The sequence below is a fragment of the Streptomyces sp. F001 genome, assembly GCF_004187715.1.
GTDB classification, from domain to species: domain Bacteria; phylum Actinomycetota; class Actinomycetes; order Streptomycetales; family Streptomycetaceae; genus Streptomyces; species Streptomyces flavusporus.
Genome location: NZ_QZWF01000002.1, coordinates 335,386 through 391,141, shown reverse-complemented (window position 1 = coordinate 391,141; position 55,756 = coordinate 335,386). Strand labels below are relative to the sequence as shown.

Here is a 55,756-nt window from a genome sequence, read left to right as displayed (position 1 = left end):
CGCGCTGCTTCTACCGCTGGGAGCGGGACTCCACAGCCTGAACGGCCACTCGGCCACCGGCCCCGGGCCCGCGACTGTCGCGGGCCCGGGGCCGGTGGTCTGCGGAGCGCGTCCGGGGTGATCAGCCGGGCACGGTGCAGTCGAACGCGTGCAGGTAGGGGTTGACCTGACGGACATCGTCGATGACCAGCCCCGCGTCGGTCAGCCGGCGGACCATGCTGTCCCTGGTGTGCTTCGCCCCGCCGACGTTGAGGAGCAGCAGCAGGTCCATCGCGGTGCTGAAGCGCATCGAAGGCGTGTCGTCGACGAGGTTCTCGATGACCACGACCCGTGCCCCGGGGCCGCCGGCCTCGATGACGTTGCGCAGGGTCCGGGCGGTGCTGTCGTCGTCCCACTCCAGGATGTTCTTGATGATGTACACATCGGCCCGGACCGGGACGGCCACCCGGCAGTCGCCGGGCACGATGCGCACCCGGTCCGCGAGCGCTCCTCCCGGACGCAGCCGTGGGTCGGCGTTCTCCACCACGCGCGGCAGGTCGAGCAGGGCACCCTGGACCGACGGGTACTTCTCCAGCAGGCTCGCCAGGACATGCCCCTGACCACCCCCGATGTCGGCGAGCGAAGAACTCCCCAACAGATCGAGGAACTGGGCGACGTCCCGGGCGGACTGCATGCTCGAGGTCGTCATGGCGCGGTTGAAGACGACGGCGGACTCGGGGGCGTCCTCGTTGAGGTACTCGAAGAACTCCTTTCCGTACAGGTCCTCCACGACGTTCCGGCCGGTGCGCACCGCCTCGTCCAGCTTCGGCCACGCGTCCCAGGTCCACGGTTCGGTGCACCACAGCGTGATGTAGCGCAGGCTGTGCGGATCGTCCTCGCGCAGCAGCCGGGACATGTCGGTGTGCGCGAACGTGCCGTCCTGCTGCTCGGCGAAGATGCCGTAGCAGGACAGGGCCCGCAACAGCCGTCGCAGCGGCTGGGGTTCGGTCTTCACCGCGGCTGCGAGGTCCTCCACGGCCATGGGGCCGTCACCGAGGGCGTCGGCGACTCCCAGCCGGGCGGCCGCCCGGAGCGCAGCGGCACATGCCGCCCCGAACACCAGCTCCCTCAGCCGCATGGACGGCGGTGGAGCAGTCTCTGCGGTCGTCATGTGCCGCCTTCCTTCCTTCCTGGGTCCACGGGGGACGGCAGCCGGCCGGTCAGCACAGTCCCGCGGGCTTGGACGCCCAGCAGGAGTTGTTCTCGAAGGTGTTGCCCTTGCCGGTGTCCGTGTTGACGAGGTCGGCCGGTGCGTTGCCCTCCAGCTCGTTGTCGCTGATCCGGTTCTTCTCGCTCTTGACACCCACGAGGCTCTGGAACAGGACGATGCCGCCCGACAGCGGGGAGGTGCCGGCGTTGTCCTTGATCACGTTCCCCGTCACCAGGGTCTTCTCGGCTCCGGTCAGGACGATGCCGGAGCCCTGCAGGAAGGGCAGCCGTGCGGTCTTGGGGCAGTACTTGTTGTTCTCCACGACGTGGTTCTCGCGCACGGCCAGGTCGCCGGCCCTGGGCTTGTTCTCGTCACCGACGACGAACAGTCCCGCGCAGTTGCCGGTGATGTGATTGCTCTCGACGCTGAGGTTGCGCAGGCGCCGCACGGTGACGCCGATCCGGTTGCCTTCCAGCCGGTTGTACTCCACCACGGTGCCCCGGGTGTCCGCGGCGCCTTCCTCTGCCGTGACCGAGTTGGCGAGGAACAGACCCGCGTCGCCGTTGTCACGGGCGGTGTTCCCCCGGAACACGCCGCGGACCGACTGCTCCTGGGCGATGCCCCACACCCCGTTCTTCACGGCCGTCACGTTCCGGACGGTCAGCCCGTCCGTCCCGAACGCCGACACACCGCTCTTGGTGAAGCCGGTCACGGTCAGGGAGGACACCGTGACGTCCTCGAGCTTGCGGGCCTTCGTCCCCACCACGCAGATGCCGTTGCCGGCCGCGGCGCAGCTGTTGGCGGTCTTCGTCGTGCCCGGTTTGATCACTGTGCCCCGGCCCGCACCGCGCAGGGTCAGCCCGGGCGTGGTCACCTTGACGCTCTCGCGGTAGGTGCCAGGGGTCACGAGAACGGTGTCGCCCGGCTCGGCGGCGTCCACCGCCTTCTGGATCGATTCGCCCTCGACGACCACATGGATCGAATCACCGGAAGACGACGGCGAAGCGGCACCAAGACCGGTCCCGACGATTGCTGCAGTGCACGCCAGGTAGGCAATATGGCTTTTGATCATATGCCGTACAATAAGCCCCAAGTCTCCGCAAACCGGGCGGATAGCCCGTCCGACGGCGTGTCATGCTTCGCTGCCGACCGCCGACTTGGGCAATGCCGTACGCACCTGTGACGTGCGGACCCTTGCCGCGCCCGACGTCTGCCCGCATTCATCCGTGATCGAGGCGTGCGCAGCAGTCGGCCGGGCCGGTGGCATCGAAGGCGCGTTCCAGGCGGCAGAAGCAGGACGCCTCGATCGGTACGTCCGCCATGGCGGCGGCCAGCTTCAACTGCTGGGCCACGATCTGCGCCTCCCCCACTTTTCCGAGGCGGACCAGGCACTCGTGGAAGCCGTGCAGGGCCCACACGTTCCCCGGGTGTTGCAAGGGGCGCGGCAGGGTGTCGTCGAGGCCCAGGTCGGCCCGGTAGACCGACTCCGCCTCAGCGACGCGTCCCTGTTCGAGGAGCAGGGCGCCGTAGGCGTGCCGGGTGGGCTGCATCCAACCCCAGGGCTCGTCGTAGGGGAGGCTGTCGTCGAGTTCGATCGCCCGTTCCAGCGCGGTGAAGGCGGCGTCGTGGTTGCCCTTGCGGTACTCCAGTTCACCGTCGAGCATCGCCGAGGCGACGGCGAGGATGTCGGCGCAGGTGTTGTTGAACAGCATGCGCGTGTCCGGGACGCCGGCCAGCGCCTCGCGGAACAGTGCGCGTTCGGCCTCGGCCTCGGCGATCCGACCGGTCGCCGAGAGGGCCACGCCGCGGGCGTAACACAGCATCGCGGTCGTCACGCTGTAGAGCTGCGGGTCGGCGGGCAGGGGCAGGTCCAGGATGTCCGCCCAGCGGCCGAATCGGATCAGCACATGGACCCGCATCGCGAGAAAGCCCTCCAGCCAGTCGGCCATGGGCGGACTCTGCACGCGCAGCAGGTCCTGCGTGATGGTCGACTCGAGTTCGGCGGCGGTCTCCAGGGCGGCCCGGGACTGGCCGAGGAACATCGCGCCGTAGATCTTGAAGTGGTAGTTGTGCGAGCGGTACAGGGTGTAGAAGTTCATCGCCCCGGCCCGCGCGCGGTATTTCTCGTCGGCGGCGATGGCGTCGCTGTTGTCGGACACGACGCGCCGGTAGTCGCCGCACAGCACGTCCAGGTGGGTGGGCATGTGCTGGAGGTGGCCGGCGTCGGGCACCAGGCCGCGCAGCCGGTCCGCGACGGGCAGCGCCGCCTCGGGCGTCGGGGACATCTCCATGAGGTGGATGTACATGTGCAGCACGCCCGGGTGCCGGGCCCCGTCCTCGGTGGCCAGCGCGCGCTCGAGGACGGCCTTGGCATCGAGCGTGCGGGCGCCTTCGGCGGGCTCGCCGGTGCGGATGTCCCACAGCTGCCAGGGCGTGAGATTCATCAGGGCGTCGGCGTAGAGGGTGGTGAGGTCGAGGTCGTCGGGGTCGAGTGCGTGCACGGCGCGCATGGCGTCGGCGTAGGGCTCGTTCCACACCGTGCAGTCCTCGGCGGGACTCGCCTGCGGGTAGCGGGCACGCAACGACTCGACCAGGGCGCGTTCGACGGCGGTGGCGCCGGCCGCCGTCTTTTCGCGGGCGAGTTCCACGGCGGCGTGGGCGCGGTCGACGCTGCGTGCCAGGTCCTCGCCGTCGAAGGCCTCCCAGGGCTTGTTGTAGTTGGGGCCGAGCGCGTAGGCGATGCCCCAGTGGGCCATGGCGCAGTCGGGGTCCGCCGCGGCCGCGGCCTCGAAGCAGGAGACGGCCTCCTCGTGGTTGAAGGCGTACGTCCAGGCCAGCCCGCGGTCGAACCACAGTTGGGCTTCGGGCGACGAGGTCGTCACGCGGCGGCTGTGGGTGCCGAGGTCGTAGTAGTCCATGTGTCCGTCCTCCGTCCGCGACCGCCGTGCGACGAGGGATGCATACCCATACCAGCCTAGTTGCGATCTTTTGGGCGGAACGGTCCTGGCCCACCTGGTCGACCTGCGTGTGACCACGGTGGGCGTCGCCGTGTCGAACGGCGCACGTCGGGTACACAGGGCACAGCGCGGGACGTCGCAGCGCCCGGTGCGGGTGGGCTGCGGATGGATCGGTGCGGTGGTTGGAGTGGTCATGACGCAGAACGGTGATGACGCGACGCTCGCCCCACGCGTCGGGATTCCCGATCTCCCTCAGGCGGCGCAGCTGCGCCGGCTGCACCCCGAGACGGGAGAGCCGGAACTGCCGCGCGACCGCAACCAGGCCATTCTCGAGGCGACCAAGCAGGTCGGCGCGCTGCTGAAACAGGGCGGACACGATTTCGCCCTGGCGGGAAGCGTGGCCGCCTACGCCCACGGGGCCGGCGAGAACCTCCAGCACGACGCCGATTTCTGCATCAGGCCCGAGGACGCCGACGCCGTCGCGGCCACGTTGGAGGAGGCCGGCCTGACGGTCTGCTCCCCGCCCGAGGACTGGCTGCTCAAGACCACCTGTTTCGGGCAGCACATCGACATCATCTTCCAGCTGGCGCACCGGCGCGTGACGACGGACATGCTCGACAGAGCGCAGGAGATCCCGGTCGATTCGGTGCGCATGCCGGTCCTGGCCCCGACCGACCTGCTGGCCAGCCTGCTGGCCGCGTTCTCCGAGCACCACTGCGACTTCGGCGCGGTGCTGCCCATCGCCCGGGCGCTGCGCGAGAAGGTGGACTGGGAGCGGGTACGGCACGACAGCGGGGACTCCGCCATGGCCGCCGCCTTCCTCTTCCTCCTGGAACGCCTCGACGTGATCGCTCCGCACCACGGGAGCAGCCATGACGCATCCCGGTGACCGGGGCGCGTCCGGCGCCCCGGGGGCTCAGCACCTGGACTACCGTGTCGCCCACCTCCGTGACCGCCTGGCCGGCGGGCCCCTCGGTGAGCTGGGCGTGCGGGTCGAGGCGCGCGGGGATGCCGTGCTGGTCACCGGCTGTGTTCCGTCCACCCGCTGCCGGGACGACATCCGACGCATCGTCCGGGAGGAGCTGGCCGGGCTGGTGGTGCACTGCGACCTCGTGGTCACCGACACCTCGTCACCCGACCACGCGGAGGACCTCACATGATCCGGATCGCAGCCGTCGGGGACATCCACATGGGTTCGGACAGCCAGGGCCTGCTGCGTCCGGCGTTCGACACCCTGCCCGACTGTGCCGACGTCCTGCTGCTGGCCGGGGACCTCACCCGCCACGGGACCCCGCAGGAGGCCCGGGTGGTGGCCCGGGAGGTCGAGGGCCTCGGTGTCCCCGTCGTCGCCGTCCTGGGCAACCACGATCACCACGACGAACGCCCGGACGAGGTCACGGCCATCCTTCAGGACGCCGGTGCCCGGGTGCTGGAGGGGCAGGCCACGGTCGTGAGCGTCGGCGAGGCCCGCGTCGGGGTGGCCGGCACCAAGGGGTTCGGCGGGGGTTTCGTGGGGCGCAGTGCCGGTGAGTTCGGCGAGCCGCTCATGAAGGAGTTCGTCAGGTACTCACGCCGCCTCGCCGACGGTCTGCGTGCGGCTCTGGAGCGGCTGGAAGCGGAGGGCTGTGACGTACGGGTCGCCCTGACGCACTTCTCCCCCGTGCCGGAGACGCTGGCCGGTGAGCCCCTGGAGATCTACCCGTTCCTGGGCAGCTATCTGCTGGCCGAGGCCATCGACACCGCGGGCGCGGACCTCGCGGTGCACGGGCACGCGCATGCGGGGACGGAGCACGGCATGACGAGCGGCGGCGTCAGGGTGCGCAATGTTGCGCAACCCGTCATCGGCCGCGCCTTTCACGTCTACCACGTGCCGGTGCCTGAGCGGCTGACGACTGGTTGAGCGAGGAAAGCCGTCGGGTGAGCGCCCGCTCCCCGCCTCCCTCGGTCTGCGCAGGACCGCACGAAGGGTGACGGCGGGACAGCTCGCTCCTGCCCCGCGCCGGTTCGGCGTCCCTGACCTCCCGGCGCGTACTGCACTTGGCGCCCCTTTCCCTCACCAAAGCGCGAAAGCCCCGCGTCCCTGACATCGGTTCGGTCCTTCCAGGCAAGCCCTCGCCTCATGGCAGCTTCACCCGTATCGGACTGGAAGGAACCATTCGCATGGTCCACAGACATGCCCCGACCGCACGCCGCGCGGCCGTGATCGCCCTCGGCGCGCTGGTTCTGAGCGGGATCTGCTCGGCCGCGGGGGCCGAGCCGCCGCCCGCGCCGGGATCCCTTCCCACGGCGGCCCAGACAGTGGGGGCCGACAGGCCGTCGGCGCAGGTGCTCCGCGCGCTCCAGCGGGACCTCGAGCTGACGCCCGCCCAGGCGGAGGAGCGGTTGGTGAACGAGGCGGAGGCCGGCAGCCGCGCGGGGCGTCTACGCAACGCGCTGGGCAAGCGTTTCGCCGGCGCCTGGGTGAGCGGTACGACATCCCAGGAGCTCACCGTCGCGACCACCGACGGCGCGGACGTGGCCGCCATCCAGGGGCAGGGCGCGAGGGCCATGGTCGTCAAGGAGTCCCTGGCCGGCCTGACGGCCGTCAAGAAGAAGCTGGACGCAGCGGCCCCCCGTGGCGCGACCGCCGACACGCCGCTCTGGTACGTCGACGTCCCGGGCAACCGGGTCGTGGTCGAGGCTCGCACCCGGTCGTCCGCGGCCGCCTTCGTCAAGGCCGCCGGCCTCTCGGGCAAGCGCGTCGCCGTTCGGGTGTCGGCGGACCGGCCGCGTCTGCTGGAGGACGTCGTCGGCGGCGACCCCTACTACATCGACGGATCGGTTCGCTGCTCCGTCGGCCTCTCCGTCACCAGGGACGAGCAGCAGGGCTTTGCCACCGCCGGTCACTGCGGCACGGCCGGCGACACGACGACCGGCTTCAACCAGGCCGACCAGGGCACCTTCGAGGCCTCGACGTTCCCCGGCAAGGACATGGCGTGGGTGGGCGTGAACTCCGACTGGACCGCGACCGCCGACGTCAGGGGCGAGTCGGGCCGGCGCGTGCAGGTCGCCGGTTCGGTCGAGGCGCTGGTCGGGGCGTCGGTGTGCCGCTCCGGCTCGACCAGTGGCTGGCACTGCGGCACCATCCAGCAGCACGGCACGAGCGTCAGGTACCCCGAGGGCGTCGTGAACGGCCTGACCCGGACGACGGTGTGCGCCGAGCCGGGCGACTCCGGCGGCCCGTACCTTGCGGGCGCCCAGGCGCAGGGGATCACGTCCGGCGGGACGGGCGACTGCACAAGCGGTGGGACGACCTACTACCAGCCCGTCAACCCGCTGCTCAGCGACTTCGGCCTGACCCTCAGGACGGCTTCCGGCACGACGGCGACGCCCGCCCCGCAGGACGGCGGCGCCGACAGCTGGGCCTTGGGGCGTGTCTACGGCGTCGGGGCCACGGTGAACCACAACGGAGTGCGTTACCAGTGCCTGCAGACCCACCAGGCGCAGGGCTCCTGGACGCCTGCGGCGACCCCCGCGCTGTGGCAGCGCCTCTGACACCTCCCCCGGGACTCTCCGGCACCGGCCGCGGCCCTCACGCCTGCGGCCGGTGCCCGCTGCGTGGCGCAGATCACACGGAAAGAATTCACCGCCGCACATCGCCCGTCGCTGCGATTACCGAATATCGGACAACCCACAGCAGGCTTTGGATGTGCCCAGCGATACCAGCACATGACCTCACAATCACAGGCCCGACACGCGATGAGCAATCGATTATTGGGTCACGGCAGGCCGCGCTCACTGAAAGTCACGCAGGGTTTCCACGGAAACCGCAGGATTTAACGTCCTGTTCATGACTCAGCTGGACGCACGGCCCGGAGCCGGAGACACAGGCGACGCCGCCCCTGCCGGAGGCATGCGCGCCAAGGGCCTGAGGGGGAACTCCGTCGGCCTGATGGGCAGCGCGGTCATCGGTGTGTCCACCGTGGCGCCCGTGTACTGCCTGACCTCGACGCTCGGTTCGACCGCGGGCGAGGTGGGGGTGCAGATGCCCGCCGTGTTCCTTGCCGGGTTCCTGCCGATGCTGCTCGTCGCCTTCGCCTATCGCGAGCTGAACAAGGACATGCCGGACTCCGGCACCTCGTTCACCTGGACGGTGAAGGCCTTCGGGCCGCGCGTGGGCTGGATGTGCGGCTGGGGCCTGGTGATCGCGACGATCATCGTGCTGTCGAACCTGGCCGGCGTGGCGACCTCGTACTTCTGGCTGCTCGCGGGGGAGGTCACGGGCAGTGACGCCGTCGCAGCGCTGGACGACAACAAGGCCGTCCACATCGTCACCTGTCTCGCGCTGATCGCGGTCGCGACGGTGATCAGTTACCGCGGTATGACCGCCACGAAGGTCCTGCAGTACGCCCTGGTGGCGCTCCAGCTGGTAGTGCTGGGTGTGTTCGTGGCGATGGCCTTCGGGAAGGCGGGGAGCCCCGAGTTCCCGACGTCGGCCGAGTTCTCGTGGTCGTGGCTGAACCCGTTCGCCGTCCAGTCGTTCGCCGCGTTCACCGCCGGGCTGTCGCTGTCGATCTTCATGTACTGGGGCTGGGACGCCTGTCTGACCGCCAACGAGGAGACCAGCGGCAGCAGCCGCACCCCCGGCCGGGCGGCGCTGATCGCCATGGTGGTACTGGTCGGGTCGTACCTCGCCACGGGAGTGGCCGCGCAGATGGTCGTCGGCTCCGGCGACCAGGGGCTCGGGCTGGCCAACCCCGAGACCTCCGACAACGTCTTCGCCGCACTGGCCGGCCCGGTGATGGGTCCGGCGCTCGGGATCCTGCTGTTCCTCGCCGTGCTCGCCTCGGCCGCGGCCAGTCTGCAGACCACGTTCATCCCGGTGGCCCGTACGGTGCTGGCCATGTCGACGTACGAGGCGCTGCCGGCGTCGTACGCCCGGGTCCATCCGCGCTTTCGTACGCCGGGGCGCGCCACGGTCACCGCCGGGGTCGCGACAGCGGTGTTCTACACCGTGATGACGCTGGTCAGTGAGCACGTGCTGGTGGACACGATCTACGCGCTCGGCCTGATGATCTGCTTCTACTACGCCCTGACGGCCTTCGCCTGCGTCTGGTACTTCCGTACGGAGTTGCTGCGGTCCGGGCGGGACCTGCTGTTCAAGGGGCTGTTCCCGGTCGTCGGCGGGGTGCTGCTGGCGGCCGTGTTCGCCAAGACCCTCGTCGACATGTGGGACCCGGCGTACGGCAGCGGGTCGTCCGTGCTGGGGGTGGGGTCGGTGTTCGTCATCGGCGTGGGGCTGCTGGCCCTGGGCCTGGTGATCATGGCGGTGATGCGGTGGCGCAGCCCTGCCTTCTTCCGCGGCGAGGTGCTGACGAGGTCGACGCCGGCGCTGGTCGCGCAGGACTGACCGCCGGGGGCCTGACGTCGGCCGGGAAAGTACCTGTAGCCCGGCGAAGTGTCGGCTACGCCGGACTGGAGCGGCGGACCGCGTGGTTCGCGGGGCATCTGGCGCGGCTGGGCGTGCGCCGCGGTGACCGGGTGGCGTTGCATCTCGGCAATCGGGTCGAGCTGGTGGAGAGCTGTCTGGGCGTGCTGCGGGCCGGGGCGGTCGGGGTGCCGCTGGACCAGCAGGCGACGGACGCGGAGTCGGCGTACTTCCTCGACGACAGCGGGGCGGTCGCGATCGTCACCGAGGCCGACGCCCTGCCGCGGATCGCCCGGCGGGCAGCCGTTCACCGTCGTCGCCGGGGTGCCGGCCCTGTACCGGTTGCTGGTGACCGCGGCTCGGGACGACGCACGGCCCCTGGCGACGACAGGGCTGCGGCTGTGCGTGTCGGCGGGAGCGCCGTGTCCGGCAGGGACAGTTCGGGCCGGGCGCAGCAGCGCCGCGGTCCGCCGGGCCTGGTCACCCAGCGCCTTCGGGCTCGCGCCGGACAGCAGCAACGGCGGGACGGCTCGTGCCGGTTCCCCGTCGGAGCCCGGGGGAACCTCGGCCTCCGCCACGATCACGTGCGCGTTGGTCCCCCGATTCCGAAGGCGGACACCCCGGCCCTGCGAGGCCGCCCCTCCACCGGGCGCCACTCCTGTTCGCGTGTCAGCAGCCGCACGGAACCGGACGACCAGTCCACCCGGGGTGACGGCTCGTCCGCGTGCAGAGTGCGGGGCAGCCTGCCGTGCCGCATGGCGAGGACGGACTTGATGACCCCACCGACCCCGGCGGCCGCCCGGGTGTGACCGGTGTCGGACTTCAGCGAACCGAGCCACAACGGCCGTTCGCCCGGTCGGTCCTGCCCGTACACGGCGATCCGGGCCTGCGCCCCGACGGGATCGCCGAGCGGCGTGCCGGTGCCGTGAGCCACACCGCCGGCCGGGCTCGTCTCGTCGACACGTACCACGTCACCCCGGACCGGGAGGCGGAGCCCTGGCTGCTCTCCCTGCCTGCCCGCCTCCCCCTGGGACTGGGCGAACAGTTCGACGCCGCCGTCGACGACATGGCGATGGCCGCGCTCGGCGCGTACACCCGGACGGCCCGCGGCCGGCGCCCCGAGCCGCTGGACCTGCCGACGCTGCTGGTCCGTGCCACCCGGCCGCTGCCGGAAATGCGCACCCACGGCGGGCGCGCCACGTGGGCGGCGGACTGGCCGGCGGCCGGGACGGCACCGTACGACAGCGTGGACGTGCCCGGCGACCACTGGAGCGTGAAGGAGGAGGACGCCGGTACGACCGCCGAGGCGATCCGTGCCTGGCTCGGCACGCTGGGCGGCCGGCGCGCCTGTCGCTGAACGGCGTGTCAACAGGCGGTGACCGTCCAGGCAACTGCCTGATCGCGGCCTTGCGGGCAAGCGAGGGCGTCCCGCATGGTTGACGCGCGTCACGGCTCCCTTCACGCTCGGCACCACCTCACGTCTCCCCCGGCATGGAGGCCGTATGTACACACGCGCCGTCAGACTCGTCCTCACTTTTGTCATGATCATGGCCGGTGCCTGCGCGGGCACGCTCGCGACGGCGGGCACCGCGCACGCCGACGGCTGCTACACCTGGAGCCGCACACTCTCGCAGGGCTCCTCGGGCGCCGATGTCACCCAGCTGCAGATCCGGCTCGGCGGCTATCCGGGCTACGGCTCCGTCCTGGCCGTCGACGGCGATTTCGGCCCGGCCACGGCGGCCGCCCTCAAGCGCTTCCAGTCGGCGTACGGCCTCACGGCCGACGGCGTGGCGGGCCCGAACACCTTCAACAAGCTGTACGCCCTGCAGGACGACGACTGCACCCCGATCCACTTCTCCTACAGCGAGTTGAACGACTGCAACAGCACCTGGTCCGGCGGCGCGGTCAGCGCGGCGACCGCCAAGTCCAACGCGCTGCGCAGCATGTGGAAGCTGGAAGCCATGCGGCACGCGCTGGGCGACCAGCCGATCACCGTGACCAGCGGCTTCAGGTCCTACGCCTGCAACAGCGCCGTGGGCGGCGCGAGCAACAGCCGTCATCTGTACGGCGACGCCGTCGACCTCGGGGCCGGACCGCACTCCCTGTGCACCCTCGCCAAGCAGGCCCGCAACCACGGCTTCCGGGGCATCCTCGGCCCCGGCTACCCCGGCCACAACGACCACACGCACGTCGACCACCGCGCCGACCAGTACTGGTCGGCGCCCACCTGCGGTATCTGAGCCGAACGTGAACGAGCGGCGGGTTCCCCGACAGCACAGGGGAACCCGCCGACGGCCGTGCACTCATCCGTGCCGGAAGACGTCCTTGCCCTTCTCCTTCGCCTGGCGCGCATCGCCCTTGGCTTGTTCCGCCTTGCCTTCGGCCGTCATGCGCTCGTTGCCGACTGCGCGGCCGATCGCCTCCTTGGCCTTCCCTTTGGCCTGTTCCATCTTGGACTTGGCCTTCTGCTCTCGCGCCACAGTGGTTCACTCCAAGTCACCAGCGACTTTCCGATGTCACTGCACCGTGTGGCCCGGAACGCGACACCCAAACACGCCGGCCCGTCGGTGGGCCGTCAGATGTCCCGCGGCTCCAGGGGGCGCACGGCCGGGCCCTGGAGGACCTGCCCGTCGGGGGCGAAGCGCAAGCCGTGGCACGGGCACTCTCCCAGGCCTGTTCGGGCCGGGAAAGCGAGTTGCCGCGGCCGGACGCCGGTGACAGGGTCGCGGCCATGCCCGCCTTCTCCGCGTACGACGGAACCGAGCTCGCCCACCACGTCCTCGGCGACGGCCCTCCCCTGGTCTGTCTGCCCGGCGGCCCCATGCAGGCCTCCGCGTACCTCGGGGACCTGGGCGGGCTGGCGGCGCACCGCAGGCTGATCATGCTGGATCTCCGGGGTACCGGCGACTCGGCGGAGCCCGGGGATCCCGGCTCCTACCGCTGCGACCGACAGATCGACGACGTGGAGGCACTGCGCGAGCACCTCGGCCTGCAGCGGATGGATCTGCTGGCGCATTCGGCCGGCGCCAATCTGGCGGCGCTGTATCTGGCCCGCCACCCGGAACGCGTCGGCCGGCTCGTGCTGGTGACTCCGAGCGTCATCGCCGTCGGGATCCCGGTCACCGGCGACGACCGGCGGGCTGCGGCTCAGCTGCGCCGGGCGGAGCCGTGGTTTCCGGAGGCGTTCGCGGCGCTGGAGACGATCGTCGCCGGACCGGCGACCCCCGCCTCGTGGCAGGCCATCGCGCCGTTCTACTACGGCCGCTGGGACGAAACGGCCCGGGCGCATCGGGCCGCCGAGGAGGCGCAGCGCAACGCTCGGGCCGCGGCGGCCTACGCTGGGGAAGGCGCCTTCGATCCGGCAGCCACACGTGCCGCACTCGCACGGTTCGGGTCGCCGGTGCTGCTGCTCGCCGGGGAGGTGGATCTGGCGGCTCCACGGCGGGCCATGGCCGAGTTCCAGGGGTTGTTTCCGGGTGCCGAGCTGGTCGTCCAGTCCGGGGCCGGACACTTTCCGTGGCTTGACGACGGAGGGCGGTTCGTGGGAATCGTCACGGAGTTTCTGAGGTGAGCTGCCGTGCGGGCGGATGACCTGGTGCCACTGGGCCGCACCGGGCTGCGGGTCAGCCGGCTGGGGTTGGGGCTGGCATCGGTGGGGGGCTCTTCGCCCCGGTCCCGCAGGACACGGCGGCCACGGTGATCGACACGGCCTGGGAGGCCGGGATACGGCTGTACGACACGGCGCCCGTGTACGGATACGGGCGCTCGGAGTCCCGCACCGGGGCGGCGCTGGCGAGCCGGCCGCGCGAGGCGTACGTCCTGTGCACGAAGGTGGGGCGCATCATCGAGCCGGGAGGGCCCGACACCCAGCCGATCTGGGCGAACCCTCCGCCCGGTCTGGGGCCCCGGCTGGACTACTCGTACGCCGGGGTCCTGCGCTGCATCGAGGAGAGCCTGGCGCGGCTGCGGCTCGACCGGGTCGACGTGGTGCACGTCCATGATCCCGACGAGGACTTCCCGACCGCCGTGCGCGAGGCCTACCGTGCGCTGGCCGATCTGCGGGACGCGGGCACCGTCGGGGCGGTGTCGATCGGCGTCAACCATGCACCCGTGGCCGTGCGTTTCCTGCGCGAGGCCGCCCCGCCCGGGCCCGACTGCGTGCTGCTGGCCGGCCGCTACACCCTGCTCGATCAGTCCGGCCTGGACGAGTTGCTGCCGTTGTGCGCCGAGCGGGGCGTCGCGGTCATGGCGGCGGGTGTCTACCAGGGCGGACTGCTCGCCGACCCCCGCCCTGGGGCGCTGCACGGGTACGGGGCCGTTCCGCGGCGGCTCCTGTGGCGGGTGCGGGCCTGGGCGGCGGTGTGCCGGGCGTTCGACGTGCCGCTGCTGGCGGCGGCGGTGCAGTTCCCGCTCGGGCATCCCGCCGTCACGAGTGTGGTGGTCGGCGCACGCTCGCCCGACGAGGTGACCGGCAGCGTGGACTTCTTCAACCACCCGGTGCCGCCAGTTTTCTGGCGGGCCGTCAAGGCAGCCGGCCTCCTCCCCGAGCACGCGCCCACGCCCGGCGACTAGGGCCTGTCCGGCGGATCAGGCCGGCTCCAACGGGCGGTGACTGATCGGCGCAGGTGAGCGGGGCCTGGTGCGTCCAGCTGCAAGGCGGAGGAGGGAGTCGATGCGGAGCATCGGCGACCGACGACAACGCCGCAGATGGGCGTGCCAGGCCCGGCGATTCCGGCATGATCCGCCGGACAGGCCCTAGCGTCGCCGGAGCCGCCACACGTGGTCGTCCCGGAAGCCTTCCTGGCCGTCCGGGGAGACGTTCGTACGTCGTACCGTCTCCGCCGTCTCGACGGCCCACTCCCCGTCGGGCAGCGCCAGTTCGGCCAGCACCCCGTCGAGCGTGGGGAAGACGGCGTCGAAGGGCGGCTCGGTCTGCCAGGACGGCCAGCCGCCGTGCATGACGATCAGCAGCGTGCCTTTGTCCGTGACCGCGTCGGCGGCGCGCCGCAGGATCCACTCCTGGTCCAGCCCCACCGGGGACTGCAGGTACTGGGCGTTCACGAGGTCGAAGGAGCCCTCGGGGAAGGTCTCGCCGAGCTCGTGGCGTTCCCAACCGGTGCGGTCGCCGACTCCTGCGCCGGCGGCGTGCAGGGCGGCGCGTTCGAGGGCGGTGGCCGAGATGTCGACGCCGGTGACGTGCCAGCCGCGGGACGCCAGCCAGATGGCGTCCCCGCCCTCGCCGCATCCGAGGTCGAGGGCGCGGCCCGGCTTCAGGCCGGCGGCCTCTCGTACGAGCAGCTGGTTCGGGCGGCCGCTCCAGACACGGTCGGTGTCGCGGTAGCGGGTCTCCCAGAACTCTGCGGGCTGGGTGGGCGCGGGGAGTTCGGGCATGGTGCCTCCTGGTCGTCCGCTCGGTCAGGGGCGCCGTGTGCCGGGTTCGGCGCCCTCGTGACCGAGCCTGGATCACCGCCGCTCCGGCGACAACCGGCTTTGCCGATACGGCAAAGTTCGGCTCTCTCCGGACCGCCGCATGCTGTCGTACCGTGGTCGCCGTGCGCGAAGGACCCGACACGGCAGCGGCGAGGATCACCGGGCGTGAAGCGACCGGTGTCCGTGCGCTGTCCGGCACGCTCGCCGAGGTCTCCCTCGTCGGCGGGCAGACGGTGATCGTGAAACGCCAGGACGCGCCGGGAGGCGCGGGGGCCGAGGCCGCCGGGCTGCGCTGGCTGGGCGAGGCGGGCACGGTCCGCGTACCGGCCGTGCATGGTCATGACGGGGAGTGGCTGGTGACCGAACGGGTCCCGGCCGGCCGACCCAGCGGCCAGGCGGCGATCCGGTTCGGCCGGGACCTGGCCGCCCTGCACGCCCGTGGTGCGGCGGCGTTCGGTGCACCGCCACCCGGCGGTCCCGGGGAGGCATCCATCGGACTCGCCCCGATGCGCAACGTCCCCGGTGACGACTGGCCGACCTGGTACGCCGAGCACCGGGTCCTCCCCTGTCTCCGCCGCGCCGTGGACGAGGGGACGCTGCGGCCCGCCGAGGCGTCCGTGGTCGATCAGGTCTGCGAGCGGCTCCCCGGGCTCGCGGGCCCGGCCGAGCCGCCCGCCCGGCTGCACGGCGACCTGTGGAACGGCAACGTGCTGTGGGGCGCGGACGGACAGGCCTGGCTCATCGACCCCGCCGCGCACGGCGGCCACCGGGAGACCGACCTGGCCATGCTCCACCTCTTCGGCTGCCCCCACCTGGACCAGGTGCTCGACGGCTACCAGGAAACGGCCCCGCTCGCGGAGGGTTGGCGGGACCGCATCGGCCTCCACCAGCTCTTCCCCCTCCTCGTCCACACCGTCCTGTTCGGCCGGACCTACGCCGTGCAGGCGGTGGAGACGGCGCGGGCGGCTCTGGCACGGTGACAAGGGGATACAGTGACCCGCCTCAACCGAGAGGAGACGGTGCGGTGCAGGTCGGGGCGGGGAACGCGTGGCGGGGGCTGGTCCACGTGGCGTTGGTGGCAGGGCTGTTGGCGGGCTGCGCGGACGGGGAGGACGAGGCCCCCGCGAGCACGTCGGCGTCGGCGGACGCGGCCGGCGGCAACGGCGATGTCGCCAGGAGCGGCGGCACCATCGGCGCCGAGGGATCGGCCTGCGAGCTGCCGGTGACGTTCGACATCGCCGAGGACTGGGCGGCGGAGTCCGTCGACGCCGCTGCCGGCGGGACGGCGGAGGAACTGGCCGACGCCCTCCTCCGGCAGGGCCCGGTCACCGCCGCCTGCGAGGTGGACGCCAAGCCCGCCGGGAACATCGGCTTCCTCCGTGTCTGGACCGGCGAGCCGGGCGACGACGACGCGCGCACCGTCCTCGAAGCCTTCGTCGCAGCCGAGGACGGGGTGAGCAAGGAGAAGTACGGCTCCTTCGAGGCGGGCGGTCTCACCGGCGCCGAAGTGGAGTACCTCTACACCAGCGAACTGCTGGAGGAGACCAAGAAGGAGCGCGCGCTCGCCGTCACCACCCCGGACGGCCCGGTCGTCCTGCACCTCGGTGGGATGGACACCGAGGAGCACGAGGCGATGCTCCCGGCGTACGAACTCGCCAAGCACACCCTGCACGGTTCCTGAGGGGCGCCCCGAGGCGTCAGCCGGCGAGCCCGGCGAGCCAGTCCGTGAGGATCCGGTTGACCTGCTCGGGGCGTTCCTGCTGGACCCAGTGGCCGCAGTCGTCGAGGAGATGCGAGGCGACCAGGCCGGGCAGTGTGTCGGGGAACGCCTCGATCGCGTCGGCGAGCCAGGTGACGGAGGCGTCCCTGGCTCCGCCGACGAACAGGGAGGGCTGGGTGAGGGGCGCGCCGTGATGGCCTGCGAGGTCCGCCCAGTCCCGGTCCATGTTCCGGTACCGGTTGAGCGCACCGCTCAGGCCGGTGCGCTCGAACTCCCCGGCGAAGACGTCGAGTTCGTGCTCTTCGAGCCAGTGGGGAAGCCGCTCGGCCGGGAACCGGTCGCGCAGCCGGCCACCGGGTCCGACGAAGTGCGGGTCGGGAGCGCCGGGATCCGGCATGGTGTCGGCGGACAGGGCGGCGTAGATGCCGGCCAGCCAGCCGCGTACGTCGGGCTCGATCTCCGCCTCGGCCCGGCCGGGCTGCTGGAAGTAGGAGACGTAGAACTCCTCCGTCCCGCCCATGGCGGCGAAGACGTCGCTCGGCTTCGGCCCACCGGGCGGGCTGTAGGGCACACCGAGCAGTCCGGCGGCGCGGAACACATCGGGCCTGAGCAGCGCGGAGGTGGCGGCGATGGTCGCGCCCCAGTCGTGCCCGACGATCACGGCGGACCGCTCGCCCAGGGCCTCCAGCACGGCCACGTTGTCCGCCACCAGCTCCAGCATCCGGTAGGCGTCCACGGGGTCCGGCCGGGAGGAGCGGCCGTAGCCGCGGACGTCGATCGCCACCGCTCGGTGGCCGGCCGCCGCCAGGGCGGGCAGCTGGTGACGCCAGGAGTACCAGCCCTCGGGGAACCCGTGCACGAGCAGCACCAGCGGTCCGCTGCCCTGTTCCACCAGGTGGATCCGGCCGGCGGGTGAGGGCACCAGACGGTGGGTGAGGCCGTCGGCGGACGAGTGCGGCATGGTTCCTCCCGAAGCGGTGAGCGGGTCGTCCGGTGTCGGCGGAGAGGGGGACGCGGCCCCGTGCCGTCCGCCGCCGGTGTTCCTCGATCATCCGGCCGTCGGCGGCACAGGGGCGAGGCCCGTTGCCGTTCCGGCAAAGCGCCCTGACGGGACGGGGTCGCTGTGGCATCCCATTTCCGTACGCTCCCGCGTTCGCGCCCGCCCGGGTGCGGGCAGGGGTCCTCGTGGCGCATTCTTGCTGTGCCGCCTGCGCGACGGCGCGCACGGACGAGGTAGGGCCGATGACTGGGAGCGTCGAGGGCCGGAACGCAGAGCCCGGACGGCTGGCCACGCTGCTGGCCGACGCCGCGGCCGAGGCGATCCGCGCCACCGAGGGGCGCGCCGCGGGGATCTACCTGTCCTCCGGCGCCCCCGGCGTTCTGCGGCTGGCCGTGCTGGTGGGGCTGCCCGGGCGCCTGTACCGGCCCTGGTGGCGGCTGCACGCGCACCGCCGGTTCCCGGTCGCCGACGCCTATCGGCTGGGCGTGCAGGTGGTGCTGCCGAATGTCACGGAGGCCATGCGCCGCTACCCCCAGTTCGCGGCCGGTCTGCCGTTCCCCCTGGGGACGATCTGTGTACCCGTCCCGGGGAAGGAGGGACCCTACGGCGTGCTGACCGTGCTGCGGCCGACCGCCTCGGACGCCACCGAGGTGCTGGCCGAACGGGACCGTCTGGCGGAGCTGGCCGAGGATCTGGGGGTGGCCGTGCGGCGCCTGAAGGAGGACGGGGAACCGCTCGTGTGGGACGACGAGCCGCTGTGCGTACGGCCGCCCGGCACCCGGCTGGCACCGGTCCGGATCGGGCGTTTCACCTGGGACCCGGCAACCGATGTCGTCACCGCGGACGATGCCGCGCGAGCCCTGCTGCGGCTGCCGGCCGAGGGCCTGCCCAGCCCCGCCGCGACCCTGACCGGGGCCGTGGCCCCGGGCGAGGCGGATCGCTTCCTGGAGCTGCTGTGCCAGGCGTCCCGTGGCGGGCCGCCGCCCGCACCTGTGCACCTGCACACCTCCGACGGCGCGCCGCGGCTGGTGGAGCTGTGGAACCCGGACGTCACCGACCGCAGGCCCGCCGCCGGTGCTCCGTACCCCGTCGGCGGGATCGTGCTCGACGCGGCCTCGACGGCCGACGCCGCGGCCGACCAGCTCCCCCAGGGTGTCTTCTGCCTGGACCGGCTGGGACTGATCGGCTACGCCAATCCGCGTGCCGCCGAACTCCTCGGCGAGCCGCGGGCGCGGTTCCTCGGCCGGCCCCTGTGGGAGGGTGTGCCGTGGCTCGGCGAGGCGGCCTGCGAGGACCATCTGCGCGCGGCCCTGCTGTCTCCCGACCCGGTGCACTTCCACGTCCGGCGGTCCGGCCGTGCGGAAGAGCTGCACGATCGAAACGGCGGTGACTGGCTGGCCGTGTCCGTCCATCCGGGACCGGACATCCTGACCTGCACCGTCGCCCCGGCGAGCCGGGGGACGGAGGCTCCTGCCGTCCCCACGCCCGCTCCGGCGTCCGCCGACGCCTCCGATGCCGAAGTGGCCGCGAGCTCACCGGTCCACCGGCCGATCGTCCTCGCCATCGCCCTGACCGAGGCGGCCACCGCCCGGCAGGTCTCCGCGGTGGTCACGCAGGAGCTGCTGCCCGCGTTCGGCGGCCGTCGGCTCGCCATCTACCTGCTGCAGGAACGGCACCTCTATCTGGCCTGGGAGACCGGGTTCCCGCCGGGGTTCCTCGCACCGTTCGAGGGCGTGAGCCTCAGCGCCCGGCTGCCCGGCGTCGAGACGCTGACCACCGGCCAGCCGTTCTTCTTCGACTCGATGCAGGCGCTGTCGGCCGCCTACCCCGGCATCCCCCTCGACGCGACCGAGGGAGCCCGCGCCTTCCTCCCGCTGATCGCCTCCGGACGGCCGGTCGGCTCCTGCATCCTCGGCTTCGACCGGCCCCGCAGCTTCAGCACCGAGGAGCGCACCGTCCTGACCGCGCTCGCCGGGCTGATCGCGCACGCCATGGAGAAGGCGCAGCGCTACGAGACGGAGGCCGCGCTGGCCCGCGGGCTCCAGCGGGCCCTGCTGCCCCGGCGGCTGCCCGACCACCCCCGGGTGGAGACCGCGGGCCGCTATCTGCCCGGTACCCAGGGCATGGACGTGGGCGGGGACTGGTACGACGTCGTCGAGGCCGGGGACGGCATCGCCCTGGTGATCGGCGACGTCCAGGGACACGGTGTGCAGGCAGCCGCCACCATGGGCCAGCTGCGCAGTGCGGTGCGGGCGTTCGCGCTCGACGACCGGCCTCCCGACGAGGTCATGAGCAGCACCAATCACCTGCTCATCGACCTGGAGCCGAGCCAGTTCGCGACCTGCTGCTACGTCCGCCTCGACCCCGTCACCGGCCTGGCCCGGGTCGCCCGCGCCGGTCATCCGCCGCCCCTGTTGCGGTACGCGGACGGCCGCACGCACGTCCTGGACCTCCCCGGCGGGGTCGTGCTCGGGGTGGATCCGCTCGCCCGGTATCCGGTGACGGAGCTGCCGATGGATCCCGGCGCCGTGCTGGCGCTGTACACGGACGGTCTCGTCGAGCGGCCCGGCTGCGACATCGACGAGGGGATCACCGCGCTGCGGGTGGCCCTGGCCAAGGCGGGCGCAACGGCCGGGCGGCCGGGCGGCCGCCCGCTGGCGGCCGTCGTGGAGCGGCTCACCGTCACGGCCCGGCATGCCGTCGACCGGCACGACGACATCGCGCTGCTGCTGGCGGCCCGCCGCGCCGGGCCCTCATACTGATGTCCGGCCGACATGCGTACGCTCCGCCACACTGCGTGACGTCTCTCGCCTCCCGGGGCTCGGCAGTGTAGACAGGGCACATGGTCCGACAATTGGGTCCATCCCGGACTCAGTCCACCAGTGCTCTCCGCGCAGTGCGCGACCAGCGCACGCCTGCGCGGAAGCTGTTCGTGCGCGAGTGGCGGGCGCGGTCGGGGCCGGACGGCTCGCCGGACCGGAAGCAACGGGAGAACGGACGCCCGGGGCGGGGCCCGGCGGCGGGGGTGCGGTCGGTGCTGACCGGGCGCAGTGTCGCCGGGCAGGTCTTCGTCCTCCAGGTCGTCATCGTGCTGCTGCTGGTGGTCGTGGCGGTGGTGGCGCTGGTGCTGCAGGGCCGCTACGACAGCACCCAGGAGGCCCGCAACCGGTCGCTCGCCGTCGCCGAGACGTTCGCCAACGCCCCGGGGACTTTGGATGCGCTGAGGAGTCCGGATCCGACAGCCGTTCTGCAGCCGCGGGCGGAGGCGGCCCGCGAGGCGACCCACGTCGACTTCATCGTTGTCATGAACACCGACGGGATCCGCTACACCCATCCGCTGCCGGACCGCATCGGCAAGCGCTTCGTCGGGAACATCGCACCGGCGCTGGCCGGGCGCAGTGTGACCGAGGAGATCGACGGCACCATCGGCCATTTGGTGCAGGCCGTGGTGCCCGTCAAGGACGGCGACGGGAAGGTGGTGGGCCTGGTGTCGGCCGGCATCACCACCGAGCACGTGGGAGGTGCGGCCAACCGGCAGCTGCCGATGGTGCTGTTCTCGGCGGCCGGGGCGCTGGTCGTCGCCACCGCGGGCACGGCACTGGTGAGCCGACGGCTGCTGCGGCAGACCCGCGGGCTGGGACCGCGCGAGATGACCCGCATGTACGAGCACCACGACGCGGTGCTGCACGCGGTGCGGGAGGGTGTGCTCATCGTCGGCGGCGACGGCGGGCTGCTGCTCGCCAACGACGAGGCGCGCCGACTGCTCGGCCTGCCCGACGACGCCGAGGGTCGCCATGTCCGCGACCTCGGCCTGGAGCCGGAGACCGCCGAACTGCTGGCGTCGGGACGGGTGGCCACGGACGAGGTCCACCTGGTCAAGGACCGACTGCTGGCGGTCAACCAGCGGCCCACCGATCTGCGGGGCGGCCCGCCCGGCAGCGTCGCGACCCTGCGTGACTCGACGGAGCTGCGGGCCCTGTCCGGCCGGGCGGAGGTGGCGCGGGAACGCCTCGACATGCTGTACGCCGCCGGTGCGGGCATCGGGACGAGCCTGGATGTCACCCGTACCGCCGAGGAACTGGCGGAGCTGGCGGTGCCCCGGTTCGCGGACTTCGCCACCGTCGATCTGTTCGACGCCGTGCTGGGTGGTGAGCAGCCCGAACCCGGGACGGAGCTGCGCCGCACCGCCTTCGCCGGCATACGGACGGACCCGCCGCTGTATCCGGTGGGCCGGCGGATCCGGTTCGTCCCGTCCTCGCCGCAGGCCCGCAGTGTGCTCGCCGGCCGGGCGATCATCGAGCCGCGGCTGCGGGAGGCACAGGGCTGGCAGGCGCAGGACCTCGAGCGCACCGCACAGACCCTTCAGTACGGCATCCACTCGCTGATCACCGCGCCGCTGCGGGCGGGCTCCCTGATCCTGGGCGTGGTCACGTTCTGGCGCAAGGAAAATCCCGAACCGTTCGACGCGGAAGACCAGGCCCTCGCGGAGGAACTCGTCGCCCGCGCCGCGGTCTCCATCGACAACGCCCGCCGCTACACGCGCGAGCACAGCATGGCGGTGACACTGCAGCGCAGCCTGCTGCCGCGCAGCCTGCCCGAGCAGAGCGCCCTGGACATCGCCTACCGGTATCGGCCCGCGCAGTCGGGCGTCGGCGGCGACTGGTTCGACGTACTGCCCCTGTCCGGCGCCCGGGTCGCCCTCGTCGTGGGCGACGTGGTGGGCCACGGGCTGCACGCCGCCGCCACCATGGGGCGCCTGCGCACGGCGGTGCACAACTTCTCCGCCCTCGACCTCGCCCCCGACGAACTGCTCGGGCTGCTCGACGAGCTGGTCGCCCGGATCGACCAGGACGAGGCCGACCAGGGCGATGCGGCGGACGGCGGCAGCGCCCCGGTCACGGGCGCCACCTGCCTGTACGCGATCTACGATCCGGTCGTGGGGCGCTGTTCGATCGCCCGAGCCGGTCATCCGCCGCCCGCGCTGGTCCGGCCCGACGGCGGCGTGGAGTTCCTCGACGTGCCCGCCGGCCCCCCGCTCGGGGTCGGCGGCCTGCCGTTCGAGACGGCCGACGTGGAAGTGGCCGAGGACAGCCGACTGGTCCTCTACACCGACGGGCTCGTCGAGGACCGGGAGCACGACATCGACGTCGGCCTGGAGCTGCTGCGCACCGCCTTGGAAGAGGCCGGCACGTCGCCCGAGGACACCTGCCGGGCCGTGCTGGACTCCCGGCTGCCGGCCCGGCCGAGCGACGACGTCGCCCTGATCGTCGCGCGCACGCGGGCGCTCGGGCCCGACCGGGTCGCCGCCTGGGACGTGCCGTCCGATCCGGCGGCCGTCGCGGAGGTACGCGCCTCCGTCATCCGGCGGCTGACGGAGTGGGGACTCGAGGACCTGACGTTCACCACGGAGCTGATCCTGAGTGAGCTGGTCACCAACGCGATCCGGTACGGCGGTACCCCCATCCGCGTACGGGTGCTGCGCGACCGGAGCCTGATCTGCGAGGTGTTCGACAGCAGCAGCACCGCGCCCCATCTGCGGTACGCGGCGATGACCGACGAGGGCGGGCGGGGTCTGTTTCTCGTCGCACAGCTCGCCGAGCGCTGGGGCACGCGCTACCTGCCCGGCGGCAAGGTCATCTGGGCCGAACAGCCGCTGCCGTGAGGTGACCGGCTGACGGCCGTACGGCGGCACCGGGGCCCGGACACCGGCGTCGGCCTGCCGGTGTCCGGGCCCCGGTCTTGCGGCGGACCGGTGTCAGCCGCCGTCGAGCCTGCTGCGCAGCAGTGCCTTGCCCAGTTCGGCGCCCTTGCGGCTGTCCGCCTGGGCCTTGCGGAACAGGTCCACGACCTCGGTGTCCTTGTCGCGTTCGGCGTCCTGGATGTAGGTCTCCAGGCGCAGCGCGTTGCTCAGGCATGCCTCCACGTACCAGATCAGGTTGTAGTCCTTGTCCGGCGTGCCGGTCACGCCGCCGGTCTCCGTGCCGCTGGTCATGCGGGCCTCCTCCTTCGCTCTGCCGAGGCGAGTACGTCAGCGCGGCACGGGTACCCCGCTGCCCGCCGTACACACGGCCGGAGCGGATCGACCCGGGGCATGTCGAGCGCACGCCCGACCGTCGAACGGAACCGCCCCAAACGCCAGCCGCGCCACCCCTTCCGCCGGATAGAAATATCTACAAGCATGCATATGCCTGGTCGGCATGCAGCCGACGGAGATCCTCCGGAGCGGAACATGAGCGATCTGATCTGGACGCGCGGAGTGGAGTGGCTGGCCGCCGCCGCGCCGGACCCCAAGGAGTGCAAGCGGGAGTGGGACAGCGGCGACGGTGTCGCTCTCCTGGCGGCCGGGCGTTTCTGGGACGTACTGACCGTCCCTGATCAGCTGGGCCTGTTCACCCTCGATCTGCTGTGGCGGCCCTCGCTGCCGATTCCGGGTCCGACACTGGTGGACACCGCCGCACACCGGGTGGGGTTCTTCCTGCCGCCGGACCCGGACAGCCGGTGGATCGGCGCCGGTCTGCGGCACGCGGGCAAGGGGTCCTGGGTGGCGGTTCCTCCGCCGTACCGGTCGGCCCGGTTCCTGGAGTGGCTGATCCCGCCCGACGGGACCGGGGCGCTGCACGCACCCGCCACCCTGGAGCTCGCCCTGCGTCAGGCGAACGGCACGCTCTCCGTGCTGGAGCCCCTGTGCGGCCAGTAGCGCCTCAGGAGCGCCGCTCCGCTCTGCAGGTCCTCGCCGGCAGGGCGGCGAAGGAGACCCACTGGACTTCCGGATGGGCAGGCACGCACCGCCCCTCGGCCCGCCACTGAGCGACGAGTTGGGCGTAGATCAGCGGGCGGCACCAGCCCCCACCGGTCAGTTGGGCATAGGGGCCGGGTACGGGATCGCTTGCCGGCCGGCGCCGCGGCGCCCGGGAAGGTCGGTCCATGCCGAGGGCAACGCCCGAGGCCGCACCGGTGGTACGCGAACACGCCGGCACTCACCGGACCGGGTGAGCGTACCCCCCGTTCGGAGTAACCCCGGTCGCCCGGCACCGCACAGCCGGACTCTGCGACCTCAACTCGCCTGCTGAATATGGCAATTCCGACAATTGCCACAGAAGTGATCGGAGAGAGGGCGGTTTTGACCCCAAGTCTGATCGCATCGTGCAAGAACGGTCGCTGCCGGTTGTAGTGTGCTGCGCGTGCCCTCATGACAGGGGCTTCCGATCCCGTCCTGCCCGACTTCTCCTGGAACCCATTCGATGATCGAATTACCGGACCTGGTCGTCGGCGGTCTGGCCGCCGGCACACTGTCCGCGCTGGCCCTCGGCGGCGGGCTGCTCCGGTCCCGCCGGCAACAGGCCCTGCAGCAGGCCGAGATCGCCGCGCTGCGTCGCCAACTCGACGGTACTCTCCAGGCGTTCATCGCGGAAGTCGGGTATCTCGCGGCGCAGCGCGTTCCCGCGGCCGCGCGGCAGCTGGCCCATCCGCATGTCGCGGTGCCGGGTCCGCGGCATCCGCATTTCGCCGACACACCACTCGGCGGCGCCCTGGACGACGTACTCACCGCCCTGCGCCTGGAGTTGACCGGCCAGCGCACCCGGATCGACGCGGCGGCCCAGGCCGGGATGCGTGGCGCGACCCGGGAGATCCAGGCGGCCCTGTACCGGCTGCAGGACGCCCTGCGCGGACTGCAACAGCAGTACGACGACCCTGAGTTGGCACAGACCCTGTTCGAACTGGACCACGAGAACGAACAGTCGCTGCGCCGGGCGCAGATCGCCGCGGTGGTGTGCGGGGCCTGGGTGGGGCTCGCCCGTGAGGAGTCCCACCTGGTCGACGCGGTGACCGGCGGTCAGGCCCGGCTCGCGGGCTATCACCGGGTGCGGGTGCACAACCATCTCGCGGCGGGCACGGCCCTGGTGTCGCACGCCGTCGAGCCGGTCGCGATCATCGTCGCGGAGCTCCTGGACAACGCGCTGCGGCACTCCGCGCCGGACACCGACGTGACGGTCAACCTGGAGCACGTCCACCACGGCGTCTGCGTCACGATCGACGACGCCGGCCTCGGCATGACCCAGGACGAACGGGCCCGCGCCCAGCGGCTGGTGGCCGGTTCCGAGCCGATCCTGCTGACCGACCTCGGTGATCCGCCCCGGATGGGCCTGGCCGCGATCGGCCAGCTCACCCGGCAGTTCGACCTGAGCGTGGACCTCTCCTCGCCTTCCCCGTACGGGGGCGTGCGCGCGGTGCTGCTGGTCGACAGCCATCTGCTCAGCCGTATCGACCCCGAGGAGCGTCCGCCGGCGGCCAGCGCCCCGCGGTCGACCCGCCGAGAGCAGGAGGCCGGGACCGGCGAGGCCGGCACATCCGCCCCGGCCCACGCGTACGGCATCGAGCAGGACGACGACGCCGACGGTGTCGTGTCCGAGCACGACGGTCCACGGGACGCAGGAGGGCTCCCGCAGCGGCGCCGCCGCAGCCGTGCCACTGCCCCCGACACGCCCGTGCCCCGGCGACCGGCGCGCCGGCCCGAGGAGGCCGCGGCCGCCCTCGGCGCCCTGCAGTCCGGTACCGCGGCGGCGCGCTCCGGGACCGGGGCCACCGGTGGGGAGGCCCAGGCACGGGGGGGCCGAGGCAACCGCCGACGACACGGAGACGACCGACCAATGACCGACTACGAAGGGGGAGCGGCTCGATGACCAGCCGCGATGCGGGCGACACGGCATGGGTGCTCGAACCGATCCTGCAGGTACCGCATGTCGTGGCCGCCGTTCTGCTCACCCGGGACGGGCTCGTCACCGGGTACACCGACGCGCTGACCCGGCCGTCGGCCGAGCGGGTGGCGGCCATCACCAGCACCGTGCAGGGCGCCTGCCGAACGGCCGCGGCGGCGTTCGCCGACCGGGAGCGGGCCGAGGTGCGCCAGGTGGTCATCGAGTCCGACCACGGCTATGTGCTGATCGTGCCGACGGACCACGGCACGGTCGTCGCCGCATACGGGGACGCCGAGGTGCGTCTGGACCTGCTGGCGCACCGGGTGCACTCGCAGGTGGCGCGGCTCGGCGAGAAGGCGATGGCCGCCGCGCCCCGGGGAGCCGACGGCGGCGCGTCGGCATGACCGGCCGCCCCGGCGGCCGCCCCCTGGTTCCCGCGTATCTGTCGACCGGCGGCGTGGCCCGGCCGAGCCGTCCGCAGCTGGAGCGGCTGTCGGTGCTCACCGGCACCGGCGAGCCGGCGCCCGGCGATCTGCCGGCCGCCCAACTGGCCCTGCTGGAGGAGCTGGACGGCGGATCGCTGACGGTGGTGGAGGCCGCGGCGCTGCTCCGGCTGCCGGTCTCCGCGGTGCGGGTGCTGGCCGGCGGCCTCATCGACCGGAACCTGGTGCTCGCCCGCGCGCCGATCCCGCCCGCCGAACGGTTCGACCCCGACCTGCTGGAGAGAGTGGCCGATGGCCTGCGCGCCCTCAAGCACAACTAGCGGCATCCACCTGCCGGACAGCGCCCGCGACCTGGTAAAGATCCTGGTCGCGGGACCGTTCGGGGTGGGCAAGACGACCCTCATCGACTCCGTCTCCGAGATCCGCCCGCTGCACACCGAGGAGGAGCTCACCGAGGCGTCCGCGCAGGTGGACGATCTCGCCGGGGTGCGGGAGAAGTCGACGACCACGGTCGCCATCGACTTCGGCCGGATCAGCCTGCCCGGCGGGATCGTGCTGTATCTGTTCGGCACGCCCGGGCAGGAGCGGTTCCGGTCGCTGTGGGACGACATCGCCCACGGGGCGCTCGGCGCGCTCGTTCTGGTGGACAGCCGCCGTGTCGACGCCTCGTTCGACGTGCTCGGTCTGGTGGAGGAGAGCGGCCTGCCGTACGCGGTCGCCTTCAACGCCTTCCCCGACGCACCCCGCCATCACACCGAGGAACAGCTGCGCGCCGCCCTGGACCTGGAGGCGGACACGCCGATGGTGACGTGCGACGCCCGGGAGAAGGACTCCTCCATCGACGCGCTGCTCGCCCTGGTCCAGCATCTGATCGACCGCCACCCTCCGGAGCACCGGTGACCACCCATCCCCCTGCCCAGCAGACCTTCTCCCGTTCGGTGCCCGTGCGGCTGTGGGAGGACGGCTTCGCACTGGATCCGTACCGCTACTACGCCGACCTGCGCGAGCAGGGCCCGATCGGCTGGGCGGAACTCGCGCCGGGTGTGCCGGCGTACGTCGTCACGGACCGGCGGGCCGCGCTGGACCTGCTGCACGACACCGAGACGTTCTCGCACGACCCCCGGCCGTGGGAGGCCACCGTCGCCGACGACTCGCCGGTCCTGGGGATGATGCGCTGGCGTCCCAACACCCTGTTCGCCGACGGTGCCGCGCACAGTCGCTACCGCACCTCCCTGATCGACACCTTCGACCTGGTCGAGCCGCACGATCTGCGGGCGCGGGTGCACCGGGCGGTGCATGTGCTGGTGAGCCGGTTCGGGCCGCGGGGCGAGGCCGACCTGGTGGGTGACTTCGCCCGGCCGCTGATGGCCCTGGTGTTCAACAGCCTGTTCGGGCTGCCGGACAGCCAGAGCGACCGGCTCAACGCCGCCCTGGGCAAGATGATGGAGGGCGGCGCGCAGGCGGCCGAGGGCGAGGCGGAGTTCGGCGGGTACGTCCTGGAGCTGATCGCGGCCAAGGCCGAGGAACGCGGCGACGACCTGCCGAGCCGACTGCTGGACCATCCGGCCGGGCTCACCCCGGAGGAAGTCACCTGGCAGGTGTTCCTCACCCTCGGCGCCGGGCACGAACCGACCGCGAACCTGGTGTCGAACGCGTTGTCGCGGATCCTCGGCAACCCCGCCTACTACTCCACCCTGACGAGCGGCGCCCGTCCCGTGACGGACGCGGTCGTGGAGGTCCTGCATCACGAGACGCCGCTGGCCAACTACGGCATCCACTTCGCCCGCAGACCGCTGTCCTTCCACGGCGTGTGGATCCGGGCCGCGGTGCCGGTGGTCATCTCCTACGGGGCGCTGGCGTACTTCGCCGAGCAGGAGCACGGTGCCGGCCGGCACCCGGGCGACGCCTCGCACCTGTCGTGGTCGGCCGGCCCGCACGCCTGTCCGGTCAAGCAGCACACGCTGCTCATCGCCACCGAGGCGATCGAGCGGCTCACCCAGTGGCTGCCGGATCTGCAGCCCGTCCTGCCCCGTGAACGTCTGACCTGGCGGCCGGGTCCCTTCCACCGGTCGCTCACCGCGCTGCCCGTGCGTTTCACCCCTCGCTCCCCCGACCAGCCAGGAGACCGCCCGTGACCGTGACCGACCGCATCGACCGCTTTGTCATCGACCCGTTCGGCGCCGACATTCCCGGCGAGAGCGCCCGGCTGCGCGCCCTCGGTCCCGTCGTGCCGGTGGAGCTGCCCGGCGGCATACCCGCCTGGGCGCCGACCGGCTACGACGTGCTCAAGCAGCTGATCCTCGACCCGCAGGTCAGCAAGGACCCCCGCCGGCACTGGAAACTGTGGCCGGAGATCGGGGAACACCCCTCCTGGGGCTGGATACTGGGCTGGGTGGGCGTGGTCAACATGCTCTCCACCTACGGCGCCGATCACACGCGGCTGCGCAAGCTGGTCTCGCCCAGCTTCACGCACCGGCGCACCGAGGCGATGCGTGCGCAGGTCGAGGCGGTCACGGCCGAACTGCTCGACGCACTCGCGGCGGCCGGTGCCGACGGTGGCGTGGTGGACGTGAAGGCGGGCCTCGCCCATCCGCTGCCCCTGCGCATCATCTGCGACCTGTTCGGTGTGCCGGACGAGATGCGGGAGGACACCCGTCGGCTCATCGCGGCGATCATGGACACCACCGATCCGAGTCCGGAGCACGCCGCGTCCGTGCAGCAGCAGATCGGCACGGTCCTGCCCGCGCTCATCGCCCACCGCAGCGAACACCCCGGCGACGACCTGACCACCGAGCTGATCCGGGTGCGCGACGAGGACGGCGACCGGCTCAGCGACGAGGAGCTGCTGTACACGCTGCTGCTGGTCATCGGGGCCGGTTTCGAGACCACCGTCAACCTCATCGGCAACGCGGTCGTCGCCCTGCTGCGCCGGCCGGAGCAGCTGGCGGCAGTGCGGGCCGGGAAGATCACCTGGGACGCGGTCGTCGACGAGACGCTGCGGGTGCACCCGTCCATCGCCGCGCTGCCGCTGCGGTTCGCCGTCACGGACCTCGAGGTCGGGGATGTCACCATTCCGGCCGGGGACGCCATCATCACGACGTACGCCGCCGCCGGTCTGGATCCGGCGCACTACGGTCCGGACGCGGACGTCTTCGACGCCTCGCGCGGCGCCGACGACCATCTGGCGTTCGGGATCGGTGTGCACCGGTGCATCGGCGCGCCGCTGGCCCGCATGGAGGCGCTGACCGCGCTGCCCGCCCTGTTCGACCGTTTCCCGGGGCTGCGGCTGGCCGCCGCTGAGGGCGAGTTGCGGCAGGTGCCGTCGTTCATCGCGTTCGGGTGGCAGGAGGTGCCGGTGCGGCTGGACGCGTGAGGCCCGGCCCCGGACGCGGTGTGGCAGGGGCGCGACCGGTCCCCCGTTCCGGTCGTGCCCCTGCGGCTCGTTGAACCTACGTGCAGGGCGGATCGGTTGTGAACCGCGTCGATGCCCGTTTCACCGGCCGGAGGACTCAACCGTGCACAGGTGAGTCCGGATGGCCCGGATTCGCCCCCTGCAGGGCGGGCTGGTCGAGGTCGCCCAGCGCGAGGTGCGCCAGGACCACCTCGTAGAGATCGCTGCCGCCGGAGAGGAGTTGGCGTTCGAGGACGGGCTCGGCGCTGCGCACATGTTCGCGTACGGTCTGCGCGTGGACGCCCAGCAGCTGCGCGGCCCGTTCGGCGTTGCCGCCGGCCGCGATCCAGGTGCGAAGGGTGCGGCGCAGGTCCCTGGTGTCGGCGTCGAGGCGTCCCAGCAGGTCGCGGGCCCAGGTACGCACGGCGGGCCCGGCGAGCAGCTCGTCGAACCTGGTGCAGACCTCATCGCCGAGATCGCCGCCGGGCACCTCCACGAGGCCGGCCTGTGTGTTCAGCGCCAGATGGACGGCGGCCCGGACGGTGAGGTCCGACAGGTCCGTGCGCAGCAGTCCCTCGACACGTTCCATGCGGGCCCGGACGGTGTTGCGGCTGACGCCGAGGATCATGGCCGCGTTGACGGCGGTGAACTCCAGGCCGAGTCGGGTGGTGGCGAGGAGCTCGGCACGGGTGTGGTGCGGCAGGGTGTCGAGAGGCCGCAGCAGACCAGCCGTCCAGTCGCGCAGTGCGGTCGGGTCCATCAGGCGTTCCGGGTGGGTGCGTTCGGCGTACACGGCCGCCTTGTCCGGGCGGAAGTGCGCCACGGCGAGGGCGCTGACGGCCTGGCCGTACGCGGTGGCGGTCTGGGCGAGGCTCTGCCGGGCGCTGCCGCCGAGGAAGGTGTCCGGGCGGCCCTCGACCAGCGAGCGCAGCTCCGCGGCCGCGGCTTCGCCGGGCGTCAGGACGATCACATGCGAGTCCATGGCCGGGCAGCGCACCACGAGAGCCTGTTCCGAGGTCGCGTCCAGGCATTCCTCGGCGAGCCGGTCGCGGTCGGCGGGGTGGCTCTCGGCCACGTAGACACAGGCGGTGTCCGTGTCGAGGAGGCCGGGCCAGAGGCCGGCGGCCACCCGGCGGGCGGAGACGGTGTCCTCGACCATGAGCAGTTGCAGGATCGCCAGGCGCAGGTCGGAGGCGGCCCTGCGCAGACGGTGTCCGGCCGCGGCGCTCTCCCGTGCCCGCAGCAGGAGTTCGAGCACTCCGGCGGTGTGGGTGACGATGTCGGAGGTGCGCCGGTCGAAGGGGGCCGGGCGGGTCACCGCCAGCACGCCGGCCGACGCGGGCCGCGGCAGCTCGACCCTGACCAGCCGCCGGTGGTGTCCGCCGTCCTGCAGCGCGGCGGAGGCGATCCGGCCGGCGGCGATGTCCGCGACCAGGTCCTCGTCGAGCGGTGTCCGCGTTCCGGCGAGGAGGGTACCGGCGTCGTCCTGCAGTGACACGTCCGCGTCCGCGGCGTCCGCGAGCCAGGCGACGACCCTGCGAACGTCCCGCGCGGACGGTCGGAGATGGTCGAGCAACTGCTGTGCCCACGTCGGGTCCGTGCCGTCCGCCACGTCCACGCGACGGCCCTCGTCATCTCGGCCAGCCACGTCGGCCCTGCCTCCTTCTGCTCGTTCCGTACCCCGCCTCGGGGTCACCGGTCGGGGACGTTACCTCAACCGTGACCGAGGGTCCCTGTGGCTTTCACGGGCCGGACGGCGCACGGCGGCCGGAAGCGGGCAGGAAACGGGCCCGACCAAGGCCTGGCCACTGCCCTCGACGCGACTCCCGTGCGGGCACGGGCCGGTCTGCCCGTTCGTCGCCGCTTGCCGGGCATAAGCTCGACAGATGGCGAAGTACTACGACGTGCACCCCGACAACCCCCAGCCGCGCACCATCGCGCAGGTCGCCGACAGTGTCCGCTCGGGGGCGCTCATCGCATATCCCACGGACTCCTGCTACGCGCTCGGCTGCCGACTGGGCAGCCGGGACGGCATCGAGCGGATCCGGACCATCCGCAAGCTGGACGACCGGCATCACTTCACCCTCGTCTGCCAGGACTTCGCGCAGCTCGGCCAGTTCGTGCGGGTCGACAACGACGTGTTCCGCGCGGTCAAGGCGTCGACGCCCGGCAGCTACACGTTCATCCTGCCGGCGACGAAGGAGGTGCCGCGCATGCTGCAGCACCCGAAGAAGAAGACCGTCGGCGTGCGCATCCCCGACCATGTCGTCACCCAGGCCCTGCTCACCGAACTCGGTGAGCCGCTGCTGTCCAGCACCCTGCTCCTGCCGGACGAGGACGAGCCGATGACCCAGGGCTGGGAGATCAAGGACCGGCTCGACCACGTGCTGGACGGCGTGGTCGACTCCGGCGACTGCGGGACCGAACCGACGACGGTGATCGACTTCTCCGGGGGCGAGGCGGAGATCGTACGGCGCGGGGCGGGTGACACCACGCGGTTCGAGTGAGCGGCGGGGCAACGGGCTTCTTACCCGCACATGTCACGATGGCCGCCGCGGGCCCGTCGAGCCGGCGGGCCCCATCTCGCCGACCGCGCAGAAAGGCAGCCAGCCATGACCGCCGTACAGGGAACGGACGTTGACATCCCCACCGAGGACGGCACCGCCGACGCCTATCTGACCCACCCCGGCGACGGCGGCCCGCATCCGGCCGTCCTGTTCTACATGGACGCCTTCGGACTGCGGCCGCGGCTGAAGTCGATGGCCGACCGGCTGGCCGCGGCGGGGTACGCCGTCCTGGTGCCGAACGTCTTCTACCGTCACGGTCGCGCCCCGGTCGTGGAGTTGCCCGACTTCATCGACGCCGAGTCCCGCGGCGGGCTGTTCCAGCAGATCATCCCGATGGGGCAGGCGCTGACACCCGAGCTCGCGATGCGTGACGCCGGCGTGTACCTGCGGTGGCTGGCGGACCGCCCCGAGGCGGCGGACGGCCCGGTCGCGGTGACCGGCTACTGCTTCGGTGCGCGGCTGGCACTGCTCACCGCCGGGACGTATCCGGAGCACGTCGCGGCGGCGGCCGGCTTCCACGGCGCACAGCTGGCGACCGACGCGCCGGACAGTCCGCATCTGGTGGTGGACCGCATCACCGCGGAGCTCTACTTCGGACACGCCGACGAGGACCCGTCCATGCCCCCGGAGCAGATTCAGCGCCTGGAGGACGTGCTGACCGCGGCGGGCGTCCGGCACCGCTGCGAGGTCTACCCGGGCGCGCCGCACGGGTTCACACAGGCCGACACCGCGTCGTATCACGCCGAGGGGGACAAGCGTCACTGGGCGGCACTGCTGGACCTGTTGGACCGCACCTTCTGATCCGTGGCGGCGCCCGCGGTCCCGAGCCGCCGGCGCCGCCGCCGACGTCTTTCTCTGCCCCACTCATTGACATGCTCGCGCCTTGACGCAACGCTGAGAGCGCTCTCAACACCAGGTACGGACCAACTCCCCCCACACCCGCACGGAGGTGGAGAGTGCTCGCCATCCTCAGACACCGGTGGCCGGCCGTGGCCGCGGCGGCGGCCCTGCTCGGCGCGCTGCTCACGTTCGGCACGACGCCGCCCGCGGACGCGGCGGTGCCCGCGACGATCCCGCTGAAGATCACCAACAACTCCGGCCGCGGCGATCCGCTCCACGTCTACGTCCTCGGCACCTCGCTGACGACGGGTCAGCAGGGCTGGGCCGACGCGAACGGTACGTTCCATCCATGGCCGGCGGGCGGCAACCCACCGACGCCCGCCCCGGACGCGTCCGTCCCCGGACCGGCCGCCGGGCAGTCCAGTACCATCCGGATCCCCAAGCTCTCCGGCCGGATCTACTTCTCGTACGGCCAGAAGCTCGTGTTCAAACTGGCCACGGGCGGTCTGGTGCAGCCGGCCGTGCAGAACCCGAGCGACCCGAACCGCGACATCCTCTTCAACTGGTCCGAGTACACGCTCAACGACTCGGGCCTGTGGCTGAACAGCACGCAGGTCGACATGTTCTCCGCGCCGTACTCGGTCGGCGTGCAGCGCGCCGACGGCAGTGTGAGCAGCACCGGCCGGCTCGAGCCGGGCGGCTACAACGGGGTGTTCGACGCGCTGCGGGCCCAGTCGGGCGGCTGGGGCGGACTGGTCCAGACGCGGTCCGACGGCACCGTGCTGCGGGCGCTGTCCCCGCTGTACGGGCTGGAGACCGGGGCGCTTCCCGCGTCGGTCATGGCCGACTACATCGACCGGGTCTGGCAGAAGTACGCCACGACCACGCTGACGGTCACACCGTTCGCCGACCAGCCGGACACCAAGTACTACGGGCGCGTCTCCGGCGGCGTCCTGAACTTCACCAACGGCTCCGGGACGGTCGTCACCAGCTTCCAGAAGCCCGACGCGAGCAGCGTCTTCGGCTGCCACCGGCTCCTCGACGCCCCCAACGACGAGGTGCGCGGCCCGATCTCCCGCACCCTGTGCGCGGGCTTCAACCGCTCGACGCTGCTCACCAACCCGAACCAGCCGGACACCTCGGCGGCGAACTTCTACCAGGACGCGGTGACCAACCACTACGCCCGGATCATCCATGACCGGATGGCCGACGGAAAGGCCTACGCGTTCGCCTTCGACGACGTCGGCCACCACGAGTCACTCGTCCACGACGGAGACCCGCGGCAGGCGTACCTCACGCTCGATCCGCTGAGCTGAGCCCTCGCCCCCGCGCGCGGACCCTCCGCGCGCGGGCCCGTCGGCCCCACCCGACACAGTGAAGCGTCAGTGGTTCACAGTTAACCGGACGCGCCCGGCAGTTGCTTGCTTCACCCGGTCATTACCCGTAGACCTTCCCCAGCAACAACCCTGGTTCTGGCGATAGTCGGCACATGCAAGGCACGGTTGACGGGCTCCGCTACGGCGCGGTCACCCCGGTGGCGGCCTACCTGATGGCCTGCCTGGGAGGGGCGCTGGGACTGCGCTGCATCGTCCGGTCCCTGCTCGACGAGCGCTCGTCGAGGTCCGGCCGGCCGGCGCTGGGCGCCGCGTCGATCGGCTGCGGCGTCCGGACGATGCACTTCATCGCCATGATCGGCTTCCGTGTCGAGGAGACCCGGATCCGCTACGACGTGGGAGTGACCGTCCTCAGCCTCGCCGTGGCGATCGCCGTGGTCGGCACCGGCGTGTTCACGGTGGGCCACCTGGGCGCCACCCTCGTGACGCTGTCCGTGGCCGGCAGGGGGTCCCCCGACCCGGGTGGCAGGCGGGGCTCGACACCGACAAGCTCGCGCACAACCCCGACTGGGCGCACGGACGTTGACGCGCCTCGGTGGCGAGTCGGGGCCCGGCCGTCGTCGCCGCGGGTGACGCGCGGCCACGCGTCAGTGGACGATGGTGAAACTGCGCCACAGTCCCGTGGAGCGGACCACGTCGTCCGACGTCTGCGTGGGCAGGTACACGCTCTCCCCGCCCTGCGGCTCGGTGCAGTCGGCCGTCTGGTACAGGATGATGTCGTTCAGCGTGTAATTGGCCACGTGGGCCACGCCCTCACGGAATTGGTGGCACCCGCCGACCGGCGGGTTCGAGATCTTCTGGACAGACCTGGTTCCTTCGCGCGCCTCGATCGTGCCGAGCGCGCGATCCTCGCAGGCGGTCAGCACGAGCCCGAGCAGTACGACGCCGGTGAACGCGGTCAGCGACCGTTTGGCGGGCATCGAACCTCCTGTGGCGAGCGGCTGGAACGTCGTCCCGGACCACTATCCGTCGGGGTCGGCGGATGTGCCTGGTGGGAACGACCATTGCGGGTACGCGGGCGGTCCGGGCACCCGGCGACGCGGGGAAGCGGCGGGGCGGCGCGGACTTCGTACGGCGGGCCGCGTGACGGTGGTCCGCACGGCGGTGGCGCGTCGCGCGGTCGGCTGTCTCATGTCGCCCGTCCTGTCCGGTCGTGCCGGGGCGCCGCCACCACGTGGGGCACGCCGGCCGCGTACCGGTCCAGCTGGGCGCGGACCAGCTCCAGGGCGCGCGGCGGAAGGCAGACGTGGCCGCGGCCCCGTGCGGGCTGATCAGCACGTGGGGTGCCGTCCACAGCGGGTGTCCGGGCGGCAGCGGCTCCGGGGCCGTCACATCGAACGCCGCGCTCAACCGTCCGCTCCGCAGCTCGGCGACCAGGGCGGTTTCCAGTGTCGGCCTCCCCCGGCCTCCGTGCATCCGGGGTCATGCTGCGCCACAGGCGGCCGTCAGTCGGGGCGGCCGCGCTCAAGCTGGTCGTTGCGTGTGGCGGAGGGGTGCCTCACGGGCGGCGCCGACGGTTTGCCCACCGGCGGCACCGGATGGCCGGGGGCAGCAGCTGGACCGTCACGAAGCCCACCACGGCCGCGAGGATCACCACGGGCATCATCGCCGCGCTGCCGAATACCAGGACGACCAGCACCACACTGCTGACCGGCAGCCGCAGCGTGGCCGCCGCCCCGGCGGCCACGCCCGCCGCCATGCCCGGCACGACTCCCAGTCCGGGCAGCGGTGCGAGCAGCACACCCACCGCGGCACCCAGGAAGAGGGAGGGGAAGACGGGACCGCCGCGCAGGCTGCCGAGGCACAGCGCGTACGCCACTGCCTTGCACAGCAGTACGGTGACCAGGGCACCGACGCCCCAGGCATGGGGATCCGCGGCCAGCCGGGCCAGCGGGGCCTGGCCGGACGAGGACACGTCCACCGGCGTCCGGTCGACGGTCAGTGTGTACACCGCGGCGCACATCCCGGCGGCGAGAGCGCAGATCACCGTGCGGGGAACAGGCCGCTTCGGGACGAACCCCGCCACCAGACGCCCTGTGGCCAGGACCATGTGGAGCGCGGCAGCGATACCGACGGCCATCGGCACCGACCAGAGCACATCCCCGGCATCGAGGCGGGGAAACGGAACGCCCAGCGTCAGGGACAGGTTTCCCGTGGACAGGCCGGTCCAGCGGCCGAACCCGGTGAAGACGAGCGACCCGATCCCGCTGGACAGGAGCGCCGGCTGCATGACCGCGAACAGCTGCGGGGCGCCGAGTCCCGCCACCTCGATGAGAATCACGGCGCCGATCAGCGGATTGCCGAAGATCGCGGACAGCGCCGCCGCGGCACCGGCCGCGCCGAGGAGCGCCGCGCCCTGCGGCGTCGTCGGCGCCCGGGCCAGCTCCGCGAAGAGCAGGGCCAGGCCGCCCCCCACCGCGATCAACGGGGCTTCCGGACCCAGCGTCGCGCCGAGCGGCAGACTCGCCAGCGCCGCGAGAATCACCCCTGGCAGGGCGGCCGGGGTCGTCCCCGTGGAGTGCAGCCCCGCGGCGGGCACGTGGCCGCCGGCGCCCGGCAGATGCCGGACGACAAGCCCGACGACGCTGCCGGCGATCGCCAGCAGCGGCAGCGGCCACCACCACGGCGGAGTGGCCCAGCCCAGATCCGTCGGCAGCTCGGCCCACAGCACATGCTCCAGCTCATGGAGCCCGGCGAGGAACCAGAACGCGGCGAGGGCGACCGGGACGCCCAGGAGCGCCGAGAACACGAGTGCCTTCTGGTAAGCCGGGCTGCGCAACAGGTCGCGCAGCCTGTCCGCCTCCTCCGGCTGCGTACCGTCAGCGGGTCCGGCAGCGGGCCCCGGCCCCTTCCCTGCCCGATCCCCTCCGGCTCAGGCAAGGATCCGGCGCTTCTGGGCTTCGAACTCCTCCTCGGTCAGCACGCCCTGGGCCTTGAGATCGGCGAGCTGCTTCAGTTGATCGATCTTGCTGGTCATGTCGTCGTCGGCCTGCTGCGGCGCGGCAGGAGGAGGTGCGGCGGCCTGCTGGTAGTCCTGCTGCCGCTGGTAGTCCTGCTGGGCCCACCGGCCTGCCTGCCGCCGCGACACGCGGTTGGAGACCGCGGTGGCCGTACCCGAGATCACGGCGGTGCGGGCGACACCGCGAAGGAGTCCTGGCATGCTCACTCATCTCCCATGTGGTCCGTGAGGTTCGGCGATTCCCCTGTGGTCCGCGCGGTGGCGCGGGCCCGTTTCGTCGAAACGGCCGCGCGTCCGCTCAGGGCGTCGCCGTTTCGGTCGCGTCCAGCGACGCCAGCAGCGCATCCACGGAAATACGTCCGCTTGCCACCAACTGGGCCCCGCTGCGCCGCAGGGCGCGGGCCAGCGGCGCGGCCCACACGTTCTCGTACACGAGGATCGCCGCGGAATTGCCGGGCTCCAGCGCGGTGCCGGCGTCGTCCAGGTCGCTCTGGTCCAGCAGCCCGGAGGAAGCCCCCTCGAACACCGTCAGATCGAGCTCGTCCCCGATCTCGCGCAACTCCAGCACGTCGACCGACCCGTCGGCGTCCTTGCGGACGAAGACCAGATCGATGATGCGGATGACACCGCCCTCTACCAGATCGACCAGCAAGGGCAGACCCTCACCCGTCATGCGATTACCGGGGAACTCGATGATCAGATAGTCGACTGGCCCCATTTCCTCGATGTCCTGGTTCACGGCCACTCCTCAGATGCGGGTTACGGGCCCGGCCGACACCTCCTGGGACGTCGGTCGCCCGCGGCGCAGCCGGGAGGGTCATCCTTGAGGTCATTGCAACACTCGACCAGAGGCCCCGCATGTCCACAGCCCGTCGACGGCCCGGCCCCGCTTCGGTCTCCGACGGTCGAAGCGCTCCCCTCTTGTCCTGCTCATGGTCGTTGCCACCGTGTACCGGTGTCTGAATCCTCACGCGATACCGCCGCCGGCGCCGGCTGGGGCGTCACCGGACCCGGCTCGGACAAGCGGCTCATGCCGGACAAGGTCGAGAAGCTGCACTGGCTCAACCCGAGGACGATGTGGCCCGCGCGCAACGGCGTGCTGGCGTCCTGGTTCGGGGATCCCACGGGACGTACCCGCAGCCGATGGGTGGCGCAGCAGGCCGCGGCCGGGGCGCCCGCCCACAAGGTGATCCGGCGCGATGATCCCGACCGGTTCTCGTTCCTGGTCGTCAGGGACACCGGCGAGGGCGGTCGGCAGATGAGGCGGCCCACCGCTTGGAAATGCGCCGTCCCCACACCCTGGATATGGTTGACAGAAACGCGAGACATGCCAAAACGCATCGCCGACGGGGTCGTGGTCGGTGATGGAACGGATGGCAACCATGACCGCAACAACTGTCACCCCCCAGGATGCCCGGCCCGTCCAGCCCGGTGCCACGAGCACGGGCGCGAAGTCGGCCAGTGCGGCGGCTGAACGCGCTGTCGCACACAACACCGTGACCCTCGACGTGTTCGGCGCGCGTCTCGAACTGCCCCCTCCCCCGCAGCTCGCTTTTCTCGCCGGCGTTGGCGTACTGGTCGCCCTGAAGATCCTCGAATGGCCCGTGGCGCTGGTCCTGGCGGTCGGACACCAGCTCGTCCACAGCCAGCACGGCCGGGTGGTGCGCGAGTTCGGTGAGGCCCTGGAAGAAGCCTGAGGCGCCCTTCCCCGCCTGCGCGGCCGCCGCCGCTGACGCGGACCGCAGCACCGCGCGGTGAACGCCGCTTGCCGCGACTCCGACGCCCCGGCGCGTCGTAACGCTTCAAGGTCAAGGGAGGGCTCATGGATTCCTCCGGTGGTGCGTCATCAGCTTCCGAAGGTCCTGACCGTCCAGTCGCCGACCCCAGCTTGAGCGCCGCGGAACGCGCAGAGTACGAGCGGCTGCGCAAGGCGGCGGCCGTTCGTCACCGGCGCCTCCGCTATGCGGCCACCTCCGTACTGCTGCTGCTGGCCTTCCTCTTGGCGCCGTTGGCCGTGGTCGCGGCCTGGGTGGACTCCGAGGTCTCCGACACCGACCGGTACGTCCAGACCGTCGCCCCGATCGCCACGGAGCCCTCCGTCCAGAACACCGTGACCGACCGGCTCACCAAGCGCGTCGTCGACAACGTCGATGTCGCCGCCATCACCGCGACCGCCGCCCGGGCGCTGGAGCAGCAAGGAGCGCCACCTGTGGTGGTCCAGGGTGCCCAGGCCCTGACCGGCCCGCTGAAGAACGCGCTCAACTCGGCCGTCCACGACATTGTGAACAGGGTCGTGACCAGCGACCAGTTCGCCGAAGTGTGGGACGACGCCAACCGACGCGCCCACGCCGCCGTGGTCAAGGTCCTCACCGGCGAGGGCAGCAGTGCCATCCAGGCCGGCGACGACAGCATCGACCTGAACCTCGGCACCGTCATCGACAACGTCAAGCAAAAGCTGGTGGACGCGGGTTTCTCTCAGGCCGCGAAGATCCCCGACGTCGACAAGACGGTGACCCTGTTCCACACCGACAAACTGAACGAGGCCCAGGACGCCATGCGTCTGCTGAACGTGCTCGGCATCTGGCTCCCGGTCCTGGTCCTGGTCCTGGCAGCGCTCGCCGTCTGGAGCGCCCCCGCGCATCGCGTCGCCCTGATGAGCACGGCCATCGGCATCGGCGTCATGATGATCGCGCTGCTCGTCGGCCTTGCCGTGATGCGCCAGGTCTATCTGGATTCCGTCCCCACGACCGCTCTGCCGCGGGACGCCGCAGCCGACATCTACGACACCTTCATCCGCTTCCTGAGGAACAGCACGCGTACGGTCCTGGTCATCGCGGTGATCACCGCGCTGGCCGCCTACCTGTACGGGCCGGGACGCGGTGCCCGGTGGGTCAGATCGGCGGCCGCGGGCGGAACCGGGGCCACCGGCCGGGCCATGGCACGCCACGGTCTGCGTACCGGCACCACCGGCCGCTGGCTGGACGCACACAGCAACTGGACCACCGGCATCGCCATCGCCGGCGGCGCGCTCGCCCTGGTGCTGTGGAACTACCCCACCCCCGGGGCCGTGGCGCTTGTCCTCGGCATCGTCGTTCTCGTGCTGGTGCTTCTCGGAATCGTCGCCGCGGCCTCCGGCACAGCAGAACATCCGGCCGCCGGCGATCAGCCAGTCGTCCGCCCCGGGTGATGCCGTACGGCGCGTGCCGGGGGCTCTCCTGAAGACGTACGTCGCACCCACCGCCAGGAAAGGAGCAGGACATGGCTCAGGAAGAGACAGGGGCGGGTGGCGTCGCTGCCCTCGCCGAAGCGAACGCGCCTGTGTTCGAGACGCTCGTCCAGATGACGCTCGACACGTTCGAGCGGTCCGGGCTGGATCAGGAGACGTATCTGCTGGCACGTATCGCGGCTCTGGTGGCCATGGATGCCTCTGCCCCCTCGTACCTCCTCAACATCGGCACCGCCGCGGAGACGGGCGTGCCGCTGGAGAAGATCCAGGGAACGCTCGTGGCGATCGCCCCCGTGGTGGGCAGCGCCCGCGTCGTGTCCGCCGCCCGCGCCATCGGCGAGGCCTTCGGGCTGGAACTTCCCGGCGAAGAGGAGCAGTGAGGACTGCGTGCAGATCCTCACCGACATGGCGACGAGGCTGGGCCCGTTGCTGGGCCGGCGGCCCGGCGCCTGACCTCACCAGCGGCCGGGTTCGCTGCCGACGACCGGCTCCGACGGCTTGCCGTCAACGCCGACCGGCACGTCCCCGGCGAGCATCACCCGGTGCATGATCCGGGGGAAGTCGAGGTGGGCGTTGTCGCCGGGCGCGAGGTGGATGGTGGCCCGGTTGTCCCAGAAGGCCACGCTGCCGGGCTCCCAGCGGAAGCGCACCGTGTACTCGGGCCGCACCGCCTGCTCCAACAGCATGTCGAGCACGGCCTGGCTCTCAGCACGGGAGAGGCCGGCGATCTGCTCGACGTAGTAGCCGTTGACGAACAGCACCCGCTCGCCGGTCTCCGGGTGCACGCGCACCAGCGGGTGCGCGGAGGCGACCTGATGGTCCAGCAGATGCCTGACGTAGGCGTCGTCGCCGGGCCGCGGCTGGTAGCCGACGCCGAGCCGGTGTTCGGCGCGCAGTCCGTCCACGAACTGCCGTACCGGGGCGGACAGTCCGGCGTACGCCGCCGCCAGATTCGACCAGGTGGTGTCGCCGCCGTACGGCGGGACGGTCTCGGCGCGCAGGATGGTCGCGGCAGGCGGGTCGACACGGGCGCCGTGGTCGCAGTGCCAGCCGCGCAGCAGGGTGTGCCGGCGGCGCTGCAGCCACTCGTCGTGCTCCATGCCGAATCGCCCGCCGAGCTCCAGCCGGTCGGCGGTCGTCTCGATCTCCGGGAAGTCGGGCGGCGACGCTCCCCCGCGCCGAGGCAGGACGACTGGTTCACCGAACCGGCGCGCGAACGCCACATGCGCGGCGTGGTCCAGCCGCTGCCCGCGGAAGAACACGACCTTCCAGCGCAGCACCGCCGCCCGGATCACGGCCACCTGGGCGTCGTCCAACTCACCCGCCAGGTCGACACCTGTGATCTCGGCCCCGATGTACCCGGCCACGGGCTTCACCTCAACACCCGCGACCCGCTCCCCCGCCATGGCCCTGTCCGTCGTCATGCGCGCTCCGATGGTCGTCCTGGTCGGCTCCGCACAAGGCCTCGTGACGTTCCACGAAAGCCTCCTGAAAGATCGTGACAGCGATCCGCCACCGTGGCGACAGCGCCCCGCCCGCACACCGCGCCGTCCGGAGGGTTCCGGCCCCGTACCCCCGGAAGGAACACTGTGCCGGTGACGACTCCTTCCGATCCGAGCGCCTTCCTGCGGCGACTGCCGACCGGCAAGCGGCTGCCCCTCCCGCCGGACTCCTTCGCCGCCTGGCCCACCTCCCGTTCGAGGGGGACCTGACGGCCAAGCCGCTGCGGCCACCGGTCCTGCCGGAGCCCGCGCGGGTGGGCGAGTCGGGCCCCGAAGACTGCCCGGTCTGCCGCAAGCCGGTGACGGAGTCGCTGTGGGCCGACGAGCACTGGCGCGTCGACCCGATCGGCACCGACTCCGGCCTCCCCGCCGCCGTGATGCTCCAGCCGCGCGGCCACCACGACCTTGCCGATCTGCCCGCGGAGCGGTCCGCCGAGCTGGGTCCGATGCTCCGGCGGGCGGAACGGGCCGTGCGCGCGGTGGACGGCGTCGCCCGCGTCCACATCAACCGGTGGGGCGACACGAGCGCGCATCTGCACTTCTGGCTGCTCGCCCGGCCGGCCGGACTGCTTCAACTGCACGGCACCTTCCTGCCGTTGTGGGAGGAGCTCCTGCCGCGCGTCCCCGACGCGGAGCGGCGGGAGGCACACCGGCGGATCGCTGCCGCCCTGGCCACCGAGGGCGGCACCGCCCACGCGACATGACCGCCTCTCACAGCGCGAATCTCAGAGCGTGAACTCCCGTATCACCGTGTCCCGGAACACCGCCCGCCCACCGATCGTGAACAGCGCGAGCCGGTCGTCGATGAGGTACGGGAAGACCTCCGACGAGTGCACGTACCGGCCGTCGTCGACGAACATCTCCACCGACGTGCGGTCGACAAGGATCCGCAGCCGCACCCGGCGGGCGGAGGGGTCGAAGGGGCTCTTGCTCTCCTGCCATCGGCCGGAGGCGTCGGGGTTCGCGGTGGGCCGGCGGTTGAGGAAGGCGTAGTCGCCGTAGACGCCGGCGTCGATGTGGCGGACCCCGTCCGGGGACCGGCGCAGTTGGAGGCCTGCGCCGGTGAGCCGGTCCCAGGTGATCTCGCAGGTGACCTCGTAAGCCGTGCCCCGGTAGTCGAGGACGCGGGTTCCGTCGACTTCCAGGTCACCGAGGTGCACTGTCCGGGAGACGTACGAGTCCAGGGCGGCGACCGGCCGTGCGGCGAGGTAGTACGTGCCCGACGCGGCCCGCTTCAGCGTGACCTCGCGGACGATCGAGTCGGTGCCGTTGAAGCCGTCGCTGTCGATCGTGGGCGTGAAGTTGGCATAGTCCCAGTTGTTCAGCCAGCCGATCGCGTATCGCGTCCCCTCGTCGAGCCGCCCGCCGCTGTCCCGCTTGTCGAAGGTCACCGCCCCGTACCAGTCCCAGCCGTGGTCCAGCCACTGCGGCTCGGACGCGTCCGGCGCGAAGGTGGTCCCGTCGAAGGCGCCGGTCCAGTACGCGTACGTGTTGGGCAGCCCGGAGCCCTTGCCGTTGGCGCTCACGCCGAGCACCCACTTCACGGTCCCGTCGCCGGCTGTGATGCGGAACAGATCGGGGCACTCCAGCACACCGATGCCGTCCTTGACGAAACCGCCCACGTACGTCCAGGCCTTCAGGTCGGCGGAGTGGTAGAAGCCGACTTTGTTGTTCTCGGCGAGCGCCATCACCCACCGGCCGCGCTCCTCGTCGCGGATCACCTTCGGGTCGCGGAAGTCGCGCACGCCGGGGTTGGCCAGCACCGGATCGGTGCCGTGGTGGGTGAAGGTGCGGCCGCCGTCGGTGGAGTAGTACAGGTACTGTGCCTGCGTGTTGGCGCCCTCCACGGGTTCCATGGTGGCGAGCACGACGACCGCGCCGGCCCCGAAGCCCGCGGTGTTGTCGGTGTCCACCACCGCCGATCCGGACCACACGTCGCCGTTGGGTGTGGTGTCCTTGGGCACGGCGATCCCACGGTCCGTGAAGCGGACCAGGTCGGTGCTGGTGGCCAGGCGCCAGGCGGTGCCCGCGGTGGTGCCGCCGGTGAAGTAGTCCGGGTTGTACAGGTAGTAGTAGTGGTACTCGCCGCCGACCCAGACCGGGCGCTGAGGGTCGTTCTTCCACTGGTCGGGGACCGTGAAGTGATACCGGGCGCGGTAACTCGCGCAGGCAGCCTGGGACTTGGGCCCGGCCGTGGCGGGCACGGCAGGCAGTAACGCGGCCGCTGTCCCCGCGGCCGAACCGGCGAACAGCGCTCTTCTGGTCATCCCACGCATCACACAACGTTCCTCTCGTCAGAACGGCGGCTCCGTGGACCAGGACTGTGCGACCTAACTCGTTAAAGGTCAAGTGTTCGCGGGCCTTGACAGGCATGTAACACGCTTCTCATCATCTGGGGCATCACACCTTGGCTAACACGAGTTAGGCCCTTCAGATGACCGACTCGCACCTCACCCGCCGCACACTGCTGCGGTACGGCGCATACGGCGCGGGAGCCGCCGCGCTGGCCGGTACCGCCGCCAGCTGGGACCGGCTCACCGGCGCCGACATCCCGGGCCGGGACGACGGCTCCCTCGTCGTCGCGACGCTCGGCCCCGCCTATGGCCCGGAGGCCGTCCGCACGCTCACGGAGGGCTTCAAGAAGGTCCATCCCGACATCAAGCTGCGGATCAACGCGGTGCAGGCCGTCGACTGGTCGGACTTCTTCGCGAAGATCCTCACCCAGATCGCGGCGGGCACCGCGCCCGACCTCGTCTACGTCGCCACCGAGGGCGTGCAGTTGTTCGCGCAGCGCCTCGGGGTCCCGCTGGACGACTGGGTGAAGCGGGACGCCGGGGAGCTGCGCGAGTACTTCACCGACGTCCATCCCTCGCTGGTGGAGTCGATGATGTACGAGGGCAGCCTGTACCAGCTGCCGGTCGAGTTCAACGCGGCCGACATCTACCTCAACACCCAGGTGCTCAAGCGCGCAGGCGCGGACTTCCCGGCGGCCGACTGGACCCGCGACGACTTCACCGCCCTGTTGCGGGACATGAAGAAGTCCAGCGGCTCCCAGTTCACGCCGTACTTCTGGACCAACCGGCTGTGGGGCGGCGTGGTGCCCTGGCTGTTCGCCAACGACACCAACCTGCTCGCTGAGTCCAAAGCGCCGGGCGGCGCCTGGCTGTGGGACTCCTTCTACCCGGCCGACCGGCGGCAGGGTCGCGGGGGCGGTTTCCGCTGGACCACCCCGCAGGCCACCGACGCCCGCGTGGAGGAGGCGTACGACTATCTCGCCTCCCTCATCCAGGAGGGCCTGTGCACCCGCCCCGAGGGCGGCAACGGCCAGAACCTCATCGGTGTGTTCTCCACCGGACGGGTCGGCGTCACGCCCGCGGGCGGCTTCTGGGCGGGCGGCCTGCACCTGGCCGGCATGAAGGCCGACGGCTTCGACGTGCAGTACTTCCCGCGCTGGCGCACCCAGCGCATGCAGTACGGCGCCGCCGGCTACGCACTGCTGCGCACCTCGAAGCGGCAGGAGGAGGCCTGGGAGTTCATCAAGTACGCCGCCCGCCGGGACACCCTGATGCGACTGTTCGAGACCAACCAGACCACCCCGGCCCGCCGTTCGATGCTGACCGCCGACCGCTACCGGGAGATCGGCCCCAAGCACTGGCAGGTCTTCTACGACACCCTCGACAAGTTCCCCGACACCGGGCCGATCCCCGCGCCGCCGCAGGTCGCCGAGGTCGAGCAGGTGCTGCTCAAGCACACCGGTACCGCCCTGGCCTCCCGGCGCTCGGTGGCCCCCGCGCTGCGCCGGATGCAGGGCGACCTGGAGAAGGCCATGGAGCGTGACGTATGACGAACACCCAGATACCGGCCGTACGCACGGAGCAGCCGACGGCGCCACCGGCTGTCGCGCCCCGGCCCTCCGCCCGGGACCGTGGCACCCGACTGCTGGCCACGCTGTTCCTGGCGCCCACGATCGTCGGCATCGTCGTTTTCACGGTCGTCCCGATCGTCGGCTCGGTGGTGCTGAGCCTCTTCCACTGGAACGTGATCGACGACCCGAGCTTCGCCGGGGCCGCCAACTACCGTGAGGTGTTCGGCGATTCGACCGTGCTGGTCTCCTTCCGCAACACGCTCGTGTTCATGGTGTTCGCGGTCGCACTGCAACTGCTGATCGCCCTGATGCTGGCGCTGGCGGTGAACGGGCGCATGCCGGTGTGGCTGCGTTCGGTGTTCCGCTCGGCGTTCTTCTTCCCGCTGGTGCTGTCCGCCGCGTCGATCTCGGTGGTGATGAAGTACCTGTTCAACCAGGACTTCGGGGTCGTGAACTGGCTGCTCGGCTTCGTCGGGATCGCTCCGGTGCCGTGGCTGACGTCCGAGAACGCGGCGATGGCCACGGTGATCCTGGTCTATGTCTGGCAGCAGTTCGGGTTCTCGTTCCTGCTGTTCGTCGGCGGCCTGAACAACATCCCCAAGGAGATCCACGAGGCCGCCTCGCTCGACGGCGCGACCGGGCTGCGCAAGCACCTCGCCGTCACGCTGCCGCTGCTGTCGCCCACCCTGCTGGTCGCCTCGGTGGTCGGCATCATCAACGCGCTGCAGGTCTTCGAGCAGCCGTACGTCCTCACCAACGGCGGGCCCGGTGACGCCACCCGGACCGTGGTGATGGTCATCTACGAGAGCGCGTTCGAGCAGCTCCGCTTCGGTGCGGCCTCGGCGGTGGGCGTGCTGCTGTTCGTACTGATCATGGCGGTCACCGCACTCCAGTTCCGGCTCAGCCGGCGTTTCGTCCACTACCAGTGAGCCGGGTGAGTCCCTTGAGCCAAGCAACCCTGTCCGTGAGCCGTACGCGGTACTCGCTCGCGCCGTGGGCCCGGATCGCCGGGCTGGCCGTGTGCGCCCTGCTGACCCTGGGCCCGGTCATCTGGACCGTCTCCACCTCGCTGCGCACCCCGGCCGAGGCCTTCGACCTGCCTCCGAAGCTCATCCCGACGGACCCGTCCGCCGACGCCTACCGCGGGGTGTTCGACCAGATCGACGTCTGGCTGCTCGCCCTCAACTCGACACTGGTGACCGCGCTGATCGCGGTGGGCCAGATGATCACGGCCGGGCTGGCGGGATACGCCTTCGCCCGCCTCGAGTTCCGGTTCAAGAAGCCACTGTTCGGGCTGGTCCTGGCGACCATGATGGTGCCGCTGCAGGTCACCATCGTGCCGGTGTTCCTGGTGCTGAAGTCGATGGGCCTGACCGACACCCTGCTCGGCCTGATCATCCCGGCCTTCCCGACCGCCTTCGGGACCTTCCTGATGCGCCAGTACTTCCTGGGCATGCCGAAGGACCTGGGCGAGGCGGCGATGCTGGACGGCTGCGGGCCCTGGCGGATCTTCCGGTCCGTGTACGCCCCGCTGGCCGCACCCGGACTCGCGATCGTCGGCGTACTGGCCTTCAACTACCACTGGAACGAGTTCTTCCGCCCGCTGATCCTGGAGACCTCCGGCCAGAACTACACCCTCCCCCTGGGCCTGGTCTCCCTCCAGGGCAACCTGGGCACCGGCTCCATCTCGGTGGTGCTCGCCGGTGTCGTCCTCTCCATGATCCCCGCCGTCGCCGTGTTCGTCGTCGGTCAGCGCCCTCTCCGCGAGGGCATCACGTCCGCAGGAGTCAACCGTTGAGCCTCGCCGCTCAGTCCACGGACCCCGGCGCCCCGCGCTTCAGGGTCCGTCCCCCCGCCAACTGGATCAACGACCCGAACGGCCCCTTCCGTTGGCGGGGCCGCCACCACCTCTTCTACCAGCACAACCCCGACGCCCCGGTGCACACGAACGTCCACTGGGGCCATGTCTCCAGCCACGACCTCGTCCACTGGGAGCACCATCCGATCGCGCTCTCCCCGACCCCCGGCAGCCCGGACGAGGCGGGCTGCTGGTCGGGCTGCGTGGTCGACGACGACGGCGTGCCGACGGCCGTGTACACGGGCGTCGACCGGCAGCACACCGGCCTCGGCTCGATCTGCCTGGCGCGGGCGTTGATGCCTCAGGACGAGACACTGACCGACTGGAGGCCACTGCCCACGCCGGTGGTGACCGGGCCGCCCGCCGGCCTGGACGTGGTGATGTTCCGCGACCCGTTCGTGTTCCACAGCGGTGGCCGGCGGTGGGCCCTGGTCGGCGCGGGGCACGCCGACGGGACTCCGTCGGTGCTGCTGTACGACTGTGACGACCTGGCCGACTGGCGGTTCGCCGGGGTGCTCCTCGACGGCAACGACCCTGTCGCAGCGGACGTGTTCGGGGACAAGGCGGTCGGCTGGGAGTGCCCGCAGCTGTACGCGACGGCGGGCGGGGAGTGGGTGCTGGTGGTGTCGCTGTGGGACGGAGACCCGTGCGCCACCGGTTATCTGACGGGCCGTCTCGAGCAGTACGAGGAGGGCGAGTTGCACTTCGCGGCGCGCACCGGCGGGCGGCTCGACCACGGTCGGGACTTCTATGCGCCCGCCGTGCTCCAGGAGCCGGACCGGGCGCTCATGTGGGGCTGGTCCTGGGAGGCGCGTGAGCAGAGCGAGGTCGATCGCGCGGGGTGGGCCGGTGTCCTGACCGCGCCGAGGGTGGTGGACGTCCACCCCGACGGCGCCCTGCGAGTCGTACCGGCTCCGGAACTCGAACTGCTGCGTGCGGCCGAGCCGTTCGTCACCTCACCGGGCCATCGCACACCGCTGCCGGAGGCGTACGACCTGACCGTGACCGCATCCGGCCGGGCCACCGTGAGTCTGCTGCGGTCCGTCTCGGGCGCGGAGCTGACGGTCCTGCTGGACCCGGACGCGGGCACGGTGACACTCGACCGCAGTGACTGGCCGAGGGCGCGGCCGGACGGATCAGCACCGATCGTCGTGCGGGCACCCGCCGGCCAGGTGCGGATCCTCGTCGACGGCTCGCTGTTCGAGCTGTTCGTCGGCGACCGGGCCACGGTCACCGAGCGGGTCTACCGGCGACCGGACGATGTGCCCGAGCTCGTCGTCACGGGTTCCGGGGCCACGGTCACCGGCTGGGAGCTGGTCCCACCGACGCACGGCTGATCACGGGGCAGGCCAGGCGCCGTACCGTCGCGGGCGGCGTCCTGCCGGTGTCGATGGAGTCGAGGACCAGCCGTGCGGCTGCCTCGCCCATCGCTCGGTGGGGCAGCGCGACAGTGGTGAGGGGCGGTGTGAGGAACTCGGCCATGTGTTCCTGGTCGTCGTAGCCGACCACCGACAGCTCGCCGGGGACGGCGATGCCGAGCCGGGTCGCGGCATGCAGGGCGCCTGCCGCGACCCGGTCGTTGTAGCAGAAGATCCCGGTGGGGCGCCGGCCGGCGGGGACGCCGTCGAGGACGTGGAGCGCACCCTCGTACCCTCCGGTGATCTCGCCTCCGCTCCGTACCACCCACTCCTTGGGAACGGTGATGCCCTCGGCGCGCAGGGCGTCCCGGAAGCCGCGCAGGCGGTCGACGGAGGCGATGTCGTCCTGGCCGCCCACCACGGCGACCCTGCGGTGCCCCTCGTCCAGCAGCAGCCGGGCCGCCGTACGGCCTCCCGCCCGCTCGGCGGGGATGACGGCGGGCAGGGAGTCGTCCTCGGGCAGACAGTTGGCGAGGACGGAGTGGGTGCGGTGCAGGCCCTCGGGGACGCGGACACGGCGCAGCGACATGGCCGCGTAGATGATGCCGTCCACGCGTCGGTCGAGGAGTTCGGCGACGGCCGCGTCCTCCTTGGCCGGATCGCCGCCGGAGTCGATGGTCAGGACGAGGTGCTCGCTGCCCCAGGCGGTCTCCATCGCGCCGCGCAGCAGCCGGCCGGCGAACGGCGACGAGGCGATCTCGTCGGTGACCAGGCCGATCACGGCCGTACGGCGGCGGCGCAGGCCTCGCGCGACAGGGTCGGGGCGGTAGCCGAGCTCGGCGGCGGCCCGGCGGATGCGCTCCTGGGTGGCGGGCGAGAGATTGCCCTCGGCGCGGCCGTTGAAGACGAAGGAGACAGCCGTGTGCGACACACCGGCGAGCCGGGCGACGTCCCGTGACGTGGGACGCCCCGATCCCGTCGGCTGCTTCTCCTCGGTGCCGCCCATGCCGTCCGCTGCCCTCATCCCCCACCCGTCCAATTGATCAATCCTCACCCTATCCGTGACACTGGATGTACGGCACAGTCGAGGGAAGGTCGGACGGTGATCAGCATCCCGCTGCACACGCTCAACGACGGCACGAAGATCCCCGCCATCGGTCTGGGTACCTGGCCGCTGGACGACGCACAGGCGCAGCAGGCGGTTCTCGACGCCCTGGAGCTGGGCTACCGCCTCGTGGACACGGCGGCGAACTACCGCAACGAGACCGGGGTCGGCCGTGCCGTCGCCCGCAGCGGTGTCCCGCGCGAGGAGGTGGTGGTGACGACGAAGCTCCCGGGCCGGCACCACGGTTACGAGGAGACCCTCGCCTCCTTCGAGGAGTCCCGCGCCCGTCTCGGCGTGGACTACGTGGACCTCTATCTCATCCACTGGCCGCTGCCCCGCGTCGACAAGTACGTGGACTCCTGGAAAGCCATGATCAAGCTGCGTGAGGACGGCCTCGTCCGGTCGATCGGCGTCTCCAACTTCACGGCCGCGTACATCGAACGGCTGGAGAAGGAGACCGGAGTCCTGCCCTCGGTCAACCAGATCGAGCTGCACCCGCTGTTCCCCCAGGACGACCTGCGCGCCTTCCACGCCGGCAAGGGCATCCTCACCGAGAGCTGGACCCCTCTGGCCCCCGGCGACGTCCTGGACGATCCCGTCGTGACCGGCATCGCCGATGCCCTCGGGGTGACCCCCGCCCAGGTCGTCCTGCGCTGGCACACGCAGTTGGGCGCCCTGCCCATCCCGAAGTCGGCGAACCGGGAGCGGCAGCGCGAGAACCTCGACATCTTCGGCTTCACCCTGGATCCCGGCCGGATGAGCGCCCTTGCCGACCGGGCTCATCGGCGCCTCGGTGGGGATCCCGAGGTGCACGAGGAGTTCTGAGCGGGGCGTTGCGGGCACCGCCGGCGGGGTACTCGGGGCGCTCGGGAAGGAGGCGCTCGTGGGCGAGAAGGACCGGCTGCGGGACTACCGCGGCAAGCGTGACTTCGGGCGGACCCGTGAGCCGGAGGGGCGTGCGGCGACGTCCGGCGAGGAGCCGCGGTTCGTGGTGCAGATCCATGACGCCGGCACCCTGCACTTCGACTTCCGGCTTCAGGTGGACGACGTTCTGAAGTCCTGGTCGGTGCCGAAGGGGCCCTCCGACGATCCCAAGGACAAGCGGCTCGCCGTGCCCACCGAGGACCATCCGCTGGAGTACGAGGAGTTCGAGGGCGTCATACCGGCAGGCGAGTACGGCGGCGGCACGGTGATCGTGTGGGATCACGGTACGTACGAGCCGTTGAGCCACGACCGCACGGGGCGGCCGGTCGGTTTCGGGGAGTCGCTGGAGCGCGGGCATGCCAGGTTCCGGCTCAACGGCTCGAAGCTGCACGGCGAGTACGCGCTGACCCGGTTCCGCGGCGGTGCGGACGACGAGGCCTGGCTGCTGGTGAAGGCGGGCGGCGCACAAGGGCGGGGCACGCCGGATCCCCGTCGGGCCCGTTCGGTGCGCAGCGGTCGTACGCTCGCCCAGGTGGCCGCCGACGTCCGGGAGGACTGAGCGCCCGTCGCGCGTTCAGCGCAGGTGGCGTTCGAAGTGGTCCATGGCGGTGTCCATCGAGTCCCGCCACCGCCAGGAGAAGGTGTGCCCCTCGCCGGGATACTTCACCAGCCGGACGTCCTTGCCCGCCGCCTCGAACGCGGCGGCGGTCTGCTCCGACCACCTCGGGGGGCAGGTGTCGTCGGCGGTGCCGTGGTGGATCAGCAGCGGCTCGGTCACGCGGTCGACATAGGTGACGGGTGAGATCTCCTTCCAGAAGGCGGGGTTCTCCCGGGGGCTGCCGTGTCCGGCCTCGGTCTCGGCGACGACCGGGTCGCCGTTGCGGCGCTGGAAGTGGTGGAGGTTCTCGGCGGGGCGCGAGCTGACCGGTGCGTGGACCACGGCGGCGTCCACCAGGCCCGGTGCCACCACCAGCGTGTTGTACACGACGCCGCCCATCGACCGGCCGAGCAGGCCGATGCGGTCGTTGTCGATCTGGGGGAGGCCGGACGAGCGCAGGGCCTGCACGGCGGCGATCGCCTCATAGGTGATCGCGTACTGGGTGTAGGCGTCGGTGCGCAGCCGTACGGTACCGAGCCGGAGGCCGGATCCGTGGTGCTCCCGGGCGATGAGGCCGGGGATCGACACGGGGTCGGGCGGCTTGGACGTGGGAGTGTCGGGGGCCGGCGACGCGGTGCGGGTGGGCGTCGGCGGTCGGTGCGCGGCGAGGGTCGCCGTCCCGTCGTGCAGCCGACGGCGGGACAGGCAGACGGTGACGCAGGCCTTGCCCACCAACCGTATGCCGCCGGTGTCACCGACGGGGCGCGGTCGCGCGGGCTCCCGTACGATCAGGCCCGATGTGAGCGCAGGGCGGCCAGGGCACGGTCGGCGTGTGTGTTCATGCGCAGTTCGCTGCGGACGACCTCGAGGACCGTGCGGTCCTGCGCGATGACGAAGGTGACGCGCTTGGTGGAGGCCAGCTGGAATCCCCGCTTCACGCCGAAGCGTTCACGGACCGTGCCGTCGGCGTCGGACAGCAGCGGCATGCCGAGCGTGTGGCGTCCGGCGAACTCCTGCTGCCGCTCCACCGGGTCGCCGCTCACGCCCACCGGCCGTGCGCCGACGGCGGCGAACTCTGCGGCCAGATCGCGGAAGTGGCAGGCTTCGGCGGTGCAGCCGGGGGTCATGGCGGCGGGGTAGAAGAACAGCACCACCGGCCCCTCGGCGAGGAGTTCGGACAGGCGCCGCGGCGTACCGGTCTCGTCGGGCAGTTCGAAGTCCTCGACCTTGTCGCCGGCGACCGGCTGGGACGGGGGCACGGTTCCTCCTCTGGTGGCCTGGCGCGTGAGCTTACTGGACAGTACAGAGGTGTCCGGAAGGCACCCGCAACGGGCGGCGGTTGTGGGCTGTGGGTCAGGAGGGGGCCGTCTGGGCGGTGGGCCGCTGCTCGGTGTCGTCGTCGACGGCCGCGGCGAGGAAGTCGTCGACCATGCGGTGGAAGAGGGTCGCGAGCTGCCGCAGTTCCTCCGGCGACCAGTCGGCCAGGGCCAGCTGCATGCCCCGGGCGCCGACATCCCGGATCCGCTTGATGGCCTGCCGGCCGGTCTCGGTCAGCTCGATGCGCTGGGCGCGCCGGTCGTCGGGGTCGGGTACGCGGGTGACGTACCCGGCCTTCTGCAGCTGCTGCACGGTGCGGGTGACGTGCGAGGCCTCCACGCCGAGCCGGTTGGCCAGCTCTCCCGGGCGCATCGGCTCCGAGTCCGCGACCTGTCGCAGCAGCGCCACGGCGGCGCGGTCCAGCGGCACCTCGGCCAGGGCCATCAGCCGGTCGTGCTGCCGGGCGCGGGTGCTGAGGTAGGTGATACGGGTCAGCGCCCGCTCGATCTCGGTCACTTCTGGGGAAGCAGGCGCGGCGGGGATCGGGGGTGTGGGCATGGGACCCACTTTACCATCTTGTTGCGTAACTCAAGTAATTCAGCATGCTTGCCTGACTCAAGTAACCGCGGAGGGAGGCCCTCCCCATGACCACGCTGAAGTCCGTGCCTCCACGCGGGGCACCGTCCCGAGGGGGGATTCGAGGTCACCACCCGACTGACGCCGTACCCCACCGCCCAGGCAGGGGAAGACGGAACTCATGACCATCCGCGTGCTGCTCGCCGACGACCAGGCCCTGCTGCGGGCCGCCTTCCGCATTCTGATCGACTCCTGCGAGGACATGGAGGTGGTGGGCGAGGCCACCGACGGCGCCCAGGCGATCGACCTCGCCCGTACCCACCGGCCCGACCTCGTCCTGATGGACATCCGTATGCCCGGCACCGACGGCCTGGCCGCAACGTCCGCCATCTGCGCCGACCCGGAGCTGTCCGCGACCCGGGTGCTGATCCTGACGACCCTCGAGATCGACGAGGACGTCGCCGAGGCACTACGGGCCGGCGCGAGCGGCTTCCTCGGCAAGGACGTCACCGCCGACGGGTTCCTGGACGCCCTGCGGACCGTGGCCTTCGGCGAGTCCCTGCTCTGCCCGCTCGCCACCCGCGCCCTGATCACCCGCTTCCTGGCCACGCCCGCCGAGGGTTCCCGGCTGGCCACCCCGGAGGACCTCACCGCGCTGACCGCCCGCGAACGCGAGGTGATGGGCCGGGTGGCCGAGGGGCACTCCAACGAGGAGATCGCCCAGAAGCTCCTGCTCAGCCCGCTGACCGTGCGCGCACACGTCCACACGGCGATGACGAAGCTGGGCGCCCGTGACCGGGCCCAACTGGTCGTCATCGCCTACCACTCGGGCCTGGTACGGGCCGTACCGCCGCCCTCCGTCGGCCGCTGACCCCACCCGCCGTTCAGGGGATTCCTGTGGGCGGGGCGCGTGGCACCGCCCTGCCTCGTCGACGCCTAGGCCGTGACCCTGCCGCTGATCGCCCCGATGCTCGCCACGCCCGGCACGCTGCCGCCCGCCGCACAGGACGCGCGGTGGGCCTACGAGACCAAGCAGGACGGCCAGCGTGCGGTGGTCTACCTGCCCGGCGACGGCAGTGTGCTGCTGCGCGCCCGGTCCGGCGAGGACATCACCGCCACCTACCCGGAGCTGCTGCCGCTGGGCGGCGCCCTCGGCAGCACGCCCGCGGTGCTGGACGGGGAGGTCCTGGCACTGGACGAACAGGGGCGCGCCGACTTCCAGTTGCTGCAGTCCCGTATGAGCCTCGCACACGCGCCGTCCCGGGCGGCCCGCCGGGCGGCGCAGGAGCCGGTCCACCTCGTACTGTTCGACGTGATGCACCTGGCGGGGCACTCACTGACCGAGCAGTCCTACGTCCGGCGGCGCGCCCGGTTGGAGGGGCTGGGCCTCGACGGACCGTTCTGGTCGACGCCGGGCGCGCTCGTGGGGCACGG

At 71.7% G+C, this 55,756-nt stretch carries 53 protein-coding genes and 6 pseudogenes (2 of these 59 running past the window's edge); 38 read left to right on the top strand and 21 right to left on the bottom strand.

Annotation, left to right across the window (positions count from 1 at the left end; translation table 11 throughout):
* Nucleotides 1-41, top strand: the final stretch of a protein-coding gene (locus StrepF001_RS09485) for a TcmI family type II polyketide cyclase (RefSeq protein WP_129797855.1). 292 nt of this gene lie to the left of the window's left edge; only the last 41 of its 333 coding nucleotides appear in the window; its start codon lies off the left edge, out of view; its stop codon occupies nt 39-41.
* Nucleotides 42-121: 80 nt separating this feature from the next.
* Here StrepF001_RS09485 and StrepF001_RS09480 read toward each other — a convergent pair whose 3' ends face one another.
* The 3 genes from StrepF001_RS09480 to StrepF001_RS09470 all read right to left on the bottom strand — a co-directional run bounded on the left by StrepF001_RS09480 (nt 122) and on the right by StrepF001_RS09470 (nt 4,107).
* Nucleotides 122-1,150: a methyltransferase gene (locus tag StrepF001_RS09480; RefSeq protein WP_129797854.1), complete on the bottom strand. Its 1,029-nt coding sequence runs from the start codon at nt 1,148-1,150 to the stop codon at nt 122-124.
* A gap of 49 nt (nt 1,151-1,199) precedes the next feature.
* Nucleotides 1,200-2,261, bottom strand: a complete 1,062-nt coding sequence (locus StrepF001_RS09475) for a right-handed parallel beta-helix repeat-containing protein (RefSeq protein ID WP_129797853.1) — start codon at nt 2,259-2,261, stop codon at nt 1,200-1,202.
* Between the two features lie 148 nt (nt 2,262-2,409).
* On the bottom strand, nt 2,410-4,107 hold the full coding sequence (locus StrepF001_RS09470; RefSeq protein WP_129797852.1) for a hypothetical protein: 1,698 nt from the start codon (nt 4,105-4,107) through the stop codon (nt 2,410-2,412).
* A gap of 232 nt (nt 4,108-4,339) precedes the next feature.
* Between StrepF001_RS09470 and StrepF001_RS09465 the strand changes: the two genes are divergently transcribed.
* The 6 genes and pseudogenes from StrepF001_RS09465 to StrepF001_RS09440 all read left to right on the top strand — a co-directional run.
* A complete protein-coding gene (locus StrepF001_RS09465) occupies nt 4,340-5,035 on the top strand; it encodes a nucleotidyltransferase family protein (RefSeq protein WP_129797851.1) in 696 nt (231 codons plus the stop codon).
* Nucleotides 5,019-5,306 carry a BON domain-containing protein gene (locus tag StrepF001_RS09460; RefSeq protein WP_129797850.1) on the top strand — a complete coding sequence of 96 codons (288 nt, stop codon included), beginning with the start codon at nt 5,019-5,021 and terminating at the stop codon, nt 5,304-5,306. The genes StrepF001_RS09465 and StrepF001_RS09460 overlap by 17 nt, the downstream gene beginning before the upstream one ends.
* Nucleotides 5,303-6,046 carry a metallophosphoesterase gene (locus StrepF001_RS09455; RefSeq protein ID WP_129797849.1) on the top strand — a complete coding sequence of 248 codons (744 nt, stop codon included), beginning with the start codon at nt 5,303-5,305 and terminating at the stop codon, nt 6,044-6,046. The genes StrepF001_RS09460 and StrepF001_RS09455 overlap by 4 nt, the downstream gene beginning before the upstream one ends.
* 260 nt (nt 6,047-6,306) lie before the next feature.
* The gene (locus StrepF001_RS09450; protein ID WP_129797848.1) at nt 6,307-7,680 is read left to right on the top strand and encodes an alpha-lytic protease prodomain-containing protein; all 1,374 of its coding nucleotides are present in this window, start codon (nt 6,307-6,309) and stop codon (nt 7,678-7,680) included.
* A gap of 295 nt (nt 7,681-7,975) precedes the next feature.
* Complete coding sequence (locus StrepF001_RS09445; protein ID WP_129797847.1) at nt 7,976-9,535, top strand: APC family permease; 1,560 nt, start codon at nt 7,976-7,978, stop codon at nt 9,533-9,535.
* Nucleotides 9,463-9,831: pseudogene (locus StrepF001_RS09440) on the top strand (AMP-binding protein); the annotation flags it as partial. The gene StrepF001_RS09445 and the pseudogene StrepF001_RS09440, both read left to right, overlap by 73 nt.
* 195 nt (nt 9,832-10,026) lie before the next feature.
* Here the strand turns inward: StrepF001_RS09440 and StrepF001_RS09435 are convergent.
* A pseudogene (locus StrepF001_RS09435) lies at nt 10,027-10,484 on the bottom strand (ketoacyl-synthetase C-terminal extension domain-containing protein); the annotation flags it as partial.
* 571 nt (nt 10,485-11,055) lie between these two features.
* Between StrepF001_RS09435 and StrepF001_RS09430 the strand changes: the two are divergent.
* Nucleotides 11,056-11,793: a D-Ala-D-Ala carboxypeptidase family metallohydrolase gene (locus StrepF001_RS09430; RefSeq protein WP_240797349.1), complete on the top strand. Its 738-nt coding sequence runs from the start codon at nt 11,056-11,058 to the stop codon at nt 11,791-11,793.
* 63 nt (nt 11,794-11,856) lie between these two features.
* On the opposite strand, the gene StrepF001_RS09425 is transcribed toward StrepF001_RS09430, so the two are convergent.
* Both StrepF001_RS09425 and StrepF001_RS09420 read right to left on the bottom strand, forming a co-directional pair.
* The gene (locus StrepF001_RS09425) at nt 11,857-12,033 is read right to left on the bottom strand and encodes a CsbD family protein (protein WP_129797846.1); all 177 of its coding nucleotides are present in this window, start codon (nt 12,031-12,033) and stop codon (nt 11,857-11,859) included.
* 95 nt (nt 12,034-12,128) lie between these two features.
* Nucleotides 12,129-12,218, bottom strand: a pseudogene (locus StrepF001_RS09420) (Rieske 2Fe-2S domain-containing protein); the annotation flags it as partial.
* Nucleotides 12,219-12,284: 66 nt separating this feature from the next.
* On the opposite strand from StrepF001_RS09420, the gene StrepF001_RS09415 reads away from it, so the two are divergent.
* Together StrepF001_RS09415 and StrepF001_RS09410 are read left to right on the top strand one after the other, a co-directional pair.
* A complete protein-coding gene (locus StrepF001_RS09415) occupies nt 12,285-13,124 on the top strand; it encodes an alpha/beta hydrolase (protein WP_129797845.1) in 840 nt (279 codons plus the stop codon).
* Nucleotides 13,125-13,249: 125 nt separating this feature from the next.
* Entirely contained in the window at nt 13,250-14,125 is an 876-nt protein-coding gene (locus tag StrepF001_RS09410) for an aldo/keto reductase (protein ID WP_240797348.1), read from the top strand.
* 183 nt (nt 14,126-14,308) lie between these two features.
* On the opposite strand, the gene StrepF001_RS09405 is transcribed toward StrepF001_RS09410, so the two are convergent.
* Nucleotides 14,309-14,944 carry a class I SAM-dependent methyltransferase gene (locus tag StrepF001_RS09405; RefSeq protein WP_129797843.1) on the bottom strand — a complete coding sequence of 212 codons (636 nt, stop codon included), beginning with the start codon at nt 14,942-14,944 and terminating at the stop codon, nt 14,309-14,311.
* A 161-nt stretch (nt 14,945-15,105) separates the two neighbouring features.
* On the opposite strand from StrepF001_RS09405, the gene StrepF001_RS09400 reads away from it, so the two are divergent.
* Nucleotides 15,106-15,963 carry a fructosamine kinase family protein gene (locus tag StrepF001_RS09400; RefSeq protein WP_240797347.1) on the top strand — a complete coding sequence of 286 codons (858 nt, stop codon included), beginning with the start codon at nt 15,106-15,108 and terminating at the stop codon, nt 15,961-15,963.
* A 44-nt stretch (nt 15,964-16,007) separates the two neighbouring features.
* Nucleotides 16,008-16,664 (top strand): lipoprotein, encoded by a 657-nt coding sequence (locus tag StrepF001_RS09395; RefSeq protein ID WP_129797841.1) that lies wholly within the window; start codon nt 16,008-16,010, stop codon nt 16,662-16,664.
* 16 nt (nt 16,665-16,680) lie between these two features.
* Here the strand turns inward: StrepF001_RS09395 and StrepF001_RS09390 are convergent, their stop codons facing one another.
* A complete protein-coding gene (locus tag StrepF001_RS09390; RefSeq protein WP_129797840.1) occupies nt 16,681-17,664 on the bottom strand; it encodes an alpha/beta hydrolase in 984 nt (327 codons plus the stop codon).
* Between the two features lie 281 nt (nt 17,665-17,945).
* Between StrepF001_RS09390 and StrepF001_RS09385 the strand changes: the two genes are divergently transcribed.
* The gene (locus tag StrepF001_RS09385; RefSeq protein ID WP_129797839.1) at nt 17,946-20,465 is read left to right on the top strand and encodes a SpoIIE family protein phosphatase; all 2,520 of its coding nucleotides are present in this window, start codon (nt 17,946-17,948) and stop codon (nt 20,463-20,465) included.
* 80 nt (nt 20,466-20,545) lie between these two features.
* Entirely contained in the window at nt 20,546-23,365 is a 2,820-nt protein-coding gene (locus StrepF001_RS09380; RefSeq protein WP_165396205.1) for a SpoIIE family protein phosphatase/ATP-binding protein, read from the top strand.
* A 93-nt stretch (nt 23,366-23,458) separates the two neighbouring features.
* Here StrepF001_RS09380 and StrepF001_RS09375 read toward each other — a convergent pair whose 3' ends face one another.
* The gene (locus StrepF001_RS09375) at nt 23,459-23,695 is read right to left on the bottom strand and encodes a hypothetical protein (protein ID WP_129797838.1); all 237 of its coding nucleotides are present in this window, start codon (nt 23,693-23,695) and stop codon (nt 23,459-23,461) included.
* A gap of 237 nt (nt 23,696-23,932) precedes the next feature.
* Here StrepF001_RS09375 and StrepF001_RS09370 point away from each other — a divergent pair, with 237 nt between their 5' ends.
* From StrepF001_RS09370 to StrepF001_RS09340, 7 genes are all read left to right on the top strand, one after another.
* Nucleotides 23,933-24,400, top strand: a complete 468-nt coding sequence (locus StrepF001_RS09370) for a hypothetical protein (RefSeq protein WP_129797837.1) — start codon at nt 23,933-23,935, stop codon at nt 24,398-24,400.
* Between the two features lie 544 nt (nt 24,401-24,944).
* Nucleotides 24,945-26,384 (top strand): ATP-binding protein, encoded by a 1,440-nt coding sequence (locus tag StrepF001_RS09365; RefSeq protein WP_240797346.1) that lies wholly within the window; start codon nt 24,945-24,947, stop codon nt 26,382-26,384.
* A complete protein-coding gene (locus StrepF001_RS09360; RefSeq protein ID WP_129797836.1) occupies nt 26,381-26,803 on the top strand; it encodes a roadblock/LC7 domain-containing protein in 423 nt (140 codons plus the stop codon). The genes StrepF001_RS09365 and StrepF001_RS09360 overlap by 4 nt, the downstream gene beginning before the upstream one ends.
* Entirely contained in the window at nt 26,800-27,162 is a 363-nt protein-coding gene (locus StrepF001_RS09355) for a DUF742 domain-containing protein (RefSeq protein WP_129797835.1), read from the top strand. Before StrepF001_RS09360 ends, StrepF001_RS09355 begins: the two co-directional genes overlap by 4 nt.
* Nucleotides 27,134-27,742 carry an ATP/GTP-binding protein gene (locus StrepF001_RS09350; protein WP_129797834.1) on the top strand — a complete coding sequence of 203 codons (609 nt, stop codon included), beginning with the start codon at nt 27,134-27,136 and terminating at the stop codon, nt 27,740-27,742. Before StrepF001_RS09355 ends, StrepF001_RS09350 begins: the two co-directional genes overlap by 29 nt.
* The gene (locus StrepF001_RS09345) at nt 27,739-28,977 is read left to right on the top strand and encodes a cytochrome P450 (protein WP_129797833.1); all 1,239 of its coding nucleotides are present in this window, start codon (nt 27,739-27,741) and stop codon (nt 28,975-28,977) included. Before StrepF001_RS09350 ends, StrepF001_RS09345 begins: the two co-directional genes overlap by 4 nt.
* Nucleotides 28,974-30,215: a cytochrome P450 gene (locus StrepF001_RS09340; protein WP_129797832.1), complete on the top strand. Its 1,242-nt coding sequence runs from the start codon at nt 28,974-28,976 to the stop codon at nt 30,213-30,215. Before StrepF001_RS09345 ends, StrepF001_RS09340 begins: the two co-directional genes overlap by 4 nt.
* 136 nt (nt 30,216-30,351) lie before the next feature.
* On the opposite strand, the gene StrepF001_RS09335 is transcribed toward StrepF001_RS09340, so the two are convergent.
* Nucleotides 30,352-31,881 (bottom strand): helix-turn-helix domain-containing protein, encoded by a 1,530-nt coding sequence (locus StrepF001_RS09335; RefSeq protein ID WP_129797831.1) that lies wholly within the window; start codon nt 31,879-31,881, stop codon nt 30,352-30,354.
* Nucleotides 31,882-32,119: 238 nt separating this feature from the next.
* Between StrepF001_RS09335 and StrepF001_RS09330 the strand changes: the two genes are divergently transcribed.
* The 4 genes and pseudogenes from StrepF001_RS09330 to StrepF001_RS09315 all read left to right on the top strand — a co-directional run.
* Entirely contained in the window at nt 32,120-32,740 is a 621-nt protein-coding gene (locus tag StrepF001_RS09330) for an L-threonylcarbamoyladenylate synthase (protein WP_165396204.1), read from the top strand.
* Between the two features lie 105 nt (nt 32,741-32,845).
* Nucleotides 32,846-33,601, top strand: a complete 756-nt coding sequence (locus tag StrepF001_RS09325) for a dienelactone hydrolase family protein (RefSeq protein ID WP_129797830.1) — start codon at nt 32,846-32,848, stop codon at nt 33,599-33,601.
* A gap of 155 nt (nt 33,602-33,756) precedes the next feature.
* Nucleotides 33,757-34,956 carry a glycoside hydrolase family 64 protein gene (locus tag StrepF001_RS09320; protein WP_129797829.1) on the top strand — a complete coding sequence of 400 codons (1,200 nt, stop codon included), beginning with the start codon at nt 33,757-33,759 and terminating at the stop codon, nt 34,954-34,956.
* A 173-nt stretch (nt 34,957-35,129) separates the two neighbouring features.
* Nucleotides 35,130-35,477 (top strand): annotated as a pseudogene (locus StrepF001_RS09315) (MHYT domain-containing protein); the annotation flags it as partial.
* Nucleotides 35,478-35,621: 144 nt separating this feature from the next.
* On the opposite strand, the gene StrepF001_RS09310 reads toward StrepF001_RS09315, so the two are convergent.
* The 5 genes and pseudogenes from StrepF001_RS09310 to StrepF001_RS09290 all read right to left on the bottom strand — a co-directional run bounded on the left by StrepF001_RS09310 (nt 35,622) and on the right by StrepF001_RS09290 (nt 38,732).
* The gene (locus tag StrepF001_RS09310) at nt 35,622-35,954 is read right to left on the bottom strand and encodes a hypothetical protein (RefSeq protein WP_129797828.1); all 333 of its coding nucleotides are present in this window, start codon (nt 35,952-35,954) and stop codon (nt 35,622-35,624) included.
* Nucleotides 35,955-36,163: 209 nt separating this feature from the next.
* Nucleotides 36,164-36,438, bottom strand: a pseudogene (locus tag StrepF001_RS09305) (NAD(P)-dependent oxidoreductase); the annotation flags it as partial.
* 94 nt (nt 36,439-36,532) lie between these two features.
* Nucleotides 36,533-37,783 carry a chloride channel protein gene (locus tag StrepF001_RS09300; protein WP_240797345.1) on the bottom strand — a complete coding sequence of 417 codons (1,251 nt, stop codon included), beginning with the start codon at nt 37,781-37,783 and terminating at the stop codon, nt 36,533-36,535.
* 123 nt (nt 37,784-37,906) lie between these two features.
* Entirely contained in the window at nt 37,907-38,194 is a 288-nt protein-coding gene (locus StrepF001_RS09295; RefSeq protein WP_129797826.1) for an SHOCT domain-containing protein, read from the bottom strand.
* Nucleotides 38,195-38,291: 97 nt separating this feature from the next.
* A complete protein-coding gene (locus tag StrepF001_RS09290) occupies nt 38,292-38,732 on the bottom strand; it encodes a DUF6325 family protein (protein ID WP_240797344.1) in 441 nt (146 codons plus the stop codon).
* 216 nt (nt 38,733-38,948) lie between these two features.
* Here StrepF001_RS09290 and StrepF001_RS47370 point away from each other — a divergent pair.
* The 4 genes and pseudogenes from StrepF001_RS47370 to StrepF001_RS09270 form a co-directional block, all read left to right on the top strand.
* Nucleotides 38,949-39,242: pseudogene (locus tag StrepF001_RS47370) on the top strand (metallophosphoesterase); the annotation flags it as partial.
* Between the two features lie 133 nt (nt 39,243-39,375).
* Nucleotides 39,376-39,690, top strand: coding sequence for a hypothetical protein (locus StrepF001_RS09280; RefSeq protein ID WP_129797825.1), 315 nt, complete (start codon nt 39,376-39,378; stop codon nt 39,688-39,690).
* 125 nt (nt 39,691-39,815) lie between these two features.
* Nucleotides 39,816-41,180, top strand: a complete 1,365-nt coding sequence (locus tag StrepF001_RS09275; RefSeq protein WP_129797824.1) for a hypothetical protein — start codon at nt 39,816-39,818, stop codon at nt 41,178-41,180.
* Nucleotides 41,181-41,251: 71 nt separating this feature from the next.
* Nucleotides 41,252-41,599, top strand: coding sequence for a carboxymuconolactone decarboxylase family protein (locus tag StrepF001_RS09270; RefSeq protein ID WP_129797823.1), 348 nt, complete (start codon nt 41,252-41,254; stop codon nt 41,597-41,599).
* 75 nt (nt 41,600-41,674) lie between these two features.
* Here StrepF001_RS09270 and StrepF001_RS09265 read toward each other — a convergent pair whose 3' ends face one another.
* A complete protein-coding gene (locus StrepF001_RS09265; protein ID WP_129797822.1) occupies nt 41,675-42,643 on the bottom strand; it encodes a TauD/TfdA family dioxygenase in 969 nt (322 codons plus the stop codon).
* A 332-nt stretch (nt 42,644-42,975) separates the two neighbouring features.
* On the opposite strand from StrepF001_RS09265, the gene StrepF001_RS09260 reads away from it, so the two are divergent.
* On the top strand, nt 42,976-43,425 hold the full coding sequence (locus StrepF001_RS09260) for a hypothetical protein (RefSeq protein ID WP_240797343.1): 450 nt from the start codon (nt 42,976-42,978) through the stop codon (nt 43,423-43,425).
* A 21-nt stretch (nt 43,426-43,446) separates the two neighbouring features.
* On the opposite strand, the gene StrepF001_RS09255 is transcribed toward StrepF001_RS09260, so the two are convergent.
* Complete coding sequence (locus tag StrepF001_RS09255) at nt 43,447-44,997, bottom strand: glycoside hydrolase family 32 protein (protein WP_129797821.1); 1,551 nt, start codon at nt 44,995-44,997, stop codon at nt 43,447-43,449.
* A 158-nt stretch (nt 44,998-45,155) separates the two neighbouring features.
* Here StrepF001_RS09255 and StrepF001_RS09250 point away from each other — a divergent pair, with 158 nt between their 5' ends.
* Genes StrepF001_RS09250 through StrepF001_RS09235 form a run of 4 tightly spaced genes read left to right on the top strand, consistent with a single transcriptional unit; the run spans nt 45,156 to nt 49,781 of the window.
* The gene (locus StrepF001_RS09250) at nt 45,156-46,565 is read left to right on the top strand and encodes an extracellular solute-binding protein (RefSeq protein WP_129797820.1); all 1,410 of its coding nucleotides are present in this window, start codon (nt 45,156-45,158) and stop codon (nt 46,563-46,565) included.
* Nucleotides 46,562-47,515 (top strand): sugar ABC transporter permease, encoded by a 954-nt coding sequence (locus StrepF001_RS09245; protein ID WP_129797819.1) that lies wholly within the window; start codon nt 46,562-46,564, stop codon nt 47,513-47,515. Before StrepF001_RS09250 ends, StrepF001_RS09245 begins: the two co-directional genes overlap by 4 nt.
* Nucleotides 47,516-47,529: 14 nt before the next feature.
* Nucleotides 47,530-48,384, top strand: coding sequence for a carbohydrate ABC transporter permease (locus StrepF001_RS09240; RefSeq protein WP_129797818.1), 855 nt, complete (start codon nt 47,530-47,532; stop codon nt 48,382-48,384).
* Entirely contained in the window at nt 48,381-49,781 is a 1,401-nt protein-coding gene (locus tag StrepF001_RS09235; RefSeq protein ID WP_129797817.1) for a glycoside hydrolase family 32 protein, read from the top strand. Before StrepF001_RS09240 ends, StrepF001_RS09235 begins: the two co-directional genes overlap by 4 nt.
* On the opposite strand, the gene StrepF001_RS09230 is transcribed toward StrepF001_RS09235, so the two are convergent.
* Nucleotides 49,744-50,808: a LacI family DNA-binding transcriptional regulator gene (locus tag StrepF001_RS09230; protein ID WP_129798395.1), complete on the bottom strand. Its 1,065-nt coding sequence runs from the start codon at nt 50,806-50,808 to the stop codon at nt 49,744-49,746. The genes StrepF001_RS09235 and StrepF001_RS09230 overlap by 38 nt on opposite strands.
* A 96-nt stretch (nt 50,809-50,904) precedes the next feature.
* On the opposite strand from StrepF001_RS09230, the gene StrepF001_RS09225 reads away from it, so the two are divergent.
* A complete protein-coding gene (locus StrepF001_RS09225; protein WP_129797816.1) occupies nt 50,905-51,732 on the top strand; it encodes an aldo/keto reductase in 828 nt (275 codons plus the stop codon).
* Between the two features lie 58 nt (nt 51,733-51,790).
* Nucleotides 51,791-52,390 (top strand): DNA polymerase ligase N-terminal domain-containing protein, encoded by a 600-nt coding sequence (locus StrepF001_RS09220; RefSeq protein ID WP_129797815.1) that lies wholly within the window; start codon nt 51,791-51,793, stop codon nt 52,388-52,390.
* 15 nt (nt 52,391-52,405) lie between these two features.
* Here the strand turns inward: StrepF001_RS09220 and StrepF001_RS09215 are convergent, their stop codons facing one another.
* From StrepF001_RS09215 to StrepF001_RS09205, 3 genes are all read right to left on the bottom strand, one after another.
* Nucleotides 52,406-53,161: a prolyl oligopeptidase family serine peptidase gene (locus StrepF001_RS09215; RefSeq protein ID WP_240797342.1), complete on the bottom strand. Its 756-nt coding sequence runs from the start codon at nt 53,159-53,161 to the stop codon at nt 52,406-52,408.
* A 56-nt stretch (nt 53,162-53,217) separates the two neighbouring features.
* The gene (locus tag StrepF001_RS09210; RefSeq protein ID WP_129797814.1) at nt 53,218-53,688 is read right to left on the bottom strand and encodes a peroxiredoxin; all 471 of its coding nucleotides are present in this window, start codon (nt 53,686-53,688) and stop codon (nt 53,218-53,220) included.
* A 94-nt stretch (nt 53,689-53,782) separates the two neighbouring features.
* Complete coding sequence (locus StrepF001_RS09205; RefSeq protein WP_129797813.1) at nt 53,783-54,304, bottom strand: MarR family transcriptional regulator; 522 nt, start codon at nt 54,302-54,304, stop codon at nt 53,783-53,785.
* Between the two features lie 199 nt (nt 54,305-54,503).
* Between StrepF001_RS09205 and StrepF001_RS09200 the strand changes: the two genes are divergently transcribed.
* On the top strand, nt 54,504-55,193 hold the full coding sequence (locus StrepF001_RS09200) for a response regulator transcription factor (RefSeq protein WP_129797812.1): 690 nt from the start codon (nt 54,504-54,506) through the stop codon (nt 55,191-55,193).
* A 72-nt stretch (nt 55,194-55,265) separates the two neighbouring features.
* Nucleotides 55,266-55,756 carry the 5' end (the start) of an ATP-dependent DNA ligase gene (locus StrepF001_RS09195; RefSeq protein ID WP_129797811.1) on the top strand. 493 nt of this gene lie beyond the right edge of the window, so the window shows 491 of its 984 coding nt (coding positions 1-491); it begins with the start codon at nt 55,266-55,268; the stop codon falls past the right edge of the window.

Coding starts and splice junctions, on each gene's coding strand:
- StrepF001_RS09480 (WP_129797854.1), bottom strand. CDS start 1,150: ATGACGACCGCAGAGACTGCTCCACCGCCGTCCATGCGGCTGAGGGAG.
- StrepF001_RS09475 (WP_129797853.1), bottom strand. CDS start 2,261: ATGATCAAAAGCCATATTGCCTACCTGGCGTGCACTGCAGCAATCGTC.
- StrepF001_RS09470 (WP_129797852.1), bottom strand. CDS start 4,107: ATGGACTACTACGACCTCGGCACCCACAGCCGCCGCGTGACGACCTCG.
- StrepF001_RS09465 (WP_129797851.1), top strand. CDS start 4,340: ATGACGCAGAACGGTGATGACGCGACGCTCGCCCCACGCGTCGGGATT.
- StrepF001_RS09460 (WP_129797850.1), top strand. CDS start 5,019: ATGACGCATCCCGGTGACCGGGGCGCGTCCGGCGCCCCGGGGGCTCAG.
- StrepF001_RS09455 (WP_129797849.1), top strand. CDS start 5,303: ATGATCCGGATCGCAGCCGTCGGGGACATCCACATGGGTTCGGACAGC.
- StrepF001_RS09450 (WP_129797848.1), top strand. CDS start 6,307: ATGGTCCACAGACATGCCCCGACCGCACGCCGCGCGGCCGTGATCGCC.
- StrepF001_RS09445 (WP_129797847.1), top strand. CDS start 7,976: ATGACTCAGCTGGACGCACGGCCCGGAGCCGGAGACACAGGCGACGCC.
- StrepF001_RS09430 (WP_240797349.1), top strand. CDS start 11,056: ATGTACACACGCGCCGTCAGACTCGTCCTCACTTTTGTCATGATCATG.
- StrepF001_RS09415 (WP_129797845.1), top strand. CDS start 12,285: ATGCCCGCCTTCTCCGCGTACGACGGAACCGAGCTCGCCCACCACGTC.
- StrepF001_RS09405 (WP_129797843.1), bottom strand. CDS start 14,944: ATGCCCGAACTCCCCGCGCCCACCCAGCCCGCAGAGTTCTGGGAGACC.
- StrepF001_RS09390 (WP_129797840.1), bottom strand. CDS start 17,664: ATGCCGCACTCGTCCGCCGACGGCCTCACCCACCGTCTGGTGCCCTCA.
- StrepF001_RS09385 (WP_129797839.1), top strand. CDS start 17,946: ATGACTGGGAGCGTCGAGGGCCGGAACGCAGAGCCCGGACGGCTGGCC.
- StrepF001_RS09380 (WP_165396205.1), top strand. CDS start 20,546: ATGGTCCGACAATTGGGTCCATCCCGGACTCAGTCCACCAGTGCTCTC.
- StrepF001_RS09375 (WP_129797838.1), bottom strand. CDS start 23,695: ATGACCAGCGGCACGGAGACCGGCGGCGTGACCGGCACGCCGGACAAG.
- StrepF001_RS09370 (WP_129797837.1), top strand. CDS start 23,933: ATGAGCGATCTGATCTGGACGCGCGGAGTGGAGTGGCTGGCCGCCGCC.
- StrepF001_RS09365 (WP_240797346.1), top strand. CDS start 24,945: ATGATCGAATTACCGGACCTGGTCGTCGGCGGTCTGGCCGCCGGCACA.
- StrepF001_RS09360 (WP_129797836.1), top strand. CDS start 26,381: ATGACCAGCCGCGATGCGGGCGACACGGCATGGGTGCTCGAACCGATC.
- StrepF001_RS09355 (WP_129797835.1), top strand. CDS start 26,800: ATGACCGGCCGCCCCGGCGGCCGCCCCCTGGTTCCCGCGTATCTGTCG.
- StrepF001_RS09350 (WP_129797834.1), top strand. CDS start 27,134: ATGGCCTGCGCGCCCTCAAGCACAACTAGCGGCATCCACCTGCCGGAC.
- StrepF001_RS09330 (WP_165396204.1), top strand. CDS start 32,120: ATGGCGAAGTACTACGACGTGCACCCCGACAACCCCCAGCCGCGCACC.
- StrepF001_RS09325 (WP_129797830.1), top strand. CDS start 32,846: ATGACCGCCGTACAGGGAACGGACGTTGACATCCCCACCGAGGACGGC.
- StrepF001_RS09310 (WP_129797828.1), bottom strand. CDS start 35,954: ATGCCCGCCAAACGGTCGCTGACCGCGTTCACCGGCGTCGTACTGCTC.
- StrepF001_RS09295 (WP_129797826.1), bottom strand. CDS start 38,194: ATGCCAGGACTCCTTCGCGGTGTCGCCCGCACCGCCGTGATCTCGGGT.
- StrepF001_RS09280 (WP_129797825.1), top strand. CDS start 39,376: ATGACCGCAACAACTGTCACCCCCCAGGATGCCCGGCCCGTCCAGCCC.
- StrepF001_RS09275 (WP_129797824.1), top strand. CDS start 39,816: ATGGATTCCTCCGGTGGTGCGTCATCAGCTTCCGAAGGTCCTGACCGT.
- StrepF001_RS09270 (WP_129797823.1), top strand. CDS start 41,252: ATGGCTCAGGAAGAGACAGGGGCGGGTGGCGTCGCTGCCCTCGCCGAA.
- StrepF001_RS09265 (WP_129797822.1), bottom strand. CDS start 42,643: ATGACGACGGACAGGGCCATGGCGGGGGAGCGGGTCGCGGGTGTTGAG.
- StrepF001_RS09255 (WP_129797821.1), bottom strand. CDS start 44,997: ATGCGTGGGATGACCAGAAGAGCGCTGTTCGCCGGTTCGGCCGCGGGG.
- StrepF001_RS09250 (WP_129797820.1), top strand. CDS start 45,156: ATGACCGACTCGCACCTCACCCGCCGCACACTGCTGCGGTACGGCGCA.
- StrepF001_RS09245 (WP_129797819.1), top strand. CDS start 46,562: ATGACGAACACCCAGATACCGGCCGTACGCACGGAGCAGCCGACGGCG.
- StrepF001_RS09230 (WP_129798395.1), bottom strand. CDS start 50,808: ATGGGCGGCACCGAGGAGAAGCAGCCGACGGGATCGGGGCGTCCCACG.
- StrepF001_RS09205 (WP_129797813.1), bottom strand. CDS start 54,304: ATGCCCACACCCCCGATCCCCGCCGCGCCTGCTTCCCCAGAAGTGACC.
- StrepF001_RS09200 (WP_129797812.1), top strand. CDS start 54,504: ATGACCATCCGCGTGCTGCTCGCCGACGACCAGGCCCTGCTGCGGGCC.